A 55,438-nucleotide genomic window follows, 5' to 3' on the forward strand; every position below is an offset into this window, starting at 1 on the left:
CGCGATCGAAGAACTCGACTACCAGCCGAACCTGGCCGCGCGGGCGCTCCGGCGCGGGCGGGTGGGTGCGATCGGGCTGGCCGTCGGCCACATCGAGCACCCGTACAACGCCCATCTCGCCAGCGCGGTGACGGCCCGGGCCTCCGCGCTCGGGTACCACGTCGCGATCGAGGCGACCGGCGGCCGGCTGGACGCCGAGGTGGCGACCTGGCAGCGATCGCCGCTGTTCTACGACGGCCTGCTGATCAACGCCACCCAACTCGAACGGCTGCCGGACGGCGTCCGCAACGACTTCCCCGTGGTGTTCCTCGGCGAGAGCATGTCCGACCCGGCCGTCGACCACGTGGCGATGGCGAACGTCGAGGGAACGCGGCTGGCCACCCAACACCTGCTCGACAAGGGTTGCCGAAGGATCGCGATGGCCGGTGGGAACCTGATCACCTCGCGCATGATCACGCTGCGCACCGACGGCTATCTGAGCGCCCTGACCCAGGCCGGGCTGCCCATCGACCCGGCGCTCGTCGTCAAGACAGCCGATGCCTCGCCGCAGCGGATGGGTAACGAGGCGATCGCCACGATGGTGGCCGCCGGCACCACTTTCGACGGCGTCGTCTGCACGACCGACAGCGTCGCCCACGGCGTGCTCCGCGGCCTGGTCGACGCCGGGCTCCGCTGCCCGGAGGACGTCCAGGTGGTCGGCTTCGACAACCTGCCCGACACGGATTTCGCGGTGCCCACCCTGACCTCCATCGACCCCCAGAACGAGGACCTCGTCGCGGCCGCGCTCGGCATGCTGATCGAGCGGATGGAGGGCTTCACCGGCCCGGGTCGAAGCATCACGGGGACGTGCTCGCTCATCGAGCGAGAATCCACCCGCTGACTCCGTCGTCGTCTGCCCCGTCATTGGCGCCGACATCCTTCTTGTATCGATACACAAAAGGTGGTTGGACCGACTTTAAGCGACGTATCGCCGGAGTGGAAGAGTCGAATGACGTGGTCCGTGCCCGCTCGGACCGTATTCCGGGACGCCACGGCTGGACGGGCGCGCGGGAGCGGATCAACACCCCGGCGTTCGAAGGGCTGCGGTCCGACCTGATAGGTCTCGAGGGTGATCGATCCGCACTTCGTCTTCCTTGCCGCCGCGATCGGGCTGACCGGCACGATCCGGTACGCGATCGGCACCCTGCGCGGGCGGACCAGCCCGAACCGGGTCACCTGGATCCTCTGGGCGGCAGCACCCCTGATCGGATTCTTCGCCCAGCTGGACAGCCAGGTCGGCCTGCCCGCGGTGTCGACGCTGGCCATCGGCGTCGGGCCGCTGCTGGTGGTGATCGCCTCCTTCGTCAACAAGCGGGCCACGGTCCGGCTGACCGCGTTCGACTTCGCCTGCGGGGCGGTCGCCGTGGTCTCGTTGATCATCTGGCTCGGGCTGGACGCGGCTCCGGTCGCGGTGGTGTTCGCGGTCCTGGCCGAGGCGGTCGGCGCCGTACCGACCGTACGCAAGGCGTGGCGCGACCCGTGGTCGGAGAACGCCGTCTTCTACGTCCTGGTCGGGGTGAACGGCACCCTGACCCTGCTGACCTTGATCAACTGGACCCCGGCGACCTGGGGCTTTCCCGGCTACCTGGTCCTGCTCAGCCTGACCATGACCGCCGTGATCACCCTGCGCCGCAAGGTCGTCCGGTCCTGAGCCGGCTCCGGTCCGAGGTGGTCCGCGATGATCAACTTCTGCCGGCGTGCTGCCGGCCCGACGACGGGGGAGCCGGGACGAAGCTCCGCCGGTAGGCGACCGGACTGGTGCCGACGACGCGACGGAAGTGCTGGCGGAGTCCGATCGCGGTGCCGAAGCCGGCCCGGGAGGCGACCTCCTCCACCGAGAGGTCGGTTGTCTCCAGCAGTTCCCGGGCCCGCTGCAGGCGCCGCTGGATGAGCCACTGCAACGGAGTGGTGCCGGTCTGGGCCCGGAAGGTCCGGTTGAGGGTCCGTACGCTGGTCGCGGCCCGCTTCGCGATCTCGGCCAGGGTCAGGTCCCGATCGAGACGGTCCTCCATCCACCGCATGACGGGCTCGAGGCTGCCGCCGGACTCGGGCTCGGCATGGTGGATGAACTGGGCCTGGCCGCCGTCGCGCTGCAGCGGCATCACGGTGAGGCGTGCGGTCTGGGCCGCCACCGCGGACCCGAAGTCGCGCCGGACCAGGTGCAGGCAGAGGTCCAGCGCGGCCGCGCCGCCGGCCGAGGTGACGATGTCTCCGTCGTCGAGGTAGAGCACCGAGTCCTCGACCTGGATGTCCGGATAGCGCGCGGCGAGTTCGGCGGCATGGCCCCAGTGCACGGCCGCCCGGCGCCCGGCCAGCAGCCCGGCGGCGGCGAGGACGAAGACGCCGTTGCAGATGGAGCCGATCCGGACGCCGCGGCGGTGCGCGTCGCGGAGCAGGTCGACGATCTCCGGCGGTGGCGGCACGTCGTGCGGGTTCAGCCCGGGCACCAGGATCGTGTCGGCCCGAGCGGCCTCCGCCAGGGGGTACGGCGGGGTGACCTTGAACGTCTTCGTACCGCCGGAGAAGGTCGTGGTCACCTCCGGACCGCAGACCCGCACGTCGTACAAGGATCGCTTGCCGTGCCGCAGCGGCCGCGGGTACGTCTGGCCGAAGATCATGCAGGGCATGGCGATGTCGATCCCGCCGGCCCCGTCCAGGGTCACCACCGCGACGACGTGCATGACCAGAATCTATCGGATCATGACATTCTTGCCACTGGGTTGGCGCAGCTTCCGCGGGAAGCATGACGGGCATGGATCTCGGCGCCTTCCTGATCGCCGTCGCCGTCGGCGGCTGCGGCCTGATCGCCCTGCTCGGCCTGGGCTGGTGGCTCGAGCGTCCGCTGAACGCCCAGGTCCGGACCTGGCTGCGGCGACTGCGCGACGAGGAGGAGCGAGGCGCCGCGGCCCGGCGGGGCCGACGGCAGGGGAGCGGTGACGTCGGAGCCGGCGGTGGCCCCGGCCGGTCGTGATCAGCACCGGTTTCGGCCCGTGGTGGGTGGATCGGCGGTACCGTCCCGATCATGGAGTTGCTAGAGCGCGGCCCGCAACTGGCGGCTCTGGATGATCTTCTCTCCGCGGTCCGTACCTCCGGCGTGGGACGCCTGGTCCTGGTGGCCGGCGAGGCCGGCGTCGGCAAGACGGCCCTGATCGACACCTTCACCGAACGCCACCCGGCAACACCGGTGCTGGCGGGCGCCGCCGCGCCCCTGTTCACGCCCCGGCCGCTGGGGCCGCTGCTGGACCTGCTCGCCGGCCTCGACCCGGACCACGCCTCGGCCGCCCAGGCCGTCGCGGCGCTGGCGGGCGCGGTGCGGCATACCAGCGTGGTCGTCCTCGAAGATCTGCACTGGGCCGACGAGGCGACGGTGGATGCGCTGAGCATGATCGGCCGGCGACTGGCCACGCTGCGCGCGCTGGTGATCATCACCTATCGGGAGCACGAGCTCGATCGTCGCCATCCGCTCCGCCTGGTGCTGGGCGAGGTCACCGCCGCCGACCGGCTGGTGCTCGAGCCTCTGTCGGCCACGGCCGTCGCCCGGCTCGCCACGGACGGCGGCGTCACGGCGACGGGACTCTACGAGCGGACCGCGGGAAATCCCTTCTATGTCACGGAACTGCTCGCTCACGGTGGCAGCGAGACACCCGGCAGCGTCCGTGACGCGGTGCTCGCCCGCGCCGGCCGGCTGCCCACGGCCGCCCGGCGATTGCTGGAGGCGGCAGCCGTCGCCCGCCCTCGGGCCGAGGTCTGGCTGCTGCAGCGGATCGCCCCGGAGGAGCTTGCCTCGCTGGAGACCTGCCTGGCCTCGGGCATGCTCCGGGCCGAGGGGGACGCGGTGGCGTTCCGGCACGAGATCGCGCGCGCGACGATCGAAGATGATCTTCCGCCGGACCGCAGGGTGGCGCTGCACCGGGCGGCTCTCGAGGCCCTCGCCGGCCGGGACGACCCGGCCCGGCTGGCACACCATGCCGAGGCAGCCGGCGACGGTCCGGCCGTGGTCGAGCACGCCACCTCGGCCGCCGAGCGCGCCGCCCGGCTGGGTGCCCACCGCGAGGCGGCCGCACACTATGCCGCCGTCCTGCGCCATGCCACCGGGCTGGATCAACGGGAGCACACGGCGTTGCTGGCTCATCGCTCGTACGCATGCTTCCTGGCGGGCATGATCCCGGAATCGCTGGCGGCGCGGCAGCAGGCGCTGGCCGAGCACCGCCGCGCCGGCGACCGGCTGGCCGAGGGCGACGACGAGCGCTGGCTGTCCCGGCTGGCCTGGTATCGCGGCGACGGCGCCGGCTTCCGTACCAGTGCGGCCCGGGCGGTCGAACTCCTCGAGACGCTGCCGCCGAGCCCCGAACTCGTCCGGGCCTACACCACGCGGGCGTCGCCGCCGATGTTCGACTACGACCTGGCCGAAACCCGGGAGTGGGGTACGAAGGCGCTGCGGCTGGCCGAGCGACTCGGCGAGGACCAGGCGGTGATCACCGCGCTGCTGCACGTCGGGACGGTCGAGTTCTCGCACGGGCTGGCCGAGGGCGAGGAGAAACTGCGGCACAGCCTGCGGCTGGCCCTCGACGCGGGCCTGCTCGACCTGGTCGGGGTCGCCTACTCGAACCTCGTCTCCAGCGCGCTCTACACCCGCGACTACGGCAAGGCCGTCGGCTATCTGGACGCCGGTCGCGCCTTCTGCGACGAACAGGACCTGCGGTCGTGGGGCAGCTATCTGGACGCCTGGGGAGCCCGGGTCGCGCTCGATCAGGGACGGTGGCCGGAGGCGGCCTCGCTGGTCGGCCAGGTCTTCGTCCGGGCGCCGCGTTCGCTGCCGCACAGCAGGTTCATCGCCCTGGTCGTGCAGGGGGTGCTGGCCGCCCGCCGCGGCGACGAGAGCCCGTGGCCGGCGCTGGACGAGGCCCGGGAGATCGCCCGGGCGACGGGGGAGTTGCAGCGGCTGGCACCGGTCGCGATCGCCCGCGCCGAGGCGCGCTGGCTGGCCGGCACGCCGGAACTCATCCCGGCCGAGGCCGAGCAGGCGTACGCGCTCGCCGAACGCAGCGAGCATGCCTGGACGCTCGGCGAGTTGATCAGCTGGCAGCACCGGGCCGGACGTGATCATCCCGATCCCGGGCTGCCACTGCCGGCGCCGATCCGGGCCGAACTGGCCGGCGACGCCGAGACTGCCGCGGCCTTCTGGACCGAGCGCGGCTGCACCTATGAGGCCGCCGTCGTACGAGGGACCTCCGGCGCGGAATCGACGCTACGCAAGGGATTGCGGGAGCTGCAGGAGTTGGGCGCCCGACCGGCGGCGGCCATCGTGGCCCGTCGTCTCCGGGAACGCGGAGCCCGGGGCGTGAAGCTCGGACCCCGGGCCGCGACCCGGGCGAACTCGGCCGGGCTGACCGCCCGCCAGCTGGACGTGCTCGCCTTGATGATCAAGGGCGCACGCAACTCGGAGATCGCTGCCCAGCTCTTCCTCTCGGAGAAGACGGTCTCGAACCATGTCTCCGCCGTGCTGCTCAAACTCGAGGTGAGCAACCGCGGCCAGGCCGTCGCCGAGGCCGTACGACGGGGGATCGACCCGAACGAAAGATAGGGAATCGTTCCGAAGTTCCCGACCGGGCGCCGCGCCTAGCGTCAGTCTCCTCACCACTTCAGAGGAGACTGATCATGTCCACCACCGCAATCGATCAAGAACTCAAGCAGCGCCACCGGGCCATGTGGGCCTCCGGTGACTACCCGCTGATGGTCGAGACCTTCCTGTTGCCGCTCGGTCCGCGCCTGGTCGAGGCGTGCGGGATCGGGCCCGGCGACCGCGTCCTCGACGTGGCCTCCGGCACCGGCAACGCGGCCGTTCCGGCGGCCCGGATGGGCGCCGAGGTCACGGCCAGTGACCTCACGCCCGAGCTGCTCGACGCCGGCCGGGCGGAGGCCGAGGCGGCGGCACTGCTGCTGACCTGGACCACCGCCGACGCCGAACGGCTGCCGTTCTCCGATGATCATTTCGACGTCGTGATGTCCTCGATCGGCGTCATGTTCGCCCCGCACCACCAGGCCGCCGCCGACGAGCTGGTCCGGGTCTGCAAGCCGGGCTGCACGATCGGGCTGCTGAGCTGGACGCCGGAGGGCATGATCGGCGATCTGTTCGCGACGATGAAGCCGTTCGCGCCGCCGCCTCCGGCCGGGGCCTCGTCCCCGCCGCTGTGGGGCAACGAGGCCCACCTCGACGAGCTCTTCGGTGATCGGGTGATCTTCGGCCGGCACGACCAGGCGGCCCTGGAGATCACCGCGTTCACCCAGGCCCAGGGCTACGGCGAGCACTTCAAGGCCTACTACGGGCCGACGATCGCGGCCCGCGCCAACGCGACGAGGAACGGCCTGGAGGCCGAGTTCGACACGGCACTCGAGGACTTCTGCGACCGGTGGAATCGGGGCACTCCGGAGCGGGCCCGGTTCGAGCAGGAATACCTGCTGTCGGTCGGGACCAAGACGCCGTGACCACGCTGACCGTGGCCGCGGTCCAGGCCGCGTACGTCTTGCTGGACCGCGCGGCCAACCTCGACCGGGTCGAGGCGCTCACCGCTGACGCCGCCGGCCAGGGCGCCGAACTGGTGATCTTTCCCGAGGCGTTCGTCCCCGGCACCCCGATCTGGATCGACACCCGGCCGATCTGGGACGGCGACGAGGACTGGTTCCGGATGCTGGTGGCCAACGCCCTGGTCGTCGGTTCGCCGGACTGCGACCGGTTGGCACGGATCGCGGCCGGCTCCCGGGTCTGGCTGGTCGTCGGGGTCCAGGAGCGGGAGCCCACCGGATCCTCGCTCTACAACACGGTGCTCTACTTCTCGCCGGAGGGACGGCTGGCCGGACGGCACCGCAAGCTGGTGCCGACCGGGTCGGAGCGAACGGTCTGGACGCCCGGCGACGGTTCGACGCTGCCGGTGATCGACACCGGCACGGCCCGGATCAGCGGACTGATCTGCTGGGAGAACTACATGCCGCTGGCCCGCTTCCACCTGTACGCGCAGGGCGTGGACGTCTGGCTGGCACCGACGCTGGCGGTCGGCGACGGCTGGATCGCCACGATGCGGCACCTGGCCCGGGAGAACCGGATGTACGTCATCGGGGTCAACCCGGTGCTGCACGAGGCCATGGTGCCGGCCGACTTCCCGTACCGGGACCGGCTGCTGCCGGAGAGCTTCCTGGCCGCCCGCGGGCCCTGGATCGAGGAGGGCAACACCGTCATCGTCGGGCCCGACGGCGGCATCATCGCCGGCCCGGTCCGGGAGCGCGAGGAGACCCTGCTGGCCGAACTGGACCTGGGCCTGGTGGCCTCGACCCGGCGCCTGATGGATCCGACCGGGCACTACAACCGGCCCGACGTCTTCCGGCTGCTCGCCGACACGTCAGCCCGGCCGCCGGTGATCACGATCGACCGGGCCGGCGGCCTGCCGGCGTCCGTCGTCGGCCTTGCTGATCTTGTCGTCCGAGCCGAACCTGAGGCCGAGTAGGGCGGTGATGATCAGGACCAGGCAGGAGATGATGGCCAGGTTGTCGCCCATCATCCCTTCCTGGGTACGGATCGCCGGGCGGATGACGACGGAGATGATCAGTAGGCCGAGGCCCATCCGCAGCAGGACCCGGGCGGCCATCTTCATCATGATCGTTACCTCAGGCCGCGTCGTCGGTCAGGTGGACCAGCGGCGGGACCTCGTCGGAGAAGTGGCAGGCCGACCGGTGCCCGGAGGAGATCTCGGACAGCTCGGGCGACTTCTTCCGGCAGACGTCCTGCACCAGCGGGCAGCGGTTGGCGAACACACAGCCGGAGGTCGCCGGCTCGCCGATCATCCGCTCGGGGTCGCGTCCTTCCTCGTCCCGCTTCCGGACCAGCATCGGGTCCGGCACCGGGATAGCCTGCAGCAGCATGTGGGTGTACGGATGCTTCGGCGCGGTGATCAATTCCTCCACCGGGCCCTCCTCGACGATGTAGCCGAAGAACATCACCGCGATCCGGCCGCCCTGGGCGAAGTACCGGACCACCCCGAAATCGTGGCTGATGAACACGTAGCCGATGCCGCGGTCGCGCTGGAAGGACAGCAGCAGGTCGAGGATCGCCACCCGCATCGACACGTCGAGCATGCTGGTCACCTCGTCGGCGACGATCAGGCTCGGCTGCAGGCTGATCGCCCGGGCGATCGACACCCGCTGCCGCTGGCCGCCGGACAGCTGGTGCGGGTAGCGCTGCAGGAACGCCGGGGTGGCGTCCAGGCCGACCTGCTGCAGCAGCTTGATCATCTCGCGCTGCACGGTGCGCCAGGTGGCCAGCTTGTGCTGCAGCATCCCGGGCGCCAGGGTGCTGCCGATCGTCAACCCCGGATTCAGCGAACCGTACGGGTCCTGGTGCACCATCTGCACCCGGCGCCGCCACTGCCGCCGGTGCTGCCCGCGCAGCCGCGCGATGTCGGTGCCGTCGAAGGAGATCCGGCCGCTGCTGGGTTCGTGCAGCCCCGCGATCAACCGGCCCAGGGTGGTCTTGCCGCAGCCGGACTCGCCGACCAGCGCGACGATCTCGCCCTCGCCGGTGGACAGGCTGACGTCGTGCAGCACCGGCCGGCCGGTGCCGGAATCATAGGTGTGGGTCACATCCTGGATCTCGAGCAGACTCACGCCTCCGACACCTCCACCAGTTCGGCCCTGCGATTGACGACGTGACAGGCCACCAGATGTCCATGATCATCATCGAGCAACGGCGGCTCGACCTGGTGACAGTGATCTTCGGCCAGCCCACAGCGCGGCGCGAACCGGCAGCCGGCCGGCAGCTCGGCGAGGTTCGGCACCGCGCCACCGATCGGCCGGACCCGGAGGCCGGCATCGAGCACGCTCGGGATCGCGTTGATCAACGCCTCGACGTACGGATGCCGGCGGCCCGCCTTGAAGATCTCCTCGACGGTGCCGGACTCGACCAGCCGGCCGGCGTACATCACCGCGACCCGGGTGGCCAGCTCCGCGACCACCGCGAGGTCGTGGGTGACGAAGACGATGGTCACCCCGAGACTGCGGTGCAGGTCCTTGAGGATGTCGATCACCAGGCGCTGGTTGAGCACGTCCAGCGCCGTGGTCGGCTCGTCGAGGATCACCACCGACGGCTTCAGCAGCAGCGCGACGGCGATCGCCACCCGCTGCTTCATGCCGCCGGACAGCTGGCTCTCGTACGACTTCCAGATCCGGTCCGGCGGCAGCTGGACCAGGTCGAGCAGATGCCGGAAGTAGTCCCGGCCGTCCTTCGGGTCGGCGAACACCTCGGGGTGGGCCTGCAGGATGTGGTCGACCTGGGTGCCGATCGTCAGCACCGGGTTGAAGGCGTTCATGGCGCCCTGGAAGACCATCGCGAGCTCGGCGCCGCGGAGGGCGTTCAGTTCCCGCTTCGACATCGTGGTGGTGCTCGCCCCGCGGAACCGTACGGTGCCGCCGGTGATCCGGCCCGGCGGCGGAACGATCTGCAGCAGCGAGTACGCCAGCGTCGACTTGCCACAGCCGGACTCGCCGACCAGGGCATAGATCTCGCCGGCGCCGACGGTGAGGCTGACGTTCTCGACCGCCCGGACCGAGCCGGGGCCGTCACCGAACGCGACGGTCAGGTCGTCGACCTCGAGCAGGGTTTGATCTTCGTTGCTCACTGGGGTGCTCACTGGACACGCAGCCTCGGGTTGAAGACGCTGTCCAACGCGCGGGAGAAGAACACGAAGGACACCTGCAGGATGACGATGGCGGCCATGGGGGAGAACAGGTAGAAGGCGCTGTCGGTGGTGTACAGGGCACCCTGCGCCATCGCCAGGTTGATCATGATGCCCCAGTTGTTGCCGCTGATCGGCGCGATGCCGAGCAGGAACAGGCCGACCGAGGCGTAGATCGCGCCGGTGATCGCGAGCAGGAAGTGGATCGCGACGTACGGGCCGACGTTCGGCAGCAGCTGCCGGCCGATCATGTTGCCGAGCGAGACGCCCTGCAGCTGGGCAGCCTCGACGAAGTCGCTGCTGCGCAGGCTCATCGCCTGGGACCGGATCGCCCGGGCCAGGCCGGCCCAGGCGGTGATCGACAGGATGCAGGCCAGGACGACCGGGTTGGTCGTGTGGATGACGCTGGCCAGGACGATGATCAACGGCAGCCCGGGGATGGTCAGGAAGATGTCCGTGATCCGCATGATGATCGTGTCGACGACGCCGCCGATGTAGCCGGTCAACAGTCCGACCGCCACCCCGACGAAGATCGTGATCACCGCCGACAGGACGCCGACGATCATGATCGGCTGGGTGCCGACGATGATCTGTTCGAGGACGCCCTGGCCGAGCGAGTCGGTGCCGAGCGGGTGCGCCCAGGACGGCGGCTGGTAGGCCTGGCTCGCGTCCTGCTCGTCGCCCACCTGGACGAAGATCGGGCCGAAGATCGCCACCAGGCCGTAGATCAGGACGATCACGCCGCCGACCAGAGCACCCTTGTCGTTGCGGAGGATCCGCCACAGGTCACTGAGGAACCTCATGCCATCGTCCCTCCGGCCGGCAGCACTTCCTCATCGGGATCGGTGGGTTTGTCCGCGGCCCGCTTGCGCGCCGCCGGGTTCGCGATCCGCGGATCGACCAGCGGATACAGCAGGTCGACCAGCAGGTTGGTGACGATCACCGAGACCGTGATCAACAGGAAGCACCCCATCATCAGCGAGTAGTCCCGCTGACCGACCGACTGGATCATGTAGAACCCGATCCCGGGGTACTGGAAGTAGGTCTCGATGAAGACCGAACCGCCGAACATGAACCCGATCGAGAGGGCCAGCTGGGTCACCATCGGCAGCATCGAGTTGCGGCCGACGTAGGACTGGGTGACCCGGCGGTCGCTCAGCCCGCGGGCCTCGGCGGCCCGGACGTACTCCGCGCCGAGGACCGAGATCGCGCTGCCCTTCATGCCGAGGGCCCAGCCGCCGAACGACGTGATCACCGACGCCACGATGGGCAGGAACGCGTGGTAGAGCACGCTGAGCAGGTACGGCCCGTTGAAGCCCGGCGTCACGTCGACCGCGTAGGCGCCTCCGGAAGGGAACACCTGGTAGACGCTGGTCAGGAAGTAGAGCAGCGCGATCGCCACCAGGTAACTCGGGATCGCGCTCAGGAACGACACGACGAACGTCATCACCCGGGAGAACCGGCTGTTCTGGAATGCCGCCATCATGGCGCCGATCGCGACGCCGATCAGGAAGCTGACGATCAACGAGACCGCGACGACCATGATCGTCCACGGCAGCGCCTCGGCGATGACGGCGACCACGGTGGTGCCGGGGTTCATGATCGGCACCCCGAGGTCGCCGCGGATCGCGCCCCACACGTACTGGAGGTACTGCTCGCCGACCGGTGCGTCCGGCGTCACCCCGTACACGGAGCTGATCCGTTGCTGGATCTCGACCTCACTCAGGCCACCCTGCATCCGCAGCTGCGCCTCGAGCGCAGCCATCGGGTTGCCCGGCATCAGCCGGATCATGAAGAAGGACAGCGAGATGACGATGAAGATGATCAACAGCGACATCGCGAGTCGCTTCGCGACATAGGAAACCATCGGCGCCTTCCGGATAAGGGGGTGTCACCGGGTGACGGGGGGCGGTTGAACACGTTCCCTGAGCTTGTCGAAGGGCCAGGCCCGGTGCGGCTTGGCACTTCGACAGGCTCAGTGCGCGTTCGGCACTAGGGCTTCGGTGTGATGAACCCCTGCTGGATCGCCAGCGAGACGCCACCGTTCATGTCGGCAGCGATGATGTCCCACAGCTCACTGGTGTTCTGGTCGTTCAGCGGCGGCCAGTTGGTGAATTCCTTGGTGGAGAAGGGGAACTGGTAGACCTTGGTCGCGTACCAGATGTACGGGACCTCGTCGTTGACCAGCTGGGCCCAGTTCCAGACCTGGGCGTTCATCTCCGGACCCGGTTCGATGGAGCGGACCTGGCCGTCGATGGTGCTGACCACGTCGACCTCGCCGAGACCGGGGACGTTCTTCGTCGGACCGAAGCCCACGCCGCGCTTGCCGGCGTAGTTTCCCAGCTTGCTGAAGTTGTAGCCCGGGCCGAGGATCGCGTTGTACATGCCGAGCGGGTTGTTGCCGCCGACGAACCCGGAGCCGATGTCGAAGTCGCCGTTGTGCTGGTCGGCGTTCTGCTGCGCACCGGAGGTCGCGTTGACCTCGGACTTGATGCCGAAGGCGGTCAAGGCCTTGGCCGCGGAGTTGAACGAGGTGACGATGTCGGTCGTCTCGGCGTTGGCGATGAAGGTCAGCGTGAACGGCTCGCCGTCCGGCTTGAGCCACTGATCACCCTTCTTGGTAAAGCCCTCGCCCTCCAGCAGCGCGGTCGCCTTGGCCTCGTCGATCGGGTACTTGTTCAGCTGGTCGATCTTGCCCTGGTCGAGGTAGATCGCTTCCAGGGAAGGCGAGATCCCGGTGTTGACCTCTTTCCAGGTGCCGCCGGCCGCCTCGTCGGTGCCGTACGCGGCCTCGCTGATCTGCTGCCGCGGGATCACGTACGCGAGCGCCTGCCGGACCGCCTTGGAGTCGAGCGGCTTCTTGCTGCTGTTGAACAGCATGGTGAACCCGAAGGCCAGCGGCAGTGCGGTGTTCGAGTCGGGGGTCTTCTTCCAGCGCTGCAGGATCGGCGGCGGCATGTACACGTTGGAGAAGTGCACGTTGCCGCTGAACAGCTGCGGGTAGACCGTCTGGGTCGACCCGTTCAGGTACCGGATCCCGGCGAACGTGATCTTGCTCGCCTCCCAGAATCCGTCCCACTTGACCAGCTTGGCCTCTTTGGTGGTGATGTTCTCCAGCTGGAACGGTCCGTTGCCGATCAGCTTCTCCACCTTCAGCGCGGCCAGGTCCTTGAACGCCGCGCTCATCCGCTTGAACTCCGGCAGCTTACCGGCCTTCACCGGGTCCTCGTGGGACGTGGTGTAGTACGTGATCACGTCCTTCTTGAGCTCGTCGGTGACCAGCTTGCCGTACACGCTGGACGGGTACGGGCGGATGGCGTTCAGGATGTCCAGCTTGGCCAGCGATTCCGGCTGGCCCTTCTTCAGCGTGAACGCGACGGTGTGATCATCGACGATGTCGACGCTGGTGATGTCGTTCCAGAACCCGTCCCCGCGCAGCGCGTTCAGGATGGCGGTGTCGTGCAGATCCTTGCTGGTGAGCGGCGTGCCGTCCTGCCACTTCGCGTCCTCGCGCAGATGCACGTTCAGCTTGCCGTCGACGATCTCCCAGGTGTCGGCCAGCTGCGGGATGAACTCGGTCAGGCTGGGGGACTTGACGATCGCCAGCCGCAGCGTGACGAAGTCGTTCTGGATCCCGAGCCCGTTCACGTTGTACGGGTTGAAGGACCAGGTGGTGTTCCAGCTGCAGCACGGGAAGAACGTCAGGAACTTGCTCGAATCACCGGGCGCGGTGCCGTCGGTGTTCCCGCCGGCCGGTGCGCCGCCACCGGCGGTGCCGGCCGTGCAGGCAGCCAGCATGATCATCGCCGTCAAGGTGGCGATCACGGCCAGTAGCTGTTTCCTGGCGCGCACAACCGTTCGATGCAAGGACATCGTTGATCCTCCTCGGTCCCCAAGGCCGTCCGCGTGGATGGGCAAGACTGATCATGGCCGAGGACAACCGTATTAGTAAAGGGGATGGAGGAATTTGATCAAGGTTGCCGGGACAGGAGCTCGCGGCCCCGCGGGGCATGTCCGTCCGGCGAACATTCTCGTCCGTTTTGAACCTTTCCGAACGAGGCCCCGCTGCGTAAATTCTGGTCGGTCAAGATCAACTCTTGGCCGCTGTTCGACGTTGCCGTCGGACCAGTTCGTGCATGCCGTCGCGCCAGTTCGGTGATCATGGCCGGAACGGCGTTCTCCAAGGGTCGGTACGGCAGTGCCCGCGTTGTTGATCACCGCGGGCATCCGCCTCGGTCCGGACCGTCGCCCAGACGTCGAACCCCGCTCGGTCCCGCTCGGCGGTGATGGGCCGGCCGAGTCCGGACGAGGCACCGGTCACCAGGACCTGACGTCGCATCGCGTCTCCTCACCGGTGTCGCCGCGTGCCGTTCGGGTACCCGCCGTGGTTCGCGGACGAACGGGCGGTGAACGGGGCACCCGAGATCGTCTTCAGGAAATCCCCGATCCCGTCATCAACGCCTGCCATTCTGGGTACCTTGCTGGCGGGTCGAGCCGGTCTCGGCCGCTGATCAGCCTGTCCCGAAGGAATGGAGGTCGCATGACCCGTACCGAGTTCCACGTCGTGCCCGACCGGGGCGCGTGGGTGATCGAGCACGCCGGACGGCCCCTCGGCCGGCACGAGAGTCTGGCGGACGCCGTCATCGCGGCCAACGACCGGGCGCGGCGGGTGCAGCCGTCCCGGGTCATGGTCCACCACGAGGACGGCCGCGTCTTCGACCAGGCGAGACCCGACGCGCCGATCCCGGCCCGTACCTGATCATCGCCCGTACCTGATCATCGCCCGGTGAGTTCCGGGTGCGGCTCGGTGAACACGCAGAACTCGTTGCCCTCCGGATCGGCCAGCACGACGAAGCCTTCGGTCCCGGTCTGACCGACATCGCAGGGCCGGGCTCCCAGCTGCAGCAGCCGATTCACCTCGGCGGCCGGGTCGGCCGTACCGAAGTCGAGGTGCAGCCGGTTCTTGGTCCGCTTCGGGTCGTGGGTCGGCTGCAGCCAGACCGAGGGCCCGGAGCCGCCGTCCGGTGGGTGCAGGTGGACCGAGTCCGCACGCGCCGGCTCGGCCGGATAGCCGAGCGCGGCCGACCAGAACTCGGCCTCGCGCTGGACGTCGTCGACGTCGAGGGTCCACTGGGCCACGGCGATCGGCATCGGAGCCGCCTTTCGGTCGGGTGCTTGCCGGTCAGGTTCCCTTCTCCCGGCGGGCTCAAACCCGGTGTTCGTGGCCGCGGCTGCGCCGATTGATCCCCGGCCACAGCGGGTACGGGAAACGGAGAGCGAGCGAGGAGGGGTCATGACCATCGGGAACTGGGATGCGTGGAACTTCCGGTCCGAGCCAGGCGAGGCGTGGCCGTTGATGGCCAAGCTGATCGGGTTCCGGGTGCACGCCACCGACGGCGAGATCGGCAAGATCACCGACGCGTCGACCGAGGAGAACGCCAGCTGGATCGTCGTCGACACCGGGCCGTGGATCTTCGGCCATCAGGTCGTCCTTCCGGCCGGCACCATCCAGCGCGTGGACTGGGATCACCGGGCGGTGGGCGTCGACCTCAGCAAGGACGACGTGGCGGACGCGCCGCCACCGGAGACCGAGGTCGGCTCGGTCCAGGACGAGGAGTACCGGGGCCAGCTCGGCACCTACTACGGCACCGTCGTCACGTCCCGCTGAACCCTGGAAGGGATCCGATGCAGCAGGGCAGCGTCTGGCTGACGACCGCCGAACGGCCGCGGCACCCGCCGCTGACGGCCGATCTGGAGGTCGATGTCGCGGTGGTCGGCGCGGGCCTGGTCGGGCTGACGACGGCCCTGTTCGCGGCCCGCGACGGCGCCCGGGTCGCGGTGCTGGAGGCTGCTCGGATCGGCGCCGGCACCAGCGGCCGGACGACCGGCAAGGTGACTTCGCAGCACGGACTGATCTACGCCGACCTGGCCGAACGGCACGGCGAGGACGTCGCGCGCGGCTATGCCGACGCCAACCAGGCGGGCCTGGCGAAGCTCGCCGAGCTGGCCGAGGAGTTCCCGGTCGACTGCGAGCCGGTCCGGCTGCCCGCGTTCGCCTACGCGGTGCGGCCCGAGGGCCGGGACCGGATCGCCGCCGAGGTACGGGCAGCGCAGCGGGCCGGGCTGCCGGCGACCGCGACGACCGACCTGCCGCTGCCGTTCCCGGTCCAGGCCGCGGTCCGGTTCGATGATCAACTTCTGGTGCATCCCGGCCGCTACCTGGCCGGGCTGGCCGGCGCCGTGGTGGCGGCCGGCGGGATGATCTTCGAGGGGACCCGGATCGGCGAGGTCGATGAATCTCGGGACGGAACGGTGCGGCTGACCGCGGTGAACGGCGTCCGGGTGCGGGCCGGCCGGGCCGTGCTCGCCACGCTGCTGCCGCCCGGGGTGATCGGCGGCTACTTCGCCCGGACCCGGCCAACGAGGTCGTACGGCCTCGCGGTCACACTCCGCGCACCGGCGCCCGAGGCGATGACGATCTCGGTGGACGGCCCGACCCGCTCCCTGCGGCCCTGGCGGTCGGACGGGCTGATCGTGGTCGGGAATGATCATGAACCGGGGTCGGAGCCGGACACCGAGGCCGGCTACCGCGACCTGGCGGACTGGGCCAGGTCGACCTTCGCCGTCGCGTCGGTCGATCACCGGTGGGCGGCCCAGGACTACCGCACGCCGGACCGGTTGCCCTACGTCGGCCGGACGCCCTTCAGCAGCAGGATTCTGACCGCGACCGGCTTCGCCAAGTGGGGCCTCAGCGCCGGCACCGCGGCCGCGCTGCTGCTGGCCGACCTGATCTCCGATCGGCCCGGTCACCCGTGGCAGTCGATCTTCGACGCCACCCGGATCGGCGACGCCGCCACCGTCGGGAGATTGATCAAGGACAACCTCTCGGTGGGTACGGAGTTCGTCGGCGGCCGGTTCGGCGAGGCCGGCGAGGCGGACGACCTGGCACCGGGCCGGGGCGGCCTGATCCTGCTCGACGGCCGCCGGCTGGGCGGCTATCGCGACGCCGACGGGACCCTGCATGCCGTCACCCCGACCTGCACCCATCTCGGCTGCCCGCTGCACTGGAACCGGGCCGACATCAGCTGGGACTGCCGTTGCCACGGATCGCGCTTCGACATCGACGGCGCCGTCCTGGACGGGCCAGCCGTCGAACCGCTGGCCCGGCACGAACCAGCGGATCGATCATGAACCGGGCCGCGGATCCAGTTCTCGGAGTGGGTCACCGCCGTCGATGAAGAGCCGGCCCCGCGGCGTCAGCGCGGCGGCGAGCCGGGCCCGCGCCGCGACGCCGGCGAGCGGATGCCGGCCGTCCAGAGCGCCGACCCGGATCGCGAAGGCGAGGTCGTACGGCCGCTCGCCGGGCTCCAGGGCGAAGTCCTCGACCGCGACCTGGCGCAGCCGCAGCAGACCCGCCGCGATCAGGTCCGCCGAGCCGCTCCGGGCCTGCGCGATTGCCGTCGCCGAGCGGTCGATCATGAGGATCGACCCGCCGCCGGTGAGCCGTTCGGCGACGGCGCGGGCCGCCGCGCCGGGCCCACCGCCGATCTCCAGGACCCGGAGCCCCGGGGTCAGCGGGAGGGCGTCGACGATCTGCCGCAGCCGCGGCGAGAGGTCTGCCATGGTGATGATCCTTTCGTTCGTTGAGGTCCGTCGCCCGGTAGGACCGTCCCGCGAGCCCCGAATCGTCGCTGATCAGCATCGGGTTCGGATCACGTCTGCCAATGGGCGACCTAGGGCAGCGCAATGAATCTTCCAGCCGCTGGGCGGATCGGGACGACCGATTGACTGTCAACATCAGACGATTTAGCTTCGAAACGGACGGTGCGGTTCCTGCCGTCAACGTGGCTCGAACCTGAGGGTGATCATGACCGGCATACTGACGGCCGCCGAACTGGACCATTTCGAGACCGAGGGTTTCCTGCTCAAGCGGGGGCTGCTCGACCCGGATGCTGATCTTGCACCGGTGCTGACCGAGTACGCGGGGGTGCTGGACCGGCTGGCGGAATCGCTGCATGCGGAGGGCGTGATCAGCTCGACGTACGCGGAGCTTCCGTTCGCCGACCGCGTCAACGCCCTGTTCGCCGAGAGCGGCCGGGACCACACCCAGCACTTCGACTTCTCGCTGCCGCAGGGTGGGACCAAGCCGGACACGCCGCTCTGGGTCGGGCCGTCCGTCTTCTCGCTGCTCCGCAACGAGGCCATCCTCGACGTGATCGAATCGATCATCGGGCCGGAGATCTGGTCCAACCCGGTCCAGCACGTCCGGCTCAAGGTTCCGGAGCACCTGATGCCGCCGGACCCCGAGACGGGCCGGCCGAAGAACGTGGCCACACCGTGGCACCAGGACAACGGCGTGATCACCGAGGACGCCGACCAGACCGACCTGGTCACGGTGTGGCTACCACTCGGCGACACCGACCCGGCCAACGGCTGCTTGATGGTGAAGCCGCGCCGGCACCGGGAGGGCGTGCTGCCGCACTGCCCGGGCAACTCGCCGATGGGCGTCCGCCGCGGCGGCGTCGGCGGTCTGGCGATCCCCGGGATCCACCTGGGCGGCGAGACCGTCGACCTGCCGATGGCGGCCGGCGATGTGCTGTTCATGCACCGGCGCACCCCGCACGCGGCACACCGCAACACCAGTGATCATCTCCGGTGGAGCTTCGACCTGCGGTACCAGCCGATCGGGCAGCCCTCGGGTCGGGACGCTTACCCCGGTTTCGTGGCCCGCAGTGCGGCCGATCCCGGTGCGGAGCAGCGCGACCCGCAGCCCTGGGCCGACTCCTGGTACGCCGCCCGGGCCGCCTCCGAGCTTCCCTCGGACCGCCGGTTCAACCGCTGGGACCCGGACGCCGCCGCCTGCGCCTGACCCGTCGATCGCGGATTCATCCAACGAATCCTTGACCCCTGCCCGAAGCCGTACCTACGCTGTAACAAAATTTGCGCGAATCAGTGCAAATCTGAACCAAGGAGGGTTCATGCAGCGTCGTACGTTCCTGGCCGCCTGCGGCGTGGCGGCGGGCACCGCCGGATCGATGATCACCGGAACCGCGCGGGCGGCCGACGCGGTCCGGGTGGACAGTGTCGACGCCCTGCGCCGGGCGATCGCCGAGGCCCGACCGGGCTCGGTGATCGTGCTCGCCGACGGCAGCTACCCGGTGCCGGCCGGCGCACCGGTCGCGATCACCGGCAGGCACGGCACCGCGCAGGAGCCGATCACGATCAAGGCCGCCTCGGTCGGCGGGGTCGAGCTGACCGGCGAGCAGAGCTTCGAGCTCACCGACTCCTCGCACCTGGTGATCAACGGCTTCGTGTTCCGCCAGTCGACGACGCTCGAGGTGCCGGCGGACTGTCACCACGTCCGGCTGTCCCGGAACACCTTCCGACTGGCCGACCTCGAGGGTCTGCACTGGGTGATGATCCGCGGTGATCACTCGGTCGTCGACCACAACTCGTTCGCCGGCAAGTCGACCCTCGGCATCTTCCTCGGCGTCGAGGGCGGCGCCGGAGCCGACGTGATGGCCCAGGGCGTCAAGATCACCAGGAACCACTTCACCGACCACACGTTCACCGGCAGCAACGGCGGCGAGCCGATCCGGCTCGGGCTCAGCGGGCGGGCGCTCGGTGACGCCGGCGCCCTGGTGGAACTGAACCTGTTCGAACGGGTCGACGGCGACCCGGAGGCCATCTCGGTCAAGTCCTCCGGCAACCTGATCCGGCACAACACGGTCCGGGACTCGCTCGGTGGCATCGTGCTCCGGCACGGCAACAACACCCGGGTGGAGGCGAACCATCTGCTCGGCGGCCGGAACGGGATCCGGATCTACGGCGATGATCATCTGGTGATCAACAACTATCTGCACGGGATCGCCGGCTCCGGGATCGTGCTCGGCAGCGGCAGCGTCCGTGATCATCTGCCGGGGGAGTCGCCGGAGTCGCGGCGCGGCAACGACGCCCCGGACCGGGTCACCCTGGCCCACAACACGGTGATCGACTGCGGCACCGGGATCAGCGGCGAGTCGCAGCGCACCCTGCCGCCACTGGACTGTGTGCTGGCCGACAACGTGCTGGTCGGCGCCGCCGGTTCGCTGACCAACCTGCCGTTCCAGGACGGCACTGCCTGGGCCGGGAATCTCTTCTGGGGTGCGGCTCTGGACGGCACCGCGCCGGCCGGCGGGTTCCGCCGGGCCGACCCGTTGCTGGCTGCCGGACCCGACGGCGTGCACCGGCTGACGCAGGGGAGTCCGGCGATCGGCGCCGCGTCGCGGCGGCATCCCGGAGTCGATCATGATCTCGACGGCGACGAGCGCGGCCGGACCCGCGACGTCGGCGCCGACGAGTACACCACCGGGCCACCGCGGTTCCGCCCGCTGACCGCTGCCGACGTCGGGCCGCTGGCCCGGTGATCGGCGTCGACGAGGTCGTCCGGGCCCAGCTGGACCGGCTCCGGCTCGACCTCGTCGTGGCCAGCCGGATCACCCGGGTGCCGCGCTCCTGGGCCCGGCCGAGCCAGCCGGATCCGTACAGCCGGCTGTATTTGATCTTGTCCGGCGAGGGCCGGTTGCGGGTCGGGGAGGTCGAGCTGTCGCCCGTTCCGGGTGACCTCGTCTACCTGCCGGCCGATCGACCGGTGGCGTACGGAACGATCAGTGCCGACACCTATCGCAAGCACTGGCTGCATTTCTCGGCGCTGATCGGCGACAGCGAGCTCGGCGAGGTGCTCGACCTGCCGTACGTGGTGCCGAGCCGGGATCCCGAGGTCGCCGCCGGGCTCTTCGAGCGGGTGGCGGCGATCGACCGGGACCCGCCGACGCTGGCCACCCCGCTGCGCCTCCGGGCCGCCCTGTCGGAGTTGTTCGGGCACTACCTGGAGTGCGCCCCGCCGGGGTCCGTGCGGCTGGCCGGGGGCCAGGCTGCCGACGTCTTCCAGCGGGTGGTGCGGTTCGTCGGCGGTGCGCTCGGCGAGCCGCTGACGCTGGACCGGCTGGCCGCCGAGACCGGGCTGGCGCCGGGCGACTTCGCCCGCCGGTTCAAGATCGAGTTCGGCCTGTCGCCCAAGCAGTACGTGAAGCGGGCCCGGATCGAGCATGCGCAGCGGGAGCTGGTCGACACGGACCGGCCGATCGAGGAGATCGCCGCCGACGTGGGAATGGACCAGTCCTACTTCAGTCGCGCCTTCCGCCAGGTCAGCTCGATCACGCCGAGCGACTACCGGCGGCTCTACCGACCATGATCATGATCACTGCGGCTCGACGTACCGCCGGCGGCTCGGGTCGGCCAGCCAGGGCGGCGGTGCGGGCGCGGTCGGCTCGTAGACGTTGCTGCCGGGCGGGACGATCGCGTCGATCCGGTCCAGCGTGGCCTCGTCGAGCCGGGCCGGTGCATCGAGGATCGAGGTGAGTTGATCTTCGGTCCGGGGACCGAGCAGGACCGCGCTGACCGCGCGATGGCTGAGCGGGAAGGCGGCGGCGAGGGCCGGCAGGCTGGTGCCGCAGTCCTCGGCGACCTTGATCAACTCCTCCACGGCATCGAGCTTCCGGGCGGTCACCGGGTCGGCCGGATCGAACCATTCCGGCCGCAGCCTGGCTCGCGCACCCGGCTCGGCCGTGGCGTCGCCGCGCCGGTAGCGGCCGGTGAGGAAGCCCCAGGCGAGCGGGCTCCAGGTCAGCACGCCCATGCCCTGCCGCTCGGTGACGACCAGGACGTCCCGCTCGATCCCGCGGGCCAGCAGGTTGTACGGGGGCTGCTCGGTCCGGAACGGCCGCAGCCCGTGCCGGTCGGCGACCCGCTGGGCCTCGACGAGCTCGAACGCGGGGTAGACCGAGCACCCGAACACGCCGATCTTGCCGGCCTGCTGCAGGTCGGTCAGCGTGGCCAGGGTCTCGGTCAGATCGGTGTCCCAGTCCGGCCGATGGATCTGGTAGACGTCGAGATGGTCCGTGTCCAGCCGGCGCAGGCTGGCCTCGACGGCCCGGGTCAGATGCCGGCGGGAGTTGCCGCCCCGGTTCGGGCCCTCGGTGAGCGGGTAGTGGCCCTTGGTCGCCAGCACGACATCGTCGCGATGCCCCTTGAGCGCCTTGCCGACGATCTCCTCGGACTCACCGGCGGAGTACATGTCCGCCGTGTCGATCAAGTTGACCCCGCGGTCCAGTGCGGCATGCAGGATCCGCGCACACGCCTCATGATCGGGATTGCCGGCCGAACCGAACATCATCGTGCCGAGGGCGTACTCGGAGACCTCGAGGCCGGTCCGGCCCAGGTGGCGATAGCGCATGATCACGAGCGTAGGTCTGCAAGAGAATTTGCGCAAATGGTCTTGCTAAGGTGGCCGGATGCGAGACGGTTCACCTGGTGACGTCCGGCAGGTCCACGACGCGCGGGCGCTGGCCGCGCTCGGCCATCCGGACCGATGGCGGATCATCGATCGCCTCGCGGTCTCCGGCGCGGCGACCACCGGTGAGCTGGCCGCCGCCCTCGACCTGGCGACCGGCAGCATCTCCCATCACCTCAAGGTGCTCGGCGAAGCGGGCCTGGTCGAGCGGGCGCCGGACGGCGACGACCGTCGGCAACGCAACTGGCAGCTGGTCAGCCGCGGCCTGCGCTGGAGTCCAGCCCAGTTCCGCGACAGTGCCGAGGAGGCGGTCGCGACCGCGGCCGACGGAGCCCTGCTGGCCCGGCAGTTCGAGAGCGCCCGGGCGTTCCTGGCCGCGGCCGAGGAGCCCTGGGACGAGGCGGCGTACGGCGGCCACGTGTGGCTCCGGGCCACCCCGGAGGAGCTGGCCGAGTTCGGTGCCGAGCTGGACGAGCTGCTGCTGCGCTGGCGCCGCCGAGAGATTCCGGAGGATGGGGCCGAACGGAGCACCATCCTCGCCTTCGCCCGCGCCTTCCCCGCCACCCCCTAAAAGAGCCCGCTGACCGGGCACAAAAGCAGGCGTTCTGGCGGCGTGTCGCTGCGGAACTGCCCAGTCACCGGTGGGGGTGGGGTTCGGATCCGAGGGTTCAGGGCGCCGGTTCGGATCGGCGGGTCCCGGTGGTCGGTTCGGGTCGGCGGGTCCCGGTGGTCGGTTCGGGTCGGGTTCGAGGCGTCGGTTTGTGCTGGGGTCGGGGTGCCGGTTCGGATCGGCTGGAACCTGGTCGCCTGCTTGGGTCGGGTTCAGGGTGCCGGTTCGGGGCTTGGTGTTCAGGTGAGGGTCGACGTCGCGGACTGGACGGCGTGGAGTTCTTCGCGGGCCAGGGTTGCCAGTTCCGCGGTCTCACCGGCGGTGACCCAGCGGGCGTACGCACGCTTGAAGGCGAGCATCCCGATCTCCGCGGCGAGGCTGGCGGCCGGATCGGGGATGCCGCGGCGATGTAGGGCCTCGGTGAGGACGGCCGCCAGGCCGACCTGTTTGAGGGTGTCACGCTCCTGGAGTTCGGCGTTGGCGGCGATCGCGGCTTGCAGTTTCGGACCCAGCTCGCGGCGATCGGGAGTGAAGGCGGCGGTCACCGCCTCGAGAGCGGCGAGGACCGCCTCCATCGGGGTCGCGGAGTCCGGTGCCCCGGCGGCGCCCTCGGTGAGCAGCGTGGCCAAGGTGTCCTGGCCGGCGACGAGCAGTTCGCGCTTGTCCGGGAAGTGCCGGAAGAAAGTGCTCTTGGTCAGGCCGGCGCGCTCGGCGATCTGGGCCACCGTCGTCGCGTCATAGCCCTGCTCGCCGAACAGGTCGAGGGCTGCTCGTACCAATCGATCGCGCGCATCCGGTTCCCATCTGGCCACGGGCCCATCATAGTGACGGGACTCTTGTCTCATCACCGTGTACAGTGATGGGACAAGAGTCTTATCACTGTGGAGGAGAAAACGATCATGCGCATCTTCGTCACCGGGGCGACCGGCTGGATCGGTTCCGCCGTCGTACCGGAGTTGATCAAGGCCGGGCACGAGGTGGTCGGCCTGGCTCGGTCCGACAGGTCTGCCGACGCGTTGAAGGCGGCCGGGGCGGAGGCCCTGCGTGGGGACCTGACCGATCCGGCCTCGCTGCGCGCCGGGGCCGCCGACGCGGACGGCGTCATCCAGCTGGCCTTCGATCACTCGGACTTCGGCGCCGGGTTCGCCGAGGCGATCCGGCAGGAGGCGCGGTCCGTCGAGGTGTTCGGGGAGGCGCTCGCGGGCACCGGCAAGGCGCTGGTCGTCGCGTCCGGCACGCCGGCACTGACGGGCCAGGTCTCAACCGAGGCCGACTGGCAGTCCGGCCCGGGCCTGGCCGAAGGGCGGGAGCTGGCGGCCCGGGCCGCGGTGGGGCTGGCCGAGCAGGGCGTCCGGCCCTCGGTGGTCCGGCTGCCCCGGTCGGTGCACGGCACCGGCGACCACGGCTTCGTCGCCCAGCTGATCGCCGTCGCGCGGGCGAAGGGCGTCTCCGGGTACCTAGGCGACGGGACCAATCGCTGGCCCGCGGTCCACGTGACCGACGCGGCCCGGCTGTTCCGGCTGGCCGCCGAGCAGGCGCCGGCGGGTTCGGTGCTGCACGCGATCGGCGATGAGGGGGTACGGCTGGGGGACCTGGCCGCCGTGATCGGCCGGCACCTCGACCTGCCGGTCGGCCGGTTGGAGACGGCCGACTACGGCCCGCTGGGCCCGATCTTCGAGCGCGATCAGCCGTCCTCGGCCGAGCAGACCCGGCGGCTGCTGAACTGGACCCCGACCGGACCCGACCTGCTGGCCGATGTCGATCAAGGTCACTACTTCGAAGCGAACGGGAACTGAGCTGGCCCTACCGCCCTTCGGTGGGCTCAAGGACCGGGTCCGCCCAGTCGATCCTGCCCTCGGCGAGGATTCCGTGATCTTGGTCCAGCGCGAACACCCCGGCGCCGTCGTCGTCGCTCCGGCCGCTGATCGTGATCATGGTCTCGGCCAGGGTCGGAGCCAGGGCACGGAACCGGTAGCCGTGGACCGCGCGGTCGGGATGCTGCCGTACGACGGAATCGAGCAGCAGCAGGCGCAGCAGCGGGCCGTGCACGAGCAGGTCCGGCAGATTCTCGGCGGTACGCGCCCAGTCCAGGTCGTAGTGGATCCGGTGCGTGTTGAACGTGATCGCGGAGAACCGGAACAGCATCCGCCGGTCCATGATCAACGTCTCGGTCCAGTCGGCCGGCCGGTCCGGTGCCGGTTCGGGCTGCCGCGGCGAGCCCGGGTTGGCCTCGAGGAACACGTCGTGCCAGACGCTCTCGACGGCGAGTTCGCCCGCGCAGTGGAAGGTCCGGACCAGATCGGCGAACACCAGCCGGCCGGACCGGCCGGTCTTTTCCGTGACGGTGCCGGCCCGGGTCCGCTGGCGTACCGGATCGCCGTAGCGCAGCGGGCGGTGGAAGGTGGTGTCCTCGCCGGCATAGCGGCGGATCGGCAGGCCGAATTCGGGCAGTATGCCGTCGCGGGCCGGCGACCCGTCCTCGCGGAGATCGGCGAGCGGCACCCGGAACGGGAAGTAGAGGCCCTCCCAGCCCGGCGGCAGGGCGGCACCGGCGATCGGCTCCGGAACGTGCGGCGCGAAGGTGTCCCGGTACGCCAGCGCCGGGAACTCGCCGAGTTCCTCGACGAGGTCCAGTTCCATGATCAGATCACCCCGCCGCGACGAAGCTCCGCGATCTTGTCCGCGGAGTAGCCGGCGATCCCGGACAGCACCACGTCGGCGTGTTCGCCGAGCCGGTTGGCGATCCGGTCCGGGGTGGGCGGCGTCACGGAGAGCTTGATCGGCTGGCCGAACATCCGGAGCCGGCCCAGCTCGCCGTAGTCGGCCTCGACGATCATGTCGCGTTCGGCGGTGCCCGGGTCGTCGACCACCTCGCCGACGTCCTTGATCGCGGTGAGCGGGATCAGGTCGCCGGCCAGGTCCTCCAGTTCGGCGCGGGTCCGGTCGCGGAACCAGTCCATGATCAACGGGCGGACCCGGCGCTCGTACACCTCGGCGTCGAACCGCTTCCGCATGGTGTCGATCTCCTGATCATCGGCGGCGTCCGGGGTGCCGAACAGGTCGCAGCTGGCCCGCCACAGCTTGTCCGTGTACGCGCCGAAGAAGACCTTGCCGTCGGCGCACGGGAACAGTTCGTACGGCCGCACCCAGGCGTGTTCGTTGCCGGCCGGTGCGGCCACCGTGCCGGCGACGGTGTAGTCGACGACCGCGGTCTCGGTGAGCGCGAGGATGCTGTCCACCTGGGCCACGTCGACCAGCTGACCCTGGCCGGTCCGTTCCGCGTGCCGGAGTGCCGCCAGGGTGCCGATCACGCCGAACAGGGTTGCCGACAGGTCGCCGATGGTGACGCCGACCCGGACCGGCTCGCGATCTTGGTAGCCGTTCATCGACCAGAGCCCGCCGGCCGCCTGCGCGGTGCTGTCGAACGCGGGCCGCCGGCTCCGCGAGCCGGTTTGCCCGTACCCGGAGATCGACAGCTGGACCAGTCGCGGATTGATCTTGGCCAGCACGTCGTAGCCGAGCCCGAGTTTGATCATGGTGCCGGGCCGGAAGTTCTCGACCAGGACGTCGGCCCGGGCCACCAGGTCCTTGAGCGCCTGCTTGCCGTCCTCGGTGGCGAGGTTGAGTGCGACGCCGAGCTTGCCGCGGTTGTACTGGGCGTAGTACGCGCTGAACTCCTCGGCCTCGGAGCGCAGGTAGGGCGGGAAGCCGCGCGCCACGTCCGGGTCGGCCGGGTTCTCGATCTTGATCACGGTGGCGCCGAGGTCGGCCAGCAACTGCGCCGCGTACGGGCCGGCCAGGACCCGGGACAGGTCGAGCACGAGCACGCCGCCCAGCGCGCCGGCGGACGCGGCCAGCAACGGGTGCGGCGCCGGCTGGTCCGGCCCGCTCATCGGGCGGCCCGCAGCTCGGCCAGCACCTGTTCGGCGTACTCGGCGCGGATCCGGCGGTCGGCGACGATCCTGGCCGCGACCGGGCCGATCTCGTCGGCGGTCGCCCCGGCCGAGGCGGCCAGGGTGCGCGCGTGCAGCGTCATGTGGCCGCGCTGGATGCCCTCGGCGGCGAGCGCGCGCAGGGCGGCAAGGTTCTGGGCCAGTCCGACCGCCGCGATCACCCCGGCCAGCTCGGCCGCGGACTCGACGCCGAGCAGCCGGACCGCGGCCTGGGCCACCGGGTGGGCCCGGGTCGCGCCGCCGACCAGCCCGACCGCCAGCGGCAGCTCGAGGGTGCCGACCAGGTGACCATCCGGTCCGGTCTCGAAGCGGGACAGGGCGGTGTAGTGGCCGTCGCGCGCGGCGTGCGCGTGGGCGCCGGACTCGACGGCCCGGGTGTCGTTGCCGGTGGCCAGCACGACCGCGCTGACGCCGTTCATGATCCCCTTGTTGTGCGTCGCCGCCCGGTACGGGTCCGCCTCCGCGAACGCGCCGGCCAGCACGATGTCGCGGACCACCTCGGCGCCGCCGAGCAGGTCCGCGTCGAACCTGGCCCGGACCCGGGTCAGCCGTCGGTCCGCCTTGTTGCTGAGGATCCGCAGCAGCGACCGGCCGCCGGCCAGCTCGGCCACCCGCGGTGCCAGGGCCTCGGCCATCGTGTTGACGGCGTTGGCGCCCATCGCGTCCCGGACGTCCACGTGCAGGTGCATGATCACCTGATCACCGGCGCGGGTCGGCAGCGTCCGTACCGAAAGCTCACGGGCGCCGCCACCCAGTCCGGCCAGCACCGGGTCCTGCTCGTTGGCCAGCGCCAGCAGCTCGTCCCGCGCCTCCAGCACCCGGAGCCGGCCGGCCTCCGGGTCGGGCACCTCGACGATCTGCAGCTGCGCGATCATCACTGCGCCGGTGTCGGAGGTGTGGAAGCCGCCCAGCCCGCGAGCCATCCGGGCCGCGTTGGAGGCGGCCGCGACCACACTCGGCTCCTCGGTCGCCATCGGCACCAGGTAGTCGCGGCCGTTCACGGTCAGGTTGGTGGCGACCCCGACCGGCACCCCGAGGACGCCGATCACGTTCTCGATCAGGTGGTCGGCCTGCTTCAGCTCCAGGCCGTGGGACGGGTCGAACACCTGCAGGGTCTCCGCGTCCAGACCGGCGTGCTCGGCGATCAGCCGGCGTCGCCCGGCCGGGTCGGTGTCGCGCAGTCTGGGCAGTCGGCTGTTGACGGCCACGGAGTCTCCCTTCGCCGCTCACACCCTACGAAGATCGGTCGCGGTCCCGATATGGAGTGATCATCCAGTCGGCTCTGACTTGGGTGGGGCATTCGACCGTGCCGACAACCGCTCGCGGAGTTCGTCGAGGCGGGCGGCGATGCCGATCCGGAACAGCCGTTCGTCGTCGCGCCAGGTCCGGCCGAGCAGTTGGTCCAGCCGGTCCAGGCGCTGCAGGATTGTGTTCGGGTGGAAGCTCAGGGCACGCGCGGTGCGGGTCGGGCTGGCGTTGCTCCGGACGAAGGCGCGCAGGGTGCCGAGCAGGTCGGTGCCGCGGGCGCTGTCGTACCTTCGGATCGGGCCGATCGTCTCGTCCAGGAAGGCGTTCAGGGCGGTGGCGTCGGTGTCCAGCAGCGCCGAGTACGGAAGGTAGTCGTCGGTCGAGGCCGTACCGTCCTCGATGCCGAGCGCCGCCAGCAACCGTGCGGTCCGCAGCGCCACCGCCACCGCGGCCGGCAGCGCGCCGGCCGAGACCGCGGTCGGCACGGCCAGCACCGGAGCCTGGATCGCCTGGCCGACCCGGACGCGCAGCTCCTCCGGCTCGATCGCGAGCCGCGCCGCCGGGTACGCGGCCACGACGAAGCCGCGGTGTTCGCCGACCAGGGCCCGGTCCCCGCACAGCGGACCCAGGGTCCGGACCGCGGTCCCGCGGTGTTCGCCCGGCACGGCGAACAAGATCAACGCGTCCAGGTCGGCCGGCACGACGCCGAGCCGCCGGGCCCGCCGTTCGACATCGGCGTACCGCTCGGGGGCGGCCGCGAGCAGGTCGGCGACCACCTCGCTGCGGACCCGGCGCTCGGCCTCCGCGCCGGCCTCCTGCTGCAGGGCCAGCAGCGCACCCACCTGCGCGGCCCGCTCCACGGTGCGCCGGTCCACCGGCCCGAGCCCGAACTCACCCTCGCCGAGCAGGATCGCGCCGAAGTAGCGCCGGCCGGCCGACAGGGCGGCCACTGTCCGGCTTCCGTCCGAACCCTCCCGCCCGTCTCGGCCGCCGACCGCGACGCAGTGCCCGGACCGCCGGCTGTCCTCGATCGCGGCCCGGGTCGGTTCGTCGACCCGATTCAGCGGATCGTCCGCCGGGGGAGCGGGCCCGTCGGCGGCCAGCACCTGGTCCCGGTCGTCGATGATCATGACCGGCCGGCCGAGCGCGGTGGCCAGCGTCTCCGCGACCGGGGCGAAACCGCCGCCGGCCAGGACCGCCCTGACCAGCTGCTGGTGCACGGTGTTGGCGCGGTCGCGCTCGGCGAGGTGGCCGGTCAACCGGTCCAGGGCCCGGCGCGCCTCGTCCTCGGAGTGCTGCAGCCGGCGCAGCGACTGGGCGGTGTGCAGCACCACAGCCGCGTGGTCGGCCAGCGCCGAGAGCAGCGCGGTCTCCTCGGGGGCGAACTCGTACTCCTCGCGGTTGGCCACGAACAGCACCCCGAGCACCTCGTCGCCGGACAGCATCGGCACGCCGAGGATCGACACGATGCCCTCGGCCGCGACCGCGGCGTCGATCGACGGCTCGTGCCGGTCGGCGCGATAGACCTGGTAGCGGCTCAGCCACTGCGGGGTACGGGTCTCGACGATCACGCTGGCCAGGCCGCGGCCGGGCGGCACCCGGAGCCGCTGGAACTGGGCGCTGACGGAGCCGTCGGTCACCCGGACCCGCAGCTCGCGGGTCTCCGGGTCGAACTCCGAGAGGTACGTGACGTCGCCGCCCATCATCTCGTGGGCGCGCCGGACCAGTCGCTGCAGCAGCGCGTCGGTGTCCCGCAACTCGGCCAGTTCGCGGGCGCTGGAGAACAGGGCCGCGAGCTCGTGCTCGCGGCGGCGCAGCCGGTCCTGTTCCCGGCGCAGCCGGTCGACCGTGCCGGCCAGCCGGGTGCCCTCGTCGCCGGTCACCCCGAGCCGGGCCAGGGCGGCGGTCAGCTCGGCGTACCCGACGGCACCGGTGCCGCCGGCCGCCTCGATCAGGGTCGCCGCCGCGGCGGCCGCGTCCTCGCTCATCAGCACTCCCTCCGACGGCTGCGGCCAGGATGCGGCATGTGGGCATCCCTCATCAAGTCGCTGTGGCCGTGTGCAGTCGGCACATGTGACCTGCGCAACGCGCGGTTTAGCGTGATCGAAACCCGGCGCACCCGGAGGGGGAGGCATGGCGCAGCTCGACATCGACCGTGCTGGTCTGGACTCCCGCCGGCAGCGGCGTCGCGCGGTGATCGGCAGCAGTGTCGGCACCGTGATCGAGTGGTACGACTTCACCCTGTACGGTCTCGCCACGGCGCTCGTGTTCGCGCCGATGTTCTTCGGCGACGCGGGCCTGGCCGGGATGCTCGGCTCGTTCGCGACCTTCGCCGTCGGCTTCCTGTCCCGGCCGGTCGGCGGGCTGATCTTCGCCCACTTCGGTGATCAACTCGGCCGGAAGGCGACGCTGCTGGTCACGCTGCTCACGATGGGGCTGGCGACGACCTTGATCGGCCTGCTGCCGACCGCCGCGACCATCGGGGTCTGGGCCCCGATCCTGCTCACCCTGTTGCGGATCTTCCAGGGAGCGGGTGCCGGGGCCGAGTTCGCCGGGGCGATGACGATGGCGAGCGAGTCGTCCGGCACCGCGAACCGGGCCTTCGTGGCGGGCTTTCCGGGAGCCGCGGTCTACGTCGGGATGGCGATCGCGACGTCCACCTTCGCCGTGCTCCGTGGGCTGATGCCGGAGCCGGCGTTCCTGGCCTGGGGCTGGCGGCTGCCGTTCGTCGCCAGCGGCGTGATCGTCGTGGTGGCGCTCTACTTCCGGCTGCGGGTGACGGAGACGGTGGCGTTCCGGGCGACCGAGCGGTCGGGTGTCGCGCGGGCGCCGCTGGCCGAGGCGGTCCGGTCGCACTGGCGGGTGCTGCTGCCCGGCATGGCGCTGTTCGTGTTCGCCCTGCCCTGGGTGTACGTGGTGCAGACCTTCTCGATCTCATACACGACCGGGACGCTGTCCATACCGCCGACGGAGGCCTTGATCGGCTTGATCGCCGCCGAACTGCTGACGATCCCGGCGACGTTGCTGTTCGGCCGGCTGGCTGACCGGGTCGGCCGTCGCCCGGTGTTGATCTTCGCCGCGATCTTCGCGATCTTGTACGCGTTCCCGATGTTCCTGCTGTTCGGCACCGAGGTATCGGTCGTGGTCGGCATCGGCCTGGTGCTCGGCCTTGCCGTGATCCAGGGCGCCACGATCGGGGTCTCCGCGGCGATGCTGGCGGAGATCTTCCCGACCCGGACCCGATGGAGCGGAATCGCCCTCTCGCGGGAGATCCCGGCCGCCCTGGTCGGCGGCACCGCCCCCTATCTGGCGACCTGGCTGGTCGCTGCGGCCGGCGGCGCGCCGTGGCTGGTCGCCGGCTACCTGGTGCTGCTCAGCGTGATCGGACTGATCGGGATCGGGTTCCTGCCGGAGACCCTGCGCCCGGAGGACCGGGCATCGTCCGCGACCTTGATCAACAGCGGACTTGATCACTCGACGACTTGATCATTGCTCTCTGAGGCACTGTCCAGCCCCGATTCGGAAAGGTGATCATGGAACAGTTCGAGGTGGCCGTCGTCGGCCTCGGCGCGCTCGGCAGCGCCGCCGCGTACCAGCTGGCCCGGCGCGGGGTGAAGGTCGTCGGCTTCGAGCAGTACGAACTCGGCCATGTCCGCGGGGCGTCGCACGACACGTCGCGGATCGTCCGGACCTCCTACGGCGCCGAACGCTACGTCCGGCTGGCCCAGTCGGCCTATCGGGACTGGGCGGACCTGGAGAGGGCGACGGGGGAGCGGCTGCTCACCGTCACCGGCGGCGTGATCTTCGCGCCCCGGTCGGGCCCGTACGACGCGGCCGACTTCGCCACGAGTCTCGCGGCCGCCGACGTGCCGTACCAGCTCCTCGAACCGGCCGAGGTGACGAAGCGCTGGCCGCAGTTCCGGCTCACCGGGGAGGTGGAGACCGTCTACACGGCCGACACCGGAATCGCGCACGCGGCCCGCACCGTCGCCGTGCTTCAGTTGCACGCAAGGGTTCTCGGCGCCGAGTTGCGGGACCGGACCCCGGTCCGGCGCGTGTCGCCGGAGCAGGGCGGCGTGATCATCCACACCGAGCACGGCGATGTCCGGGCCGGGAAGGTGATCATCGCCGCCGACGCGTGGACCAACGACCTGCTCGGCCCGCTCGGCGCGACGATCCCGCTGATCACCATGCAGGAGCAGGTCAGCTACTTCAAGCCGGCCCGGCCGGAGCACTTCGACCAAGATCGTTTCCCGGTCTGGATCTGGGAAGATCATCATTGCTTCTACGGCTTCCCGACCTACGGCGAGCCGACGATCAAGGCGGCCCGCGACCTCTCGGAGAACCTGATGTCGCCCGCGGACCGGACCTTCGAACCGTCGCCGGAGCTGCTGGCCGAGCTGGAAGACTTCCTCGGCCGGGTGATCCCGGACAGCGGCCCGCCGCTGCGGACCGTGACCTGCCAGTACGCGATCACCCCGAACCGCGAGTTCGTGCTCGGCCCACTGGCGCAGCACCCGGACCTGATCATCGCCCTCGGCGCCGGGCACGCCTTCAAGTTCACCCCGGCGATCGGCCGCATCCTGGCCGACCTCGCCCTGACCGGCGAGACGGGCGACGATCTCTCGGCCTTCGCGGTCACCACTGGGTCAGTCGGGAAGGCTCCTGGCTGACGTCGTCGTCGCGGCTGGCACTGTCACAAATCTGCAATGCAACGGTCCGCCGATACCGATTTCGGCGATTTCCAGGGCGTTGCCTTGCAGATTTGTGACAGGCAGTGGCGATGATGATCTTCCTCAGGAGGCCCAGCACCGTTCCCCGGCGATCCAGGTCTCGGCGACCCGTACCTCCGCGAGTTCCTCGGCGGGCACGGTGAACACGTCCCGGTCCAGCACGACGAAGTCGCCGGCGGCGCCGGGCTCCAGGACGCCGACCGGACCAAGATCAGCAAGCTTCCGGGCCCGGCCGGTGTAGAGCAGCACGGCCTGCGGCACGGTGATCGACTCGGGCTGTCCGATGTCGGTGCCGTCGTGGGCCAGGCGGCGGACGGCGGCGGCCACGGAGCAGAACACGTCGTCGGCGTCGTCCCAGGCCGTGGCCGGCCGGTCGGAGGTCAGGGCGAGCGGGAGGCCGGAGTCGTAGAGGGCCCGGATCGGGTACGCCACGCGGGCCTGGTCCGGCCCGAGGTTGTTCCGGTAGGCCGAGGTCTCGGCGAACAGGAAGATCGTGTGGGTGGCGATGCCGATGCCCACCCGGGCCCGGGTGAGGCGATCGACCAGGCCGGGAGCGACCAGGGTCGCGTGCTCGATCCGTACCGACGGTTGATCATCGAGCCACGGCTCGTCGTCGCCGAGCAGATCCACGACCCGGTTCAGGGCCCGGTCACCCATCGCGTGGACGGCGAGCTGGACCCGGTTCCGGCGGGCCCAGGCGGCCGCGTCCCGCAGCTCGTCGTCGCTGATGCTGCGAATGCCGTGCTCACAGGAATCGGGGTACGGGTCCTCGACCCAGGCGGTCCGGTTCGAGAAGGCCCCGTCGGCGAACACCTTGACGCCGGCGATCCGGATCGGGCCGGTGCGATCGTCGTCGGTCAGGTCCGCCAGCTCCGGCTGCCAGCCGGGGTAGAGCGCGACCCGCGGCCGGAAGCCGAGTTCGCGGGCGGCCCGGAAGGTCGGCAACGGATCCGCCACGAAGCTCGACAGCAGGTCGCAGACGCCGGTCAGGCCGTGCGACAGGAAATGCTCGTCCAGGTCGGCCAGCCGCCGGGCGATCGTCGCGGTGTCCGGCTCCGGGATCCGGTCGGCGACGGCGTCGACCGCGGCGATCTCGGTCAGCACCCCGGTCGGGCGGCCGTCGGCGTCGCGTTCGAAACGGGCTCCGGGCGGGTCGGCCGTCGCCGCCGTGATGCCCGCGAGCTCGAGGGCGCGCGTGTTGCACGAGGCCGAGTGCCCGTCGCAGCGCCAGACGAGCACCGGCTGCGTCGTCGACACGGCATCCAGGTCCCGCGCGTCCGGCGCCCGGCCCTCCGGGAACCGGGCGTCGTCGAAGCCGGTGCCGAGGATCCAGGCGTCCGGCCCGGCGCCGAGCGACGGATGCTCGCGGAGCCGGTCCAGCAGCGCGGCCAGCGAGGTCACCCGCGGCGGCAGGCAGTCGAGCGCGTCGGCCTGCGCCGCCATCACGGCCGGATGGGTGTGCACGTCGAGCAGGCCGGGCAGCACCGTCCGGCCGCCGAGGTCGGTCGCGGGCTGGCCGGCTACCTCGGCGGCGTCGCCGACCCAGGTCACGAGGCCGTCCTCGATCCGGAACGCCGACGCGAACGCGTCCTCGCCGTGGCCGGTGAAGACCGTCGCGTTGACGAAGAATCCACTGCCGTTGATCATCAAGGCTCCTCGGCCCGCTGAGTGGTTCGTACGATCGCGGCGACGATATCCGGCCACAGCTCCCACGGGATCAGGTGCCCCATGCCGGGATGGACCTGCAGCTCGGAGCCCTCGATCGCCTCGGCAAGATCAACAGCGGCACTCCAGTGCACGACGTCGTCGTCGCGGCCGTGCAGCACCAGAGTCGGTACGGTCACGCCGCGCAGCCGTTCCAGCCGTTCCGGCGCCCGCAACAGGGCCGCCCACTGCCGGGCGAAACCGTCCGGCGCGTAACCGCGGTCGTACGCCTCGCCGGCGGCCCAGGCGTGCCATTCGACCTGCGGGTCGTACCGGCCCGGCGCCGAGCGTGCGTATTCCCGCGCGGCCGCGACCACCTCGTCCCGGCTGTACCGGGGCGGCGGCGGCGACAGCAGCTCGGGCCGCTCGCCGCGCAGCACGTAGCGCGGATCGCGGCCCGGGAGCGTGCTGAGCAGGCCGAGGCTGCGCACCCGGCGCGGCTGGTCGAGCGCGACGACCTGCGCCATCATGCCGCCCATCGAGTGCCCGACCAGGTGCGCGGCCTCGACGCCGAGCCGGTCCAGCACCCGCACGACGTCACCGGCCAGGTCGGCGAGCTGGTAGCCGCCGTCGACGTCCTCGGGCCCGCCGAACCGCTGCGAGCGGCCGGTGTCGCGGTTGTCGAACCGGACCACCCGCAGGCCCTCGCCGACCAGCCGGGCGACGAGCTCCTCGGGCCAGCTGATCAACTGGGCACCGCCGCCGGAGATCAGCACCAGCACCGGGTCGTCCGGGTCGCCGGCCTCCTCGTAGTAGAGCTCGATCCCGTCGGTGTTCGCGTACGGCATGATCATCCTTCCGTGCTGGGCTGGGGCGGACCGAAGGCGAGGACCAGCTCGGCCGGTTCGGCCGACTCGTTGGCGACCCCGTGCCGGCTGCCGGCCGGGGCGTAGGCGGCGTCGCCGGGTCGCAGCACCGCGCGCTCGCCGTCGATCGTGATCACGACCTCGCCGGAGACGACGAGGTACAGCTCCTCCGAGTCGCCGGGCGAGCAGCTGGTCTCGTCGCCGGAGCGGTGCAGGTGCAGGCCTTCCTCGGCCCCGGGCTCCAGGTGGTAGAGCATGATCGACGTCGGCAGCGCGGTCCGCTCCCGGAAGTACCACTCGACGGCGATCGGACCGCGGCCCCGATAGAGCGTCCAGTCGTAGTGGTCCTCGCCGCGCCGCTGAATGATCATGCCTGGGATACCCCGCCTCCGCCTCGGTCCGATGGGTTCAAGTCTCGGCGAACCGCTGCACACGGCGGAACGGGCCGATGACCCACCCGCGGGCCCGCGGAATGGGCGGACGGTCCATGCCCAGCCCGTCCGAATCCCTGCGGTTAGGGTGGTTGGCATGGCAGGCGGAGCGTCGGAAGGCGGTGGCGACCCGCGCCTCGTCGATGATCACCGGATCGGCGCCGGCGTGCGCGAGGTGATCGTCTACGGCCGCGACTGCCCGGAGCTGGCCGAGGCCGGGATCGCCATGGTCGGCCTGTCGGACGTGCTGGACGAGTTCAGTTTCGTCCGTACGGATCCGGCCGAGGCCCAACTGCTCGCCTGTCGGGACGGCAGGGGCGAGGTCTGGGTGGACGGGAAGTGGGTCACCTGCCGGCCCGGATTCGCCTACCTCACCCCGCCGCACGTCCCGCACGCCTACCGGGCCTACGACAACACGCCGTGGTCGGTGGCCTGGGCGTCGTTCCGGCCGCTCCGGGCCGACATCGCCGGGCCGCTGCTGCGGCCGGTCGAGGCCGAGCTGTGGACCCAGTTGATCACCGCCCTGCACGCGGAGCAGGCCGGCACCGCGGACCGGGAGGTGGTTCGGATGCTCAGCGGTTTGATCAAGCTCTACCTGTCCCGGCAGCTCGACACCGGTGCCGATCCGCGGCTGGCCGATCTCTGGCGTACGGTCCGGCAGCGGCTGACCGACGACTGGACCCTGGACCGGCTCGCCGAGCGGGCCGGGATGAGTGCGGAACACCTGCGCCGGCTGTGCCTGCGCGAGTTCGGCCAGACGCCGTCGGCGATGGTCCGGGGCCTGCGGATGGAGCACGCCCGGCTGCTGCTGCGGACCACCGACCTGACGCTCGCCTCGATCGCCCGGCAGACCGGCTACCGGGACGCGTTCTCCTTCTCCCGGGCGTTCCGGCGGGTGGTCTCGATCAGCCCCGACCGGTGGCGCCGCCAGCAGTAGCGGCGCCCCGGCCGTTCCACTTCTCCCGGCGGGCCGGATCGGCGAGCAGCTCGATGAACGCACCGCCGACGACCGACCTGGCCTGGAACGGCCCGCCGGCGGCGGCGACCCGGCCGTCGTCGGTGTGGTAGATGTCGGTCAGTGCGATCCGCGACGGCGTCTCGTCCAGCCACCGGTAGGCGGCGTTGATCATGGTCGCGCGGAAGTCGGCGTCGTCGGTCAGCGCCGCGGTCCACAGCGACCAGTCGAACTTCGTGTAGGTCTCCCGGTTGTCCAACGGCAGCCCGTACGGGTTGAGCTTGGTCCGGTAGTAGGCGAGCTCGCGCTCGATCACGCTGCTCGGCACCAGGTCGAGGCCGAGCAGCCGGTCCCAGACCAGGTTGTACTTCTGGCTCCAGGTGTCCTGGGCGCCGAAGGCCAGCGCGGTGTGATCACCGAGATCGGCGTCCGCGTACCACTGCTTGATCATGGACTCGGACGTCGCCCGGTAGTCGGCGGCTGCGGCCGGATCGCCGAGCGCGGCCGAGATGTCCGCGTAGCAACGGATCCCGACGATCGCCTTCGCGGAGAGGTTGACGTTGTCGGCGAACGGCCCGGCGAAGTCGTCGGTGCAGAGCTGCTCGGCCGGCGAGGCGCCGTGCTCGACCAGGTAGTCGGCCCAGGTGCGCAGCAGTTCCGGGTTCCGCTCGGCCAGGCTCCAGTCGCCGGTCAGGCTGCCCAGCGCGCCGATCAAGATCAACATGTTGCCGCATTCCTCGAGCGGCATCTGATGATCTTCGGTCTCCTCGCCGCCGCCGTACACCTGGCCGTTGGCCAGTGGGTAGGTGCCCAGGTCGTGCGGCGCGTACGGGAAGCGCCAGCGCGGCGACGCGGCGTAGTCGAGGATCGGCCGCAACTGGGCGATCAGCAGTTCGGGCCGGAACAGCAGGAACATCGGCGCCGAAGGATAGGTGACGTCGACGGTGCCGATGCAGCCGTTGGAGTAGTTCTCCTTGGAGAAGTAGAGCAGCGTGCCGTCGTGATCTTGGACCAGCTTGTGCGCCGCCAGGCACTGCCGGTACGCGAGCGAGGCGACCGCCGCGTACTCGGAACCGCCGACCGCGGTCAGATCGGCCTCGACCTCGGCGTCGAACGCGACACAGCGTTCCTTGATCGACACGAACTCGGCGGCCGCCTGGCGCAGCAGCTGCTCGGCGGTCAGCCCCTGGGACCGCCAGTACGGCCGCAGCTTGCGGTGGTGGTACTCGATCGAGAACTGGTCGTCGTACGCGACGATCAGGTGCCGGTCGGCCGGCTGGTCCGGCCGGACGGTCAGGGCGGCGGTGCACGCCGCCGCGGGCGCCTTCCGGCCGGCCGGTGCCGGGAACTCCAGCGAGTCGCTCGCCGGCAGCGGTTCGCCGGCGACGAAGGCGTCCAGCGCAGCGCCGCCGTGCACCACGACGGACCGGTCGAACTGACCGTCGGCGTACGCGAGATAGGCCCAGCCCCAGTCGATCCGAAGATCATCACCGCTCCGGTTCAGCACCCGCTGGTCGGCGTTGCCGAACCCGGCCACCGTCAGCCCCTCGACCGCCGGCCGCACCGCGACCACCGACTGCGTCCCGCTGTCCACGCTCAACTGGGCCGGCAGCTGGAAGAACAGCTCGACCTCATGATCATCACCGTCGACCGACTCCACCCCGAACTCGAGATAGGTGACCGGCCAGGACAGCCGGACCAGGTCGTCCGGCAACGCCGGCGTGATGAAGCTCAGCGTCAGCCGTACCCCTAGTTCCTCGAACCGGTAGACCGTCCGGGTCGGATGCACCACCACGTCGAGCTGCGGCATCGCCGCCGGCCCGTTCCGCCCGATCACCCGCCGCGCCGTACCGTCGATCCGCACCGCCCCGACCAACGGCTGCACCGCCGACGTCCAGTGCTTCGTCGGAGCGTCGGTCAGCCGGTCCGCCATGGACCAGACACTGAGGTACGGATCGATGGTGATCAAGGGAACCGCCGGTGGGCGCAACAATGCAGAACTCATAGGCTCGAGCCTGCCCGGTCGCAACCGGGCAGGCCATGGCCCCGTTCCACCTCTCCCTACCCCGAATCCACGCCCACCGATCCGGCCGATCAGTGGAACTGCTGCTGCTCGGTGGAGCCGGCGAGGGCGGTGGTCTCGCTGGTCGGGTTGAGGGCGGTGGCGACGGCGTCGAAGTAGCCCGTGCCGACCTCGGCCTGGTGCTTGGTGGCGGTGTAGCCGTTGGCCTCGTCGCCGAACTCGGCCTCCTGAAGCTCAACGTAGGCAGACATTCCGCGACGGGAGTAGTCGCTGGCGAGGGTGAACATCGAGTGGTTCAGGGCGTGGAAGCCGGCCAGGGTGATGAACTGGAAGGCGTAGCCGAGTTCGCCGAGTCGATCTTGGAACTCGGCGATCTGGCGGTCGTCCAGGGCGGCCTTCCAGTTGAACGACGGCGAGCAGTTGTAGGCCAGTCGCTGACCCGGGAACTCCCGGCGCAGCTCGGTCGCGAACTCCTCGGCCAGACCAAGATCAGGAGTGCCGGTCTCGACCCAGATCAGGTCGGCGTACGGTGCGTACGCCTTGGCCCGGGCGAGCACGGGCTCGAGGCCGCTGCGGACCCGGTAGTAGCCCTCGGCGGTCCGCTCGCCGGTGCAGAATTCGGCGTCGATCGGGTCGACGTCGCTGGTCAGCAGGTTCGCCGCCAATGCGTCGGTGCGGGCGATCACCAGCGTCGGGACGCCGAGCACGTCGGCGGCCAGCCGGGCGCTGTTCAGGGTCCGGACGTGCTGCCGGGTCGGGATCAGCACCTTGCCGCCCAGGTGGCCGCACTTCTTCTCCGAGGCGAGTTGATCTTCCCAGTGCACTCCGGCGGCGCCGGCGGCGATCATCTGCTTCATCAGCTCGAAGGCGTTCAGCGGCCCGCCGAAACCGGCCTCGGCGTCGGCGACGATCGGCGCCAGCAGCCGGCCCGGTTCGCCGGCCGGGCCGCGGTTGTTCGCGGTCTCGATCTGGTCCGCGCGCAGCATCGCGTTGTTGATCCGGCGGACGACGGCCGGCACCGAGTTGGCCGGGTACAGGCTCTGATCGGGGTAGGTCTGGCCGGCCAGGTTGGCGTCGGCGGCCACCTGCCAGCCGGACAGGTAGATCGCCTCCAGCCCGGCCTTCACCTGCTGCACCGCCTGATTGCCGGTGAGCGCGCCGAGGCTGCGGACGAACCGCCGCTCGTCGAGCAGCCGCCACAGCTTCTCGGCGCCGAACCGGGCCAGCGTGTGCTCCTCGACCAGCGATCCGCGCAGCGCCACCACGTCCTGGGCCGTGTAGCTGCGCGAGATGCCGGCCCACCGCGGGTTGGTGGCCCAGTCCCGCTGCAGCTCGAGTGCGGGATCCGGGGCGGTCTCGGTCCGCTGGGTCGGGTTGATGGTGCTGGTCATGATCACTCCTTCGGTCGTCGCTCCCCGGCGGTACGGGAGCCGGTGATCACCACTGTCGACCCGCGGCGAGGGCCCGGACCGGCCCAGCCGCCGTCAAGTCCGGCCGTCCTTGACGAGTTCCGGGTTTTGCGCGCCGGAGCCCGTACCCACTGATCGGGCCGAGCCCGCGAATTGTCAAGAATCGAAGAACTTGACTGGGGCATCGGGGTCTGGCGGCGGGAATGCGTGCTTCAATCGCGATATGCGCGAGGAAGCGTCAAGATCCGATCTTCTTGACGGGCGGCGTGGTCGCCCGATCGGGCCCCGGTCCGACCGGCCGGCCAAGCCGTCCGACGGCCCCGACGCGCTGCTGATCGGGAAACGGCTGCGGCACCTGCGCAAGAGCCACGGCCGCACGCTGGATCAGGTCGCGACCGCCGCCGGCATCTCGCCGTCCGCCCTGTCCCTGATCGAGACCGGCAAGCGGGAGGCCCGGCTGTCGGTGCTGTCCGCGCTGGCCGAGGCGCTCGGTGCGGAGCTGGCCGACTTCCTCTCCGCGGCCGCGCCGAACCGGCGGGCCGGCCTGGAGATCGAACTGGAGCGAGCACAGCGACTCGCCTCGTTCGCCGACCTCGGCGTCGCGCCGGTCCGGACCGGGCCGCGGCTGCCGCTCGACGCCCTGGAGTCGCTGGTCGCGCTGCACCGTTCGCTGGCCGCGGTCAAGGCGGAACGGGACAGCACCCCGGAGTACGCCCGGCGCGCCAACTCCGACCTGCGCGCCTGGATGCGCGCCTCGGACAACTACTTCCCGGAGATCGAAGACCTCGCGGACGCGTTGTTGATCAAGATCGGCCACCAGGGCGGACCGCTGACCCGGTTCGGCGTGGCCGGGCTGGCCGAGGTGATGGGCTTCTCGCTGCTGTCGGTGCCGGACCTGCCGCGATCGACCCGCAGCGTGACGGACCTGGACCGGCGCCGGATCTTCCTGCCGACCACGGACGCGCAATCCCAACGCACGCTGGCCCTGGCGGCGCTCGGCCACGTCGCTCTTGATCATCGTCCGCCGGCCGACTACGCGGAGTTCCTGCGCCAGCGGGTCGAGGTGAACTACTTCGCGGCGGCCGCGCTGGTGCCGCAACGGTGGGCGGTCGAATTCCTGCAGCAGGCCAAGGCGGCCAAGGATCTCGAGCTCGAGGACCTGCAGGAGCGCTATTCGGTGTCGTACGAGATGGCCGCGCACCGCTTCACCAACCTGGCCACGAAGCATCTGGAGATCCCCGTCCACTTCATGCGGGTCAACCAGGCCGGGATCATCTACAAGGCGTACTCCAACGACGGCGTGATCTTCCCGATGGACCCGTCCGGTGCCGTGGAGGGGCAGCAGGTGTGCCGCTACTGGACCGCGCGGGAGGTCTTCGAGAGCGAGGACTGGACGCAGCCGTACCGGCAGTACACGGACACCGCCGGCGGCACCTTCTGGTGTACGGCCGTCGCGGAGCGAGGGGAGCGGGAGAACTTCTCGGTGTCGGTCGGCACGCCCTATCAGTACGTGAAATGGTTCCGCGGCCGGGACACGGCGCACCGGGGCCGATCGACCTGCCCCGATCCGGCCTGCTGCTCCGAGCCGCCGGAACGCCTGGCCACCCGCTGGCGGGGCCGGAACTGGCCGAGCGCGAAGGTGCAGTCGAGCCTGCTCGCCTCGCTGCCCGCCGGTGCCTTTCCCGGCGTGGACGAGACCGAGGTGCTGGAATTCCTGGACCGGCAGCCCTAAGGTCTGGTCGGTGCGAATCCGGCAGTACGTCTACCTCGCCCTGACCAGCAGCAAACTCTCGGCCAGCCAGATCGGCCAGCGGATCGGCCTGGAGCCGGACGAGGTCGGGGTGCTGGGCAGTCGCCGGGCTGATCCGCCGCGACCGCCGCGGCACACCTGGAAGCTGGTCTGCCGCGAACCCGGACTGCGGGTGGACGAGCAGATCGGCCAGCTCCTGGTACGGCTGCGGCCGCACCGGGACGCGATCGCCGAGTTCGCCCGCGAACTGCGCCGGGACGACCCGAATCACGGCGGCGGCCGGTTCTTCGTGGTCCGCAACTTCGATCACGAGGACGGCGAGGAGGAGCTGCTCAGCCCGCCGGACGCCGAGTTCCAGAAGCTGCCCGGCCAGCACCAGCTGCTCGGCTTCGACCTCGACGCCGAACTGATGGCCTTCCTGGTGGAGGCGCAGGCCGACCTGGACGTCGACGAGTACGGCTGATCCGCCGTCAGAAGTGCGGCCCGCCGGAGTAGTTGCTGGACGGCCCGTACCAGGTGTTCTTCGTGGCCCGCTTGCTGATCTCCTCGAGTTCCTCCGGGGTGAACCGGTGCGCGACGATCTTGACTCCGCTCACCCGCTGCCACTGGTCCACAAGCGGCCGCTGCTCGGTCCACTCGGTGAGGCGGTCCCCGGTCGCCGGGGCGAATTCCACCACCAGATAAGGATCCTCGGCCTGCAACCGGTCGATGGCCTCGTTGACCTGGGCCGGTGTCAGGTCGGTGACCGGATCGCCGAGTGACGGGTTCGGCGGCTGCTCCAGGGTCTGCAGGGCGATCACCAGCCGGTTCTTCCGCGGCCCGGTCCGACCGTGCCGGGGCCCGATCTGGTACGTCCAGACGGGCGCCTCGGCGACCTCCTCGATCGCCCGTTCGCGGGCCGCCCGGCGCTCCCGGAACTGGCGTGCGCTCTCCTCGCGCCGGCGCCGATCCTCGGCGTCGATCCGGTCCGTGAGGTCGGCCGCCTGGTCGCGGAACCTCAGGTACGCCGCTCGCACGTCGGCCCGGATCCGCTCCACGGTGGCGTCCACCTCCTGCCGGACCGGTTCCGTACGGCCGCCGCGCCACCGCCAGGCCAGCCAGCGGAAGGCGTTCTTCGGCGGGTTGAGTCGTGACCCGGCTCGGAGCTGTTCGGTCCAGCCGAGTTCCGTGGCCCGTACGATTTCGGCGGTGGCCCGCCGCCACCGGACGGCCTCGTCCGGGGACGCGTCGAACTCGATGCTCCAGCCGCCCGGGTGATCATCGGCCACGCAGAACAGGTCGCGGATCTGGTCCACCTCGGTCCCGTCGAGCAGGAAGTGTTCCCATCTGATCACGTGGCTCAGCCGTAGGCACCGCAGGCTGACGGAGGGTCTGCCGGTCTCGGTCACGGTTCCATCCTCGCCGCTCCGGGCCGATCCGGACCCGGTCGGCGCCGATCCTCTCAGACCATGATCATTCGCCGGTGAGCTGCAGCCAGGCCTCGCGGCGCTGCCGCTGCTGTTCCGGGTCCGCGACCGGTACGGCGGCCAGCAACCGTTGTGTGTAAGGCTCCGTGGGCCGGCTCAGCACCCGTTCGGTCGGCCCGGTCTCGACGATCCGGCCCTGCCGCATCACGGCGATCCGCTCGGTCAGCTGGCCGACCACGGCCAGGTCGTGGGAGATGAACAGGCAGCCGAACCCGAGGTCGCGGTGCAGGTCAGCCAGCAGTTCGATGATCGTCTGCTGCACCGAGACGTCGAGGGCGCTGGTCGGTTCGTCGGCGATCAACAACGCCGGGTCCGCGGCCAGTGCGCGGGCGATCGCCACTCGCTGCCGCTGCCCGCCGGACAGCTCGTGCGGGAGCCGCGGTGCGAGTGTCGGCCCGAGCCGGACCGCGTCCAGCAGTTCCAGGACACGGTGCCGCCGATCTTTCGGCGCCACCCCGGCCAGCAGCAGCGGCTCGGCGATGCTGCGCTCGACCGGATGCCGCGGGTTGAGGCTCGAACCGGGGTCCTGGAAGATCATTCCGAGCCGCGAGCGGGCCCGGTGCAGCACCCGCCGGTTGGCCCGGGTGATGTCGAGCCCGGCCAGTTCCACCGAGCCGGCGGCGGCCCGGACCAGACCGGCCAGGGCCCGGCCGATGGTGGACTTGCCGGAGCCGGACTCGCCGACCAGCCCGACCAGGTCGCCGCGCCCGATCCTCAGATCGACCTGTTCGGCCGCGGTGATCGCCCGGCCGAAGCCGCCGGGATAGCTGATCGTGACCTGCTTCAGCTCGGCCGCCGGAGCCTCGGATCCGCTGTCCGGCAAGGGATCCGGGGCCGGCTCGGCCTCGGTGATGGTCAGCCCGGCGAGCCTCGGTACGGCGCTCAGCAGGGTGCGGGTGTAGTCGTCGCGGGGGTTGCCGAACAGCTCCCGTACCGGCGCCGACTCGACCAGCAGGCCGGACCGCAGCACAGCCACGTCGTCGGCCAGGTCGGCGACCACACCCATGTCGTGGGTGATCAACAAGATCGCCATGCCGAGTTCGTCGCGGAGCCGCCGGAGCAGGGCGAGGATGCCCGCCTGCACGGTGACGTCGAGCGCCGTCGTCGGCTCGTCGGCGATCAACAACTGCGGCCCGTTGCCGATCGCCATCGCGATCATGCACCGCTGCAGCTGGCCGCCGGACAACTCGTGCGGATAGGACCGGGCGATCCGCAGTCCGTCGGTCAGCCCGACCTGGGCCAGCAGCTCGCGGACCCGGTGCCGGGCGTCGGCCGTGGACAGGTTCGGGTCGTGCGCCCGGAGTGCCTCGGTGATCTGCCAGCCGACCGAGTACACGGGATTCAGGGCGCTGGCCGGCTCCTGGAAGATCGTTCCGATGGTGCCGCCGCGGACTTCGCGCAACCGTTCCGGCGGTGCCCCGAGCAGTTCGTCCCCGGCGAGCCGGATGCTGCCGGCGACCCGCGCGGTGTCCGGCAGCAGGCCGAGCGTCGCCAGCGCGCTGACGCTCTTGCCGGAGCCGGACTCGCCGACCAGGGCGAGCACGCGGCCGCGCTGGACCGCGAAGCTCACCCCGGCGACGGCCTCGACCTCGGCGCCGCGCCCCGACCGGGGCCGGAACGTGACGCCGAGATCGGTGACCTCGAGGACGGGGACGGTCATGGCTTGAGCGTGACCTTGGTGTAGTTCGGATAGGCCGGGAACGCGCCGATCATGAAGTTCTGCACGTTGGAGCCGTGCAGGAAGGAGTTCTTCGTGTACGTCAGCGGGATCAGCGGGGCGTCGGCCATGATCAACTTGTCGACCTCCGCCCAGACCGCCTCGGCTGCGGCCGGGTCGATCGTCCCGGTCGCCTTCTTGATCAACTCGTCCGCCTTCGGGTTGCTGTAGCGGGAGATGTTGTAGTTGCCGTTGCCGATCTGGCTGGACGCGAACAGCGGCTGGATGTTGCCGTTCGCCGACGGGAAGTCCGGCTGCCAGCTGCCCAGGTAGAGGTCGTAGTCGCCCTTCGGCCCGGTTGCCGCCGCGACCAGCGCGTTGGAGTCCAGCGGCCGGAGGTTGACCGTGACGCCGGCCTTGGCGAAGCCTTGCTGCAGCGCCTGCGCCTGAGCCTGGTCGGAACCGTCGTCGCCGACGATCAGGGTGAGCTTCAGCCCGTCGGCGTGACCGGCCTCGGCCAGCAGGGACTTGGCCTTCTCGATGTCGCCGGTCTCGGGGGCCGGGTAGAGGTCGTACGGCTGCCGGCCGGGGATGCCCGGCGTGATCAAGGTGGTCGCGTAGTCGCCGGAGATCGGGCCGCCGACCGCGGTCAGGTAGGCCTTGCGGTCGACCGCGTACTGCAGCGCCTGCCGGACCTTCACGTCCTTCAGGACGCCGCGCTGGTTGTTCATCGCGAGGTACGAGAGCGCGCCCGGCTCCGAGGTGACCAGCCGTTCCTTGGCCTGCGGGTTCGCCTGGGCCTGGGCCAGCTGCGCGGCCGGGACGAAGGCGGAACCGAACGCGTCCTTCGCCTCACCGGAGTCTGCGATCAAGGCCTGCGCGGCGACGGTGTCGTCCTGGCTGAGCTTGAACGTGATCTTGTCCGGGCCCGCGGTGCGGACCTGGTCGGTGTCGCGCTTCCAGTTCTCGTTGCGGGTCAGCCGCATCGCGACGCCCTGGTCGTAGCTCTCGACCGTGTAGGGGCCGGAGGCGGCCGGCTTCTCGCCGTACGTCGCCGGATCGGTGTCCTTGGCCTTCGGCACCGGGGCGAACGCGACGGTCGAGGCGACCCACGGCCAGTCGCCGTACGGCACGTCGAGCTCGAAGACGATCGTCTTGTCGTCCGGCGTCTTGATCGAATCGAGCTCCTGGCCCTGGTACGGACCCTTGTAGTCGCCGGCGCCGGTGAGCAGGGTCTTGTGGTACGAGAGCCCGCCGGACAGCTCCGGGGCGAAGGACCGCTCGATGCCGTACTTGATGTCGGCGCTGGTGATCGGCGTGCCGTCGTCGAAGGCCAGCCCGTCCTTCAGCGTGTAGGTCCAGGTCTTGCCGTCCGCGCTGGGCTTGCCGGTGTCGGTGGCGAGGTCCGGGACCACGGCCGGCGGCTTGCCGGGCGTGATGTCCCAGGCGGTCAGCCGGCGGTGCACCAGGGCGTTCGAGGTGATCGCCAGGCCCTGGCTCTTCGCCGGGTCGAACGCCATCTCGGTCGACGACGAGAAGATCGTCAGGGAGCCGCCGGTGGTCGGCGGCGCGGAGTTCCCGCCGCCCGTACCGGTCGGGTTGGCGTTGCAGCCGGTCAGCGCGATCACCGCCGCAGCGATCACCGCTCCGGCGAGCTTCAGTCTCTTCATGATCAGTGGATCCTTCCGTTCAGTGCACCGCAGCGCGTCGGGCGCGGGGGTCGAGGAGGCCGTAACACAGGTCGATGACCAGGTTGGCCAGGATGATCAGGAACGCCGAGAACAGAGTCACCCCGACGATCACCGGGAGATCGAGATTGCCGACGGCGTCCAGCAGCAGCGCACCCAGCCCGGGCATCGAGAACACCTTCTCGGTGATCACCGCGCCGCCGAGCAGGCCGCCGAGGTCGAGGCCGAACACCGTCGCGATCGGCAGCAGGACGTTGCGCAGGGCGTGCAGCGGGATGATCCGGCGCTCGGCGAGACCCTTGGCGCGGGCGGTCCGGATGTAGTCCTCGTTGAGCACCTCGAGCAGCTGGCCCCGGGTCAGCCGGGTGTAGATCGCCGCGTTGATCAACGCCAGCACGCACCAGGGCAGCACCAGGTGCCAGAGCCAGTCGATCAGGCCGTCGGCGAACGGCGAGTAGCCGCCGATCGGCACCATGTTCAGGGTGAAGCCGAACAGCAGGATGCCCAGCAGCCCCACCAGATAGGAGGGTGCGGACACGCCGGCGATCGACAGCGTCATCAGCCCCCGGTCCAGCAGGCTGCCCCGGCGGAGCGCCGAGATGGTGCCGGTGCCGACGCCGATGATCAGCCAGAGGATCGCGGCGCCGATGGCCAGCGAGAACGTCACGCCGATCCGGTCCATGATCAGCTCGGTGACCGGCGTGCTGAGCCGGAACGAGTAGCCGAAGCAGGGCGCCGCGCACTCGATCGCCGCCGGTCCGGAGCCGAAGGTGCGGCCGGCGACGATGCCGATCCCGAACTGGACCACCTGGCTGTACCAGGGCGAGTCGAAGCCCATGAAGGTGCGCGCCTGCTGGAGCTTCTCCGGCGTGCACGGCCTGCCGCAGGACAGCTGGGCCGGGTCGGCGGGGGAGAGGTAGAACACGGCGTAGGTGACGAACGTCAAGATCACCAGCACCAGCAGCATGCCGCCGATGCGTCCGGAGAGGTAGCGCAGCAGATTCATCGCGGTTCGCTCATCTCCCGATCCCGGCCCGGGCCGACACGGCGGTACGGGGGTCCAGGGCGTCCCGCAGCCCGTCGCCGAACAGGTTGAACGCCAGCGTGATCAGGAACAGCGCCGCGCCGGGGAAGATCAGGAACATCGGGTCGGTGCCGACCCAGCCGATCGCCTCGCCGATCGAGCGGCCCCAGGCGGGGGTCGGCGGCGGTACGCCGACGCCGAGGAAGGACAGCGCCGCCTCGGTACCGATCTTGCCCGGGATCGAGATGGTGGCGAAGACGATCACGGTCGCCGCGAGATTCGGCAACAGCTGCCGGAACAGGACGTGGGCCGTGCCGCCACCGGCGATCTGGGACGCGATCACGAAGTTGCGGTCCTTCAGCACCAGGGTCTGCGACCGGACCACCCGGGCGATCCCGGGCCAGCCGAAGAAGCCGATCACGACGATGATCAACACCGGCTTCGGCAGCCAGGCCGGCACGATCGCGCCCAACGCGATCATGAACACCAGGCCGGGGAAGCCGAACACGACATCGGCGGTACGGCCGAGGATCCGGTCGGTCCAGCCGCCGAAGTACCCGGCCAGCAGGCCGACGACCACGCCGATCACCACCGAGACGACGGTGGCCGCGATGCCGACGACGAGCGAGGTCCGCGACCCGTGCACGACGATGGCGAACAGGTCCCGGCCGGTCAGCGGTTCGACGCCGAACCAGTGCCGGCCGCTGATCCCGCCGCCGAACCCGGCCGGAGCGCCGGTCGCGTCGAGGGCGTCCAGGTCGTAGGTGTACGGGTCGTGGCCGGAGATCATCGTGATCAACGGGGCCAGGATCGCGGCCAGCACGAACACGGCGATCGTGACCGCGCCGAAGACGGCACCGGGATCGGCGCGGAGCCGGCGGAGGAGACTGCGGGCGCCGGTGACCCGGTCGGTGATCCCGACCTCGACGTACCCGTCGGTCATGGTGTGGCGCCTCCCTCGTCCCCCGGCCCGCTGCGCGGTGCTGCCACGCGTGATATTGCCACGAACACACTAGGGAATGGGGTCATCTCACCGTCGCCTCGGCCGTCGCGTCGCGGTCGTACGGTCTGGTAAGGGTGAGCCGGGTGGTGCTGGTGTAGTCCTTCCGCGGTCCGGTGACCTGCCACACGATGATCAGTTCTCGGGTCTGCGGATCGACGGTGACCGTGCCCGTGTAGTCGTCGGCGCCGCAGTCGTGCCGGACCGTCTCGCCGGGCCGCCAGGGATGGAACAGCCGCCCGTCGTCGAAGGTGAGCTGCCAGCCGTCGGGCCCGCGGTCGAGGTAGTAGGTCCGGGTCGCCGGGCCGCTGTAGTCGCGCCATTCCAGCCGGCATTCCTCGGCCCAGCGGATCCGGTCGCCGTCCGGTTCGGGCTCGAGGGTGAGCCGGCCCGAGGCCGTACCGCGGACGTCGTTGCGGCGGTCCTCGATCACCCGGTCCAGGCGCCAGGTGCCGAGCAGGGTCAGCGGATCCGCGACGTTCATCGCCCGCTGATCACCGCGTTGTCGATCATGAAGCAGGCCCCGGTTCGATCGCGGCGAGCCGGGCCGAGGCGGTGGCCATGTGGGCGGCCATCGCCGAGGCGGCGGCGTCCGGGTCGCGCTGCCGCAGGGCGTCGTAGATGGCGGTGTGCTCACGTACCGCGGCCTCGGCGTGCTCGTCGTCCTGGACCGCGCGATCGACCCAGATCCGCAGCAGCGAGCGGACGATCTGGAGCAGGTCGAGCAGGACCGCGTTGCCGGTACTGGTGGCCAACAGGTGGTGGAAGGCGAGGTCGGCCTCGACGAACGCAGCAAGATCACCGACGCCGGCCCGCATCCGCTCCAGGTGCTCGCCGAGCCGGTTGAGTTGATCATCGTCCAGCCGCTCGGCGGCGAGCCGGGCGGCGAAGATCTCGAGTCCCGACCGGACCTCGATCAGCTCCAGCGTGCTCCGCTCGCCGATCACCATGCCCCAGCGCAGCGACTGCGGCAGCAACTCGCTGGCGTTGCCGCGCAGGTAGGTGCCGGAGCCCGGCCGCACGTCGACGATGCCGAGGATCTCCAGCGCCGCCAGCGCCTCCCGGACTGCCGACCGGCCGACCCCGAGCGTCGCCGCGAGCTGCCGTTCCGGCGGGAGCCGGGTGCCGGGCGCGATCGAGCCGCCGGTGAACAGGTCGAGCAGCCGGTTGGCCACCGCCGACACCGCCGAGCCGGTCGGCAAGGCCCCGAGTGCGGCACTGATCTCGGCCGACTGATCCCGGTACGCAGGCATGTCGCAAACCCTAACCCCCACCCCCACCCCGCCGACCGGTCACAAACGCAGGCGTCCTGGCGGCGTGTCGCTGCACAACTGCCCGGTCGGCGGTCCTGCCGAGGTCTCCGGCACGTTCGAGCGGAGCGTCATCGACTGTGTCCGTGCCTGCGAATCAGCATCGGGTTCTCGCCACTCGACGGGCATGGCAGACCTCCCGTCGCGGGTCGGCGGGCTGGTCGCCGCGGGCCGGATTCGGACGCGAGTCGCCAAGACGTCGGGCCAGTGCCGAGATCAACTCGAGCCGTTCCCGGGAAGGGCGGTCGGGCGCGGATCCCGAGCACGGATGCGTGTCGCCAAACCTCTTGAACTGAACCGATAAAACGCTTCAGAGGCCTGCAGCGCTCGAGTTCAAGAGGGTTCGCGACAGATCCGCAGATCTCGGAGCCGTCCAGACGGCTGCGATGGCTGAGCCGGCCCGCGATTCGGCCGCCGGCGTTTGGAGCCGCAGCGGTCGCGCGCCCGGGAAGTCCGACAAGTCCGTTCGCGCTCCGGCCCTCTCACGCCGCGGGGTCTGCCCGGGCTTCTGCTTTCACCCGGGCTTCCTCCTTCCGGCGTCCCGGATCTGCCGCTGCCGGATTCTCTCGCCGTGCCGGGTCTGGCGCTGCTGGGTTTCTCGCCGTGCCCGGGTCGGTCGCCGACGGGTTTCTCTCACCACGCCCCGTCTCTCACCACGCCCCGTCTCTCACCACGCCCCGTCTCTCACCACGCCCCGTCTCTCACCACGCCCCGTCTCTCACCACGCCCCGTCTCTCACCACGCCCCGTCTGTCGCGGGGACCGGTCTGTCGCCTGCGGTCCTTCTCTGGCGGGGTTCGGTCTGTCGCCTCCGGTCCCTTTCTCTCGGGGCCCCGTTCGCTCGCCTCCGCCTTCTTCCCCTCGTCCACCTCTCCTCACCGACAGGGCACAAGTGCAGCGACACGCCGCCAAAACGCCTGCTTTTGTGCCCGGTCGGCGAGTGGGGGGATTGGTCAACCGGTTGACAGATCTGGGGATGGCGGGTGAGCATGAGCGGCATGAGGGCAGTGCAAAGTGGCCAGGAGCCTCAGCAGCATCCGGCGATGACGGTGGAGCGGTCGGCGATTCGGAAGGTGGCCGTACGGCTGGTTCCGTTCGTCGCGTTGATGTTCTTCATCAACTATCTGGATCGGACGGCGATCGGGTTCGCCGCGCCGAACGGGATGAACACCGATCTCGCGTTGTCGGCGGCGCAGTTCGGGTTCGCGTCCGGGGTGTTCTTCATCGGCTACATCCTGTTGGAGGTGCCGTCGAACCTGGCGCTGCACCGGTTCGGCGCCCGCCGCTGGCTGGCCCGGATCATGATCAGCTGGGGGATCGTCGCGGCGCTGTTCACCTGGGTGCAGGGGTTCGAGCAGCTGGTGGTGCTGCGGTTCCTGCTCGGCGTGGCCGAGGCCGGGTTCTTCCCGGGCGCGATCCTGTTCCTCAGCCTGTGGGTGCCGGCCCGGCACCGCAGTAAGATCCTGGCGCTGTTCTACCTGGCGCAGCCGCTGACCACGGTGATCGGGGCGCCGCTGGCCGGGGTGTTGATCAACCAGCACGGCGTCTTCTTCGGGCTCGAGGGCTGGCGGTTCATGTTCCTCGGCGTCGCGATCCCGGCCATCGTCGTCGGCGTGATCGCCTGGTTCTACCTCAAGGACAGCCCCAAGGATGCGCGCTGGCTCAGTGACGCGGAGCGGGACTGGCTGACCGAAGAGCTGCGCGCCGAGAACAGCGGAGGGCAGCGGGCGCACACGTCGATCAGGCACGCGTTCGGCAGCGGCCGGGTCTGGTTGTTGTCGATCATGTACTTCGGCTTCATCTACGGCCTGTACGCGCTCGCGTTCTTCCTGCCGACGATCATCAAGGGGTTCCAGGCGGCCAGCGGGACCACGTTCGACGTCGTCCAGCAGGGCCTGATCACCGCGATCCCGTACCTGCCGGCGGCGGTGGCCCTCTATCTGTGGTCCCGCGACGTCACCCGCCGCGGACTGCGCACCTGGCACATCGTCATCCCGGCCGTGCTCGGCGCGGTGACCATCCCGCTGGCGCTGTTCGCGCAGAGCCCGGCGCTGACGATCGCGATCATCACGATCACCGCGATGTCGATCTTCTCCGTGCTGCCGAACTTCTGGACCCTGCCGACCCGGTTCCTGTCCGGTGCAGCCGCCGCGGCCGGGATCGCGTTGATCAACACGGTGGGCAATCTGGCCGGCTTCTCGGCGCCGTACGTCACCGGGGCGGTGCACGACCTGACCGGCGGCTATCAGGTCCCGATGTTCATCGTCGGCGGCTTCCTCGCCCTCTCGGCGGTCGTCATGGTGGTGCTGGCCCGTCGGGGTAGCGTCGCCCTGAACCCTGACGAGGAGGCCAGATGACCCGACTGTTCAACGACCCCACCGCGTTCGCCGACGAGTTCGCCGAGGGCTTCGTCGCTGCCAACCGGCGTACGGTCCGCGCCGTGTCCGGTGGCGTGGTGCGTGCGACCGCCGTCCCGCCCGGCCAGGTGGCGGTGATCATCGGCGGCGGCTCCGGCCACTATCCGGCCTTCGGCGGGTTGGTCGGCCAGGGCCTCGCCCACGGGGCCGCGCTCGGCAACATCTTCGCGTCGCCGTCGGCCGGCCAGGTCTACTCGGTGGCGAAGGCCGCCGAGACCGGTGGCGGCGTGCTGCTCACGTACGGCAACTATGCGGGCGACGTGCTCAACTTCGACGCCGCCCAAGATCGACTTCGGGCCGACGGGATCTCCTGCGAGACCGTCACCACCACCGACGACATCTCCAGTGCCGGGCCGGCAGAACGGGAACGCCGGCGCGGCGTGGCCGGCAACCTGTGCGTGTTCAAGATCGCCTCGGCGGCCGCGGAGGAGGGTCGGGAGCTGGCCGAGGTGGTCCGGCTGGCCCGGTTGGCCAACGACCGGACCCGGTCGTTCGGGGTGGCGTTCGGCGGGTGCACGTTGCCCGGCGCGGGGGCGCCGCTGTTCGAGGTGCCGGCCGGGAAGATGGCCGTGGGGCTGGGCATCCACGGCGAGCCCGGGCTGTCCGAGACCGACGTACCGACCGCCGACGGGCTGGCCGAGCTGATGGTCGGCGACCTGCTGCAGGAGCTGCCGGACGGGATGTCGACGCCGGCCGGTGCGCGGGTGGTGCCGATCATGAACGGGCTCGGTTCGGTGAAGTACGAGGAGCTGTACGTCGTCTTCCGCCGGGTCGCGCAGCTGCTCGAGGCCGCGGGCGCGGAGATCGTCGAGCCGGAGGTCGGTGAGTTCTGCACCAGCCTCGACATGGCCGGAGCCTCGCTGACCCTGCTCTGGCTGGACGACGAACTGGAACCGCTCTGGCTCGCGCCGGCCGATACGCCGGCCTACCGCAAGGGAACCGTGGCCGCCGCGGCCGTCGTCGACCAGGCGGCGGCCGAGGCCGGTACGGAAGCCGAGGTCCCGCCGGCCAGCGACGAGTCCCGGGCCGCCGCGGTGATCATCGACGCCGCGCTGGCGGCGGTGCAGGACACCGTCGACGGCTCGGTGGACGAACTGGGCCGGCTGGATGCGATCGCCGGCGACGGTGATCACGGGATCGGGATGCAGCGCGGGGCCCGGGCCGGCCGGGCGGCCGCCGCGACGGCGCTGGCCGCCGGTGCCGGGGCCGGCACGTTGTTGATCAAGGCCGGTGACGCCTGGGCCGATCGGGCCGGCGGCACCTCGGGCGCGCTCTGGGGCGTCGTGCTGCGGGCGCTGGGGGAGCGGCTGGGCGACGCCGACCCGGCCTCCTCGGCCGCGGTGGTCGAGGGCGTCGCGGCGGCGCGGGACGGCGTGATCAACTACGGCAAGGCCGAGCTCGGCGACAAGACGATGGTGGACGCGCTGGTCCCGTTCGCCGACACCCTGGCCGGCGCCGTCGGCGAGGGCTCCGAACTGTCCGACGCCTGGCGGCGCGCGGCCGACGCCGCGGTCAAGGCCGCGGCTGCCACCGCGGAACTCCTTCCCCGCAAGGGAAGGGCGCGCCCGCACGCGGAGAAGAGCCTCGGCACGCCGGACCCGGGAGCGCACTCGTTCGGACTGATCGTCGTCGCCGTCGGCGGCGTGCTGGACGGTGCCGTCAACGGATGAGCCAGCACAAGATCACCCTCGGCGTCAGCCTGAAGATGTACTTCGGGCACGCCCGGACGCTCGCCTGGTGCCGGGACGTCGCCCGGGTCGCGACCGAGCGCCGCAGCGTCGTGCCGGAGCAGGTGGAGCTGTTCGTGCTGCCCACCTTCCCGGCGCTGGCTCCGGCCACCGCGGCGATCGGCGACGCGCCGGTCGCGGTGGGCGCCCAGGACCTGCACTGGGCCGACGACGGCGCCTACACGGGTGAGGTGTCGGCGGTCGAACTGGCCGAGCTCGGTGTCCGGTACGTCGAGGTCGGGCACGCGGAACGGCGCCGGCTGTTCGGCGAGACCGACGAGGTGATCAAGCTCAAATCGGCCGCCGCGTTGCGGCACGGCCTGGTCCCGGTGCTCTGTGTCGGCGAACCGGACCGGGTCGACGCCGATGCTGCGATCGACATCGTTCATGATCAGGTCGCCGCGGCGCTGGCCGATGCGCCGCCCGGCCGGGTGATCATCGCGTACGAGCCGGTCTGGGCCATCGGGGCCCCGGAACCGGCGCCGGACCAGCACATCAGGGCCGTCTGCGGCGCGCTGCGCGGCTCCGCCGGAGCGGACCGTAACGAGAGCTCCGTGATCTACGGCGGTGCCGCCGGACCGGGCCTGCTCGGCCGGCTCGACGGGACGGTCGACGGGCTGTTCCTGGGCCGGTTCGCGCACGACCCGGCCGCGCTGGCCACCGTGCTCGACGAGGCCGCGGCGCTGGTGATCAAGGAGGACGGTCCATGACCGGCAGGTTGGGACTCGGCAGCTACGCGTACTTCTGGCGGCATTCCGACCGTGCGCCCGAGCCGCTGACGCTGGCCGACGAACTGCGGCAGACGCGCGACGCCGGGCTCGACCTGTTCCAGGTCTGCGACTACGCGCCGCTGCTGGACTTCACGGAGGCTGAGCTGCTCGCGACCCGGTCGGTCGCGGCGGACTGCGGGGTCGAGCTGGAACTCGGCACCAAGGGCGTCGCCGTCGATCACCTGGCCCGGTTCGCCGAACTGGCCGTGATCTTGAACGCCCGGCTGGTCCGCAGCATGGTGCTGCCGGCCGACCGGGACGGCGGCCTGGCCGAGGTCGAGGCCGGCCTGCGCCAGGTGCTGCCGCGGTTCGCCGAGGCGGGGATCACGCTCGCCCTCGAGACGTACGAGCAGCTGCCGTCCACCGAGCTGGTCGCCTTGATCGAGAACGTCGCCGACCCGTCGCTGGGGATCTGCCTGGACCCGGCCAACAACGTCGCCGCCCTCGAGCATCCGCGGGACGTGGTCGAGCGCTGCGCGCCGTACACGAAGAACGTGCACGTCAAGGATTTCGCCTTCACCCGGAGCGGCGGCTGGATCGGCTTCACGCTGGAGGGGATGCCGCTCGGCACCGGTCTGCTCGACCTTGATCATCTGCTGGCCACGGTCGACCCGGTCGGCCGGGGCATCACCATGATCACCGAGCACTGGCTGACCTGGCGCGGCG

At 70.7% G+C, this 55,438-nt stretch carries 51 protein-coding genes (2 of these 51 only partly in view); 23 read left to right on the plus strand and 28 right to left on the minus strand.

Annotated features, from left to right (window positions below; genetic code table 11):
- Together ACFQU4_RS03785 and ACFQU4_RS03790 are read left to right on the plus strand one after the other, a co-directional pair.
- On the plus strand, positions 1 to 880 hold the 3' portion of the coding sequence (locus ACFQU4_RS03785; RefSeq protein WP_377487151.1) for a LacI family DNA-binding transcriptional regulator. It extends 104 nt beyond the left edge of the window; only the last 880 of its 984 coding nucleotides appear in the window; its start codon lies off the left edge, out of view; it ends in the stop codon at positions 878 to 880.
- A 228-nt stretch (positions 881 to 1,108) separates the two neighbouring features.
- A complete protein-coding gene (locus ACFQU4_RS03790) occupies positions 1,109 to 1,690 on the plus strand; it encodes a hypothetical protein (RefSeq protein ID WP_377487154.1) in 582 nt (193 codons plus the stop codon).
- A 31-nt stretch (positions 1,691 to 1,721) separates the two neighbouring features.
- Here the strand turns inward: ACFQU4_RS03790 and ACFQU4_RS03795 are convergent, their stop codons facing one another.
- Entirely contained in the window at positions 1,722 to 2,720 is a 999-nt protein-coding gene (locus ACFQU4_RS03795; protein ID WP_377487157.1) for a GlxA family transcriptional regulator, read from the minus strand.
- Positions 2,721 to 2,791: 71 nt separating this feature from the next.
- Here ACFQU4_RS03795 and ACFQU4_RS03800 point away from each other — a divergent pair, with 71 nt between their 5' ends.
- The 4 genes from ACFQU4_RS03800 to ACFQU4_RS03815 all read left to right on the plus strand — a co-directional run bounded on the left by ACFQU4_RS03800 (position 2,792) and on the right by ACFQU4_RS03815 (position 7,538).
- Positions 2,792 to 3,010, plus strand: a complete 219-nt coding sequence (locus ACFQU4_RS03800) for a hypothetical protein (RefSeq protein WP_377487160.1) — start codon at positions 2,792 to 2,794, stop codon at positions 3,008 to 3,010.
- Between the two features lie 51 nt (positions 3,011 to 3,061).
- Positions 3,062 to 5,623 (plus strand): ATP-binding protein, encoded by a 2,562-nt coding sequence (locus ACFQU4_RS03805; protein WP_377487163.1) that lies wholly within the window; start codon positions 3,062 to 3,064, stop codon positions 5,621 to 5,623.
- A 74-nt stretch (positions 5,624 to 5,697) separates the two neighbouring features.
- Positions 5,698 to 6,525, plus strand: coding sequence for a class I SAM-dependent methyltransferase (locus ACFQU4_RS03810; RefSeq protein WP_377487166.1), 828 nt, complete (start codon positions 5,698 to 5,700; stop codon positions 6,523 to 6,525).
- Positions 6,522 to 7,538, plus strand: coding sequence for a carbon-nitrogen hydrolase family protein (locus ACFQU4_RS03815; protein WP_377487169.1), 1,017 nt, complete (start codon positions 6,522 to 6,524; stop codon positions 7,536 to 7,538). Before ACFQU4_RS03810 ends, ACFQU4_RS03815 begins: the two co-directional genes overlap by 4 nt.
- Here ACFQU4_RS03815 and ACFQU4_RS03820 read toward each other — a convergent pair.
- From ACFQU4_RS03820 to ACFQU4_RS03850, 7 genes are all read right to left on the minus strand, one after another.
- Positions 7,434 to 7,688 (minus strand): hypothetical protein, encoded by a 255-nt coding sequence (locus tag ACFQU4_RS03820; protein ID WP_377487172.1) that lies wholly within the window; start codon positions 7,686 to 7,688, stop codon positions 7,434 to 7,436. The two genes, ACFQU4_RS03815 and ACFQU4_RS03820, sit on opposite strands and share 105 nt — an antisense overlap.
- Positions 7,689 to 7,698: 10 nt before the next feature.
- On the minus strand, positions 7,699 to 8,694 hold the full coding sequence (locus tag ACFQU4_RS03825) for an ABC transporter ATP-binding protein (RefSeq protein ID WP_377487175.1): 996 nt from the start codon (positions 8,692 to 8,694) through the stop codon (positions 7,699 to 7,701).
- Positions 8,691 to 9,716 (minus strand): ABC transporter ATP-binding protein, encoded by a 1,026-nt coding sequence (locus tag ACFQU4_RS03830; protein WP_377487178.1) that lies wholly within the window; start codon positions 9,714 to 9,716, stop codon positions 8,691 to 8,693. The genes ACFQU4_RS03825 and ACFQU4_RS03830 overlap by 4 nt, the downstream gene beginning before the upstream one ends.
- Positions 9,713 to 10,564 carry an ABC transporter permease gene (locus ACFQU4_RS03835; protein WP_377487181.1) on the minus strand — a complete coding sequence of 284 codons (852 nt, stop codon included), beginning with the start codon at positions 10,562 to 10,564 and terminating at the stop codon, positions 9,713 to 9,715. The genes ACFQU4_RS03830 and ACFQU4_RS03835 overlap by 4 nt, the downstream gene beginning before the upstream one ends.
- Positions 10,561 to 11,628 (minus strand): ABC transporter permease, encoded by a 1,068-nt coding sequence (locus tag ACFQU4_RS03840; RefSeq protein WP_377487184.1) that lies wholly within the window; start codon positions 11,626 to 11,628, stop codon positions 10,561 to 10,563. Before ACFQU4_RS03840 ends, ACFQU4_RS03835 begins: the two co-directional genes overlap by 4 nt.
- A 125-nt stretch (positions 11,629 to 11,753) precedes the next feature.
- Positions 11,754 to 13,634 carry an ABC transporter substrate-binding protein gene (locus ACFQU4_RS03845; RefSeq protein ID WP_377487186.1) on the minus strand — a complete coding sequence of 627 codons (1,881 nt, stop codon included), beginning with the start codon at positions 13,632 to 13,634 and terminating at the stop codon, positions 11,754 to 11,756.
- Between the two features lie 286 nt (positions 13,635 to 13,920).
- Positions 13,921 to 14,100, minus strand: coding sequence for a hypothetical protein (locus tag ACFQU4_RS03850; RefSeq protein WP_377487188.1), 180 nt, complete (start codon positions 14,098 to 14,100; stop codon positions 13,921 to 13,923).
- Between the two features lie 201 nt (positions 14,101 to 14,301).
- Here ACFQU4_RS03850 and ACFQU4_RS03855 point away from each other — a divergent pair, with 201 nt between their 5' ends.
- Positions 14,302 to 14,520, plus strand: coding sequence for a DUF2188 domain-containing protein (locus tag ACFQU4_RS03855; RefSeq protein ID WP_377487190.1), 219 nt, complete (start codon positions 14,302 to 14,304; stop codon positions 14,518 to 14,520).
- A gap of 17 nt (positions 14,521 to 14,537) precedes the next feature.
- Here ACFQU4_RS03855 and ACFQU4_RS03860 read toward each other — a convergent pair whose 3' ends face one another.
- Positions 14,538 to 14,912 carry a VOC family protein gene (locus ACFQU4_RS03860; RefSeq protein WP_377487192.1) on the minus strand — a complete coding sequence of 125 codons (375 nt, stop codon included), beginning with the start codon at positions 14,910 to 14,912 and terminating at the stop codon, positions 14,538 to 14,540.
- Between the two features lie 142 nt (positions 14,913 to 15,054).
- On the opposite strand from ACFQU4_RS03860, the gene ACFQU4_RS03865 reads away from it, so the two are divergent.
- Positions 15,055 to 15,429, plus strand: coding sequence for a PRC-barrel domain containing protein (locus ACFQU4_RS03865; protein ID WP_377487194.1), 375 nt, complete (start codon positions 15,055 to 15,057; stop codon positions 15,427 to 15,429).
- Positions 15,430 to 15,446: 17 nt separating this feature from the next.
- The gene (locus ACFQU4_RS03870; protein ID WP_377487196.1) at positions 15,447 to 16,952 is read left to right on the plus strand and encodes an FAD-dependent oxidoreductase; all 1,506 of its coding nucleotides are present in this window, start codon (positions 15,447 to 15,449) and stop codon (positions 16,950 to 16,952) included.
- On the opposite strand, the gene ACFQU4_RS03875 is transcribed toward ACFQU4_RS03870, so the two are convergent.
- Positions 16,947 to 17,384 (minus strand): methyltransferase, encoded by a 438-nt coding sequence (locus ACFQU4_RS03875; RefSeq protein WP_377487198.1) that lies wholly within the window; start codon positions 17,382 to 17,384, stop codon positions 16,947 to 16,949. The two genes, ACFQU4_RS03870 and ACFQU4_RS03875, sit on opposite strands and share 6 nt — an antisense overlap.
- Before the next feature lie 244 nt (positions 17,385 to 17,628).
- Here ACFQU4_RS03875 and ACFQU4_RS03880 point away from each other — a divergent pair, with 244 nt between their 5' ends.
- The 3 genes from ACFQU4_RS03880 (at position 17,629) to ACFQU4_RS03890 (ending at position 20,994) form a co-directional block, all read left to right on the plus strand.
- Positions 17,629 to 18,630, plus strand: a complete 1,002-nt coding sequence (locus tag ACFQU4_RS03880) for a phytanoyl-CoA dioxygenase family protein (protein ID WP_377487200.1) — start codon at positions 17,629 to 17,631, stop codon at positions 18,628 to 18,630.
- A gap of 109 nt (positions 18,631 to 18,739) precedes the next feature.
- Positions 18,740 to 20,167: a polysaccharide lyase 6 family protein gene (locus ACFQU4_RS03885; RefSeq protein ID WP_377487202.1), complete on the plus strand. Its 1,428-nt coding sequence runs from the start codon at positions 18,740 to 18,742 to the stop codon at positions 20,165 to 20,167.
- Positions 20,164 to 20,994 (plus strand): helix-turn-helix domain-containing protein, encoded by an 831-nt coding sequence (locus ACFQU4_RS03890; RefSeq protein WP_377487204.1) that lies wholly within the window; start codon positions 20,164 to 20,166, stop codon positions 20,992 to 20,994. Before ACFQU4_RS03885 ends, ACFQU4_RS03890 begins: the two co-directional genes overlap by 4 nt.
- Positions 20,995 to 21,000: 6 nt before the next feature.
- Here ACFQU4_RS03890 and ACFQU4_RS03895 read toward each other — a convergent pair whose 3' ends face one another.
- A complete protein-coding gene (locus ACFQU4_RS03895) occupies positions 21,001 to 22,035 on the minus strand; it encodes an aldo/keto reductase (RefSeq protein ID WP_377487206.1) in 1,035 nt (344 codons plus the stop codon).
- Between the two features lie 58 nt (positions 22,036 to 22,093).
- On the opposite strand from ACFQU4_RS03895, the gene ACFQU4_RS03900 reads away from it, so the two are divergent.
- Positions 22,094 to 22,663, plus strand: coding sequence for an ArsR/SmtB family transcription factor (locus ACFQU4_RS03900; RefSeq protein WP_377487208.1), 570 nt, complete (start codon positions 22,094 to 22,096; stop codon positions 22,661 to 22,663).
- Between the two features lie 278 nt (positions 22,664 to 22,941).
- Here ACFQU4_RS03900 and ACFQU4_RS03905 read toward each other — a convergent pair whose 3' ends face one another.
- A complete protein-coding gene (locus ACFQU4_RS03905; protein ID WP_377487210.1) occupies positions 22,942 to 23,514 on the minus strand; it encodes a TetR/AcrR family transcriptional regulator in 573 nt (190 codons plus the stop codon).
- A gap of 87 nt (positions 23,515 to 23,601) precedes the next feature.
- On the opposite strand from ACFQU4_RS03905, the gene ACFQU4_RS03910 reads away from it, so the two are divergent.
- Positions 23,602 to 24,498 (plus strand): SDR family oxidoreductase, encoded by an 897-nt coding sequence (locus ACFQU4_RS03910; protein ID WP_377487212.1) that lies wholly within the window; start codon positions 23,602 to 23,604, stop codon positions 24,496 to 24,498.
- 7 nt (positions 24,499 to 24,505) lie between these two features.
- Here the strand turns inward: ACFQU4_RS03910 and ACFQU4_RS03915 are convergent, their stop codons facing one another.
- The 4 genes from ACFQU4_RS03915 to ACFQU4_RS03930 are packed head-to-tail and all read right to left on the minus strand — an operon-like array spanning position 24,506 to position 29,891.
- Positions 24,506 to 25,342, minus strand: coding sequence for a hypothetical protein (locus tag ACFQU4_RS03915; RefSeq protein WP_377487214.1), 837 nt, complete (start codon positions 25,340 to 25,342; stop codon positions 24,506 to 24,508).
- 2 nt (positions 25,343 to 25,344) lie between these two features.
- Positions 25,345 to 26,595, minus strand: coding sequence for a CaiB/BaiF CoA transferase family protein (locus ACFQU4_RS03920; protein ID WP_377487216.1), 1,251 nt, complete (start codon positions 26,593 to 26,595; stop codon positions 25,345 to 25,347).
- Complete coding sequence (locus ACFQU4_RS03925) at positions 26,592 to 27,863, minus strand: hydroxymethylglutaryl-CoA reductase, degradative (protein ID WP_377487218.1); 1,272 nt, start codon at positions 27,861 to 27,863, stop codon at positions 26,592 to 26,594. Before ACFQU4_RS03925 ends, ACFQU4_RS03920 begins: the two co-directional genes overlap by 4 nt.
- Before the next feature lie 60 nt (positions 27,864 to 27,923).
- Positions 27,924 to 29,891 (minus strand): helix-turn-helix domain-containing protein, encoded by a 1,968-nt coding sequence (locus tag ACFQU4_RS03930; protein ID WP_377487220.1) that lies wholly within the window; start codon positions 29,889 to 29,891, stop codon positions 27,924 to 27,926.
- A 145-nt stretch (positions 29,892 to 30,036) separates the two neighbouring features.
- On the opposite strand from ACFQU4_RS03930, the gene ACFQU4_RS03935 reads away from it, so the two are divergent.
- Together ACFQU4_RS03935 and solA are read left to right on the plus strand one after the other, a co-directional pair.
- Positions 30,037 to 31,389, plus strand: a complete 1,353-nt coding sequence (locus ACFQU4_RS03935) for an MFS transporter (protein WP_377487222.1) — start codon at positions 30,037 to 30,039, stop codon at positions 31,387 to 31,389.
- 47 nt (positions 31,390 to 31,436) lie between these two features.
- Positions 31,437 to 32,576: an N-methyl-L-tryptophan oxidase gene (solA, locus tag ACFQU4_RS03940; RefSeq protein WP_377487224.1), complete on the plus strand. Its 1,140-nt coding sequence runs from the start codon at positions 31,437 to 31,439 to the stop codon at positions 32,574 to 32,576.
- Positions 32,577 to 32,699: 123 nt separating this feature from the next.
- Here solA and ACFQU4_RS03945 read toward each other — a convergent pair whose 3' ends face one another.
- Genes ACFQU4_RS03945 through ACFQU4_RS03955 form a run of 3 tightly spaced genes read right to left on the minus strand, consistent with a single transcriptional unit; the run spans position 32,700 to position 35,517 of the window.
- Positions 32,700 to 34,283, minus strand: a complete 1,584-nt coding sequence (locus ACFQU4_RS03945) for an amidohydrolase (protein WP_377487226.1) — start codon at positions 34,281 to 34,283, stop codon at positions 32,700 to 32,702.
- On the minus strand, positions 34,283 to 35,128 hold the full coding sequence (locus ACFQU4_RS03950; protein ID WP_377487228.1) for an alpha/beta fold hydrolase: 846 nt from the start codon (positions 35,126 to 35,128) through the stop codon (positions 34,283 to 34,285). Before ACFQU4_RS03950 ends, ACFQU4_RS03945 begins: the two co-directional genes overlap by 1 nt.
- Before the next feature lie 2 nt (positions 35,129 to 35,130).
- Positions 35,131 to 35,517: a cupin domain-containing protein gene (locus tag ACFQU4_RS03955; RefSeq protein ID WP_377487230.1), complete on the minus strand. Its 387-nt coding sequence runs from the start codon at positions 35,515 to 35,517 to the stop codon at positions 35,131 to 35,133.
- Between the two features lie 157 nt (positions 35,518 to 35,674).
- On the opposite strand from ACFQU4_RS03955, the gene ACFQU4_RS03960 reads away from it, so the two are divergent.
- Complete coding sequence (locus tag ACFQU4_RS03960) at positions 35,675 to 36,514, plus strand: AraC family transcriptional regulator (RefSeq protein ID WP_377487232.1); 840 nt, start codon at positions 35,675 to 35,677, stop codon at positions 36,512 to 36,514.
- On the opposite strand, the gene ACFQU4_RS03965 is transcribed toward ACFQU4_RS03960, so the two are convergent.
- Positions 36,483 to 38,537 carry a glutaminase domain-containing protein gene (locus tag ACFQU4_RS03965; protein ID WP_377487234.1) on the minus strand — a complete coding sequence of 685 codons (2,055 nt, stop codon included), beginning with the start codon at positions 38,535 to 38,537 and terminating at the stop codon, positions 36,483 to 36,485. The two genes, ACFQU4_RS03960 and ACFQU4_RS03965, sit on opposite strands and share 32 nt — an antisense overlap.
- An 89-nt stretch (positions 38,538 to 38,626) precedes the next feature.
- Positions 38,627 to 39,946, minus strand: a complete 1,320-nt coding sequence (gene aceA, locus ACFQU4_RS03970) for an isocitrate lyase (RefSeq protein WP_377487236.1) — start codon at positions 39,944 to 39,946, stop codon at positions 38,627 to 38,629.
- A gap of 241 nt (positions 39,947 to 40,187) precedes the next feature.
- On the opposite strand from aceA, the gene ACFQU4_RS03975 reads away from it, so the two are divergent.
- Together ACFQU4_RS03975 and ACFQU4_RS03980 are read left to right on the plus strand one after the other, a co-directional pair.
- Positions 40,188 to 41,696 carry a helix-turn-helix domain-containing protein gene (locus tag ACFQU4_RS03975; RefSeq protein ID WP_377487237.1) on the plus strand — a complete coding sequence of 503 codons (1,509 nt, stop codon included), beginning with the start codon at positions 40,188 to 40,190 and terminating at the stop codon, positions 41,694 to 41,696.
- A gap of 10 nt (positions 41,697 to 41,706) precedes the next feature.
- Positions 41,707 to 42,177 carry a DUF4279 domain-containing protein gene (locus tag ACFQU4_RS03980; RefSeq protein ID WP_377487238.1) on the plus strand — a complete coding sequence of 157 codons (471 nt, stop codon included), beginning with the start codon at positions 41,707 to 41,709 and terminating at the stop codon, positions 42,175 to 42,177.
- 7 nt (positions 42,178 to 42,184) lie between these two features.
- Here ACFQU4_RS03980 and ACFQU4_RS03985 read toward each other — a convergent pair whose 3' ends face one another.
- The 7 genes from ACFQU4_RS03985 to ACFQU4_RS04015 form a co-directional block, all read right to left on the minus strand.
- Positions 42,185 to 43,102, minus strand: a complete 918-nt coding sequence (locus ACFQU4_RS03985) for a hypothetical protein (protein WP_377487240.1) — start codon at positions 43,100 to 43,102, stop codon at positions 42,185 to 42,187.
- Positions 43,103 to 43,166: 64 nt separating this feature from the next.
- Positions 43,167 to 44,840 carry a dipeptide ABC transporter ATP-binding protein gene (locus tag ACFQU4_RS03990; RefSeq protein WP_377487242.1) on the minus strand — a complete coding sequence of 558 codons (1,674 nt, stop codon included), beginning with the start codon at positions 44,838 to 44,840 and terminating at the stop codon, positions 43,167 to 43,169.
- Positions 44,837 to 46,507, minus strand: coding sequence for an ABC transporter substrate-binding protein (locus tag ACFQU4_RS03995; protein WP_377487244.1), 1,671 nt, complete (start codon positions 46,505 to 46,507; stop codon positions 44,837 to 44,839). Before ACFQU4_RS03995 ends, ACFQU4_RS03990 begins: the two co-directional genes overlap by 4 nt.
- Positions 46,508 to 46,526: 19 nt before the next feature.
- Positions 46,527 to 47,531, minus strand: coding sequence for an ABC transporter permease (locus ACFQU4_RS04000; RefSeq protein WP_377487246.1), 1,005 nt, complete (start codon positions 47,529 to 47,531; stop codon positions 46,527 to 46,529).
- A gap of 10 nt (positions 47,532 to 47,541) precedes the next feature.
- Positions 47,542 to 48,492, minus strand: a complete 951-nt coding sequence (locus ACFQU4_RS04005) for an ABC transporter permease (protein ID WP_377487248.1) — start codon at positions 48,490 to 48,492, stop codon at positions 47,542 to 47,544.
- Between the two features lie 82 nt (positions 48,493 to 48,574).
- On the minus strand, positions 48,575 to 49,033 hold the full coding sequence (locus ACFQU4_RS04010) for a DUF6314 family protein (RefSeq protein WP_377487250.1): 459 nt from the start codon (positions 49,031 to 49,033) through the stop codon (positions 48,575 to 48,577).
- A gap of 25 nt (positions 49,034 to 49,058) precedes the next feature.
- Positions 49,059 to 49,802, minus strand: coding sequence for a FadR/GntR family transcriptional regulator (locus ACFQU4_RS04015; RefSeq protein ID WP_377487252.1), 744 nt, complete (start codon positions 49,800 to 49,802; stop codon positions 49,059 to 49,061).
- A gap of 1,099 nt (positions 49,803 to 50,901) precedes the next feature.
- On the opposite strand from ACFQU4_RS04015, the gene ACFQU4_RS04020 reads away from it, so the two are divergent.
- The 4 genes in view from ACFQU4_RS04020 to ACFQU4_RS04035 are tightly spaced (each overlapping or abutting the next) and all read left to right on the plus strand, a layout consistent with a single transcriptional unit that may run on beyond the window.
- Positions 50,902 to 52,215, plus strand: coding sequence for an MFS transporter (locus ACFQU4_RS04020; RefSeq protein WP_377487254.1), 1,314 nt, complete (start codon positions 50,902 to 50,904; stop codon positions 52,213 to 52,215).
- Positions 52,212 to 53,945 (plus strand): dihydroxyacetone kinase family protein, encoded by a 1,734-nt coding sequence (locus ACFQU4_RS04025; protein ID WP_377487256.1) that lies wholly within the window; start codon positions 52,212 to 52,214, stop codon positions 53,943 to 53,945. Before ACFQU4_RS04020 ends, ACFQU4_RS04025 begins: the two co-directional genes overlap by 4 nt.
- Positions 53,942 to 54,712: a triose-phosphate isomerase family protein gene (locus ACFQU4_RS04030; protein ID WP_377487258.1), complete on the plus strand. Its 771-nt coding sequence runs from the start codon at positions 53,942 to 53,944 to the stop codon at positions 54,710 to 54,712. The genes ACFQU4_RS04025 and ACFQU4_RS04030 overlap by 4 nt, the downstream gene beginning before the upstream one ends.
- Positions 54,709 to 55,438, plus strand: the 5' portion of a protein-coding gene (locus ACFQU4_RS04035; protein ID WP_377487260.1) for a sugar phosphate isomerase/epimerase family protein. The gene runs 77 nt beyond the window's last position; only the first 730 of its 807 coding nucleotides appear in the window; it begins with the start codon at positions 54,709 to 54,711; the stop codon falls past the right edge of the window. The genes ACFQU4_RS04030 and ACFQU4_RS04035 overlap by 4 nt, the downstream gene beginning before the upstream one ends.

This window comes from Microlunatus sp. GCM10028923 (genome assembly GCF_042666975.1).
Lineage (GTDB): Bacteria > Actinomycetota > Actinomycetes > Propionibacteriales > Propionibacteriaceae > Microlunatus.

Excerpts from the sequence above, each read along its gene's own strand:
- ACFQU4_RS03795 (WP_377487157.1), bottom strand. The coding sequence starts at position 2,720 with ATGCACGTCGTCGCGGTGGTGACCCTGGACGGGGCCGGCGGGATCGAC.
- ACFQU4_RS03800 (WP_377487160.1), top strand. The coding sequence starts at position 2,792 with ATGGATCTCGGCGCCTTCCTGATCGCCGTCGCCGTCGGCGGCTGCGGC.
- ACFQU4_RS03805 (WP_377487163.1), top strand. The coding sequence starts at position 3,062 with ATGGAGTTGCTAGAGCGCGGCCCGCAACTGGCGGCTCTGGATGATCTT.
- ACFQU4_RS03810 (WP_377487166.1), top strand. The coding sequence starts at position 5,698 with ATGTCCACCACCGCAATCGATCAAGAACTCAAGCAGCGCCACCGGGCC.
- ACFQU4_RS03820 (WP_377487172.1), bottom strand. The coding sequence starts at position 7,688 with ATGATGAAGATGGCCGCCCGGGTCCTGCTGCGGATGGGCCTCGGCCTA.
- ACFQU4_RS03835 (WP_377487181.1), bottom strand. The coding sequence starts at position 10,564 with ATGAGGTTCCTCAGTGACCTGTGGCGGATCCTCCGCAACGACAAGGGT.
- ACFQU4_RS03840 (WP_377487184.1), bottom strand. The coding sequence starts at position 11,628 with ATGGTTTCCTATGTCGCGAAGCGACTCGCGATGTCGCTGTTGATCATC.
- ACFQU4_RS03845 (WP_377487186.1), bottom strand. The coding sequence starts at position 13,634 with ATGTCCTTGCATCGAACGGTTGTGCGCGCCAGGAAACAGCTACTGGCC.
- ACFQU4_RS03850 (WP_377487188.1), bottom strand. The coding sequence starts at position 14,100 with ATGCGACGTCAGGTCCTGGTGACCGGTGCCTCGTCCGGACTCGGCCGG.
- ACFQU4_RS03855 (WP_377487190.1), top strand. The coding sequence starts at position 14,302 with ATGACCCGTACCGAGTTCCACGTCGTGCCCGACCGGGGCGCGTGGGTG.
- ACFQU4_RS03860 (WP_377487192.1), bottom strand. The coding sequence starts at position 14,912 with ATGCCGATCGCCGTGGCCCAGTGGACCCTCGACGTCGACGACGTCCAG.
- ACFQU4_RS03865 (WP_377487194.1), top strand. The coding sequence starts at position 15,055 with ATGACCATCGGGAACTGGGATGCGTGGAACTTCCGGTCCGAGCCAGGC.
- ACFQU4_RS03870 (WP_377487196.1), top strand. The coding sequence starts at position 15,447 with ATGCAGCAGGGCAGCGTCTGGCTGACGACCGCCGAACGGCCGCGGCAC.
- ACFQU4_RS03875 (WP_377487198.1), bottom strand. The coding sequence starts at position 17,384 with ATGGCAGACCTCTCGCCGCGGCTGCGGCAGATCGTCGACGCCCTCCCG.
- ACFQU4_RS03880 (WP_377487200.1), top strand. The coding sequence starts at position 17,629 with ATGACCGGCATACTGACGGCCGCCGAACTGGACCATTTCGAGACCGAG.
- ACFQU4_RS03885 (WP_377487202.1), top strand. The coding sequence starts at position 18,740 with ATGCAGCGTCGTACGTTCCTGGCCGCCTGCGGCGTGGCGGCGGGCACC.
- ACFQU4_RS03895 (WP_377487206.1), bottom strand. The coding sequence starts at position 22,035 with ATGCGCTATCGCCACCTGGGCCGGACCGGCCTCGAGGTCTCCGAGTAC.
- ACFQU4_RS03900 (WP_377487208.1), top strand. The coding sequence starts at position 22,094 with ATGCGAGACGGTTCACCTGGTGACGTCCGGCAGGTCCACGACGCGCGG.
- ACFQU4_RS03910 (WP_377487212.1), top strand. The coding sequence starts at position 23,602 with ATGCGCATCTTCGTCACCGGGGCGACCGGCTGGATCGGTTCCGCCGTC.
- ACFQU4_RS03915 (WP_377487214.1), bottom strand. The coding sequence starts at position 25,342 with ATGGAACTGGACCTCGTCGAGGAACTCGGCGAGTTCCCGGCGCTGGCG.
- ACFQU4_RS03920 (WP_377487216.1), bottom strand. The coding sequence starts at position 26,595 with ATGAGCGGGCCGGACCAGCCGGCGCCGCACCCGTTGCTGGCCGCGTCC.
- ACFQU4_RS03930 (WP_377487220.1), bottom strand. The coding sequence starts at position 29,891 with ATGAGCGAGGACGCGGCCGCCGCGGCGGCGACCCTGATCGAGGCGGCC.
- ACFQU4_RS03935 (WP_377487222.1), top strand. The coding sequence starts at position 30,037 with ATGGCGCAGCTCGACATCGACCGTGCTGGTCTGGACTCCCGCCGGCAG.
- solA (WP_377487224.1), top strand. The coding sequence starts at position 31,437 with ATGGAACAGTTCGAGGTGGCCGTCGTCGGCCTCGGCGCGCTCGGCAGC.
- ACFQU4_RS03945 (WP_377487226.1), bottom strand. The coding sequence starts at position 34,283 with ATGATCAACGGCAGTGGATTCTTCGTCAACGCGACGGTCTTCACCGGC.
- ACFQU4_RS03950 (WP_377487228.1), bottom strand. The coding sequence starts at position 35,128 with ATGCCGTACGCGAACACCGACGGGATCGAGCTCTACTACGAGGAGGCC.
- ACFQU4_RS03955 (WP_377487230.1), bottom strand. The coding sequence starts at position 35,517 with ATGATCATTCAGCGGCGCGGCGAGGACCACTACGACTGGACGCTCTAT.
- ACFQU4_RS03960 (WP_377487232.1), top strand. The coding sequence starts at position 35,675 with ATGGCAGGCGGAGCGTCGGAAGGCGGTGGCGACCCGCGCCTCGTCGAT.
- ACFQU4_RS03965 (WP_377487234.1), bottom strand. The coding sequence starts at position 38,537 with ATGAGTTCTGCATTGTTGCGCCCACCGGCGGTTCCCTTGATCACCATC.
- aceA (WP_377487236.1), bottom strand. The coding sequence starts at position 39,946 with ATGACCAGCACCATCAACCCGACCCAGCGGACCGAGACCGCCCCGGAT.
- ACFQU4_RS03975 (WP_377487237.1), top strand. The coding sequence starts at position 40,188 with ATGCGCGAGGAAGCGTCAAGATCCGATCTTCTTGACGGGCGGCGTGGT.
- ACFQU4_RS03990 (WP_377487242.1), bottom strand. The coding sequence starts at position 44,840 with ATGACCGTCCCCGTCCTCGAGGTCACCGATCTCGGCGTCACGTTCCGG.
- ACFQU4_RS03995 (WP_377487244.1), bottom strand. The coding sequence starts at position 46,507 with ATGAAGAGACTGAAGCTCGCCGGAGCGGTGATCGCTGCGGCGGTGATC.
- ACFQU4_RS04000 (WP_377487246.1), bottom strand. The coding sequence starts at position 47,531 with ATGAATCTGCTGCGCTACCTCTCCGGACGCATCGGCGGCATGCTGCTG.
- ACFQU4_RS04005 (WP_377487248.1), bottom strand. The coding sequence starts at position 48,492 with ATGACCGACGGGTACGTCGAGGTCGGGATCACCGACCGGGTCACCGGC.
- ACFQU4_RS04010 (WP_377487250.1), bottom strand. The coding sequence starts at position 49,033 with ATGAACGTCGCGGATCCGCTGACCCTGCTCGGCACCTGGCGCCTGGAC.
- ACFQU4_RS04015 (WP_377487252.1), bottom strand. The coding sequence starts at position 49,802 with ATGCCTGCGTACCGGGATCAGTCGGCCGAGATCAGTGCCGCACTCGGG.
- ACFQU4_RS04020 (WP_377487254.1), top strand. The coding sequence starts at position 50,902 with ATGACGGTGGAGCGGTCGGCGATTCGGAAGGTGGCCGTACGGCTGGTT.
- ACFQU4_RS04025 (WP_377487256.1), top strand. The coding sequence starts at position 52,212 with ATGACCCGACTGTTCAACGACCCCACCGCGTTCGCCGACGAGTTCGCC.
- ACFQU4_RS04030 (WP_377487258.1), top strand. The coding sequence starts at position 53,942 with ATGAGCCAGCACAAGATCACCCTCGGCGTCAGCCTGAAGATGTACTTC.